Raw genomic sequence first — 57671 nt, 5'->3', positions numbered from 1 at the left:
ACTTCTGTTTTCAGAAGATGCTGATACAGGAATGGCCCGAAGAAGACCGGATACCATCGGTTAGAGAATTAGGCTCCATGTTGCAGGTCAACCCCAATACAGCTATGCGTGCCTTTGAATACATGCAAGCAGAGAATGTTATCTACTCGAAAAGAGGTATGGGGTATTTTGTTGCCGAAGGGGCCAGAAAGCTCATTCTGAATCTGCAGAAGAAAGATTTCTTTGAAGAAACACTTCCGGAAACGTTCAATACGATGAAGCTACTTGGAATCAGTATAGACGAAGTAGTAGAGAGGTACAAACAATCGGGCGAATAATGGACAACGAACGTTTCCTCTACTAATACTTAAATAAAGACGAATTTACAAAGCCAACAAATAAATCATATAATATGAAAAAGTATGCAAATAAAATCTTTACAGCCATGATAGTAATTGTTTTAATATGTATTGTTGCCATAATATATAAAGTACTGGATATACTAATGACTATGTCGTAATTATAACTTATATATTAAAAGAGAGTAAAATAATCTGAATTTGGCGATCCGTTTTATCTTACTCTCTGCTGGCAAATCCAGCGACCTCTGTTATACTGAGATCGTTGGATTTTTTATTTTCTTTCCGGTTCTTTCTTTGTCTCCTCTGTTGATTCTGTAGTAGTTCTTGTGCGGGTGTTGCTACCCGAAGAGTTAACCGGACGAGTTGGCTCTTTATAAGTTGGTCGTGACGAGCTTCCCTGAGTTTCACTCGAAGGCCTTGTACTTGGACGGGTAGTTCCCGTATTGTCCGGACGGCTACCCGAATTATCAGGACGGGTATTATTACCCGGTCTCGATGGCTGTGTAGGTCTTACAGGTTGATTGGGACGTGCAGGATGTGTCGGCCTTACAGGATATACGGGTGAAGGAGAGATTACCGGAACATCTTCGTACATGAAATCGTAACGCGACATTCTGCCGTTCAGAAACTCGACAGCATAAGCATCGTTCTGATAAGTGTGGTACTCATAGACCTCTATACGACCTTCCTGTGTATAGCTGGATGACAAGATACGCAACGGAGTACCCATTATACGGTTTACATCATTTTGTGTCATTCCGGGCGACAGGTTATATACATCTGCTACCCTCATGGTACCGCATGCTGTGAAAAGCAACGTGGTAAAGAATATGATAACTAATATTTTTTTCATCTCTACTGTTTTTTTACTGACTAATATCTTTCCATATTAGAACAGCAATAGTATTAAAAGGTTTAATTCGGTAAGTCTGTTTTTAATTTAAACAGCCTTTACATATAGATAAATATGATCGTAAAAAATACAGGTTCTTAATCTTTTTTGATGTAGAGTACCTTTTTTACCACAGCATTGGTGATACGGATAGTTGATATAAGATGCCCTGTCGACTCTGAAAAGACGTCGATGTTCCACACATGCGTAGAACGTCCTTTATGTTGAATGATACCCTTTGCTCTTACCACATCGCCTACTTTTGCCAGCGATATATGGCTTGCGCTGATTTGCATACCGAAACATTGCTCGTCACCCGAACATAGAGTGTTAGATCCTACTCCGGCAATAGATTCGGCTAGGGAAATAGTAGCTCCCCCGTGTAATACGCCCATAGTCTGCGAAAGACCTTTTACCACAGGCATAGTAGCTTCAAGAGACGTTTGATCATCCGATTCTATGAATGTGATGTTCAACGTCTCTATCAAAGTTCCTTTTATACGTTCTTGTATGTCGTTCTTGTCTATCTTCATTTTATCATTTATGCCCTACAAGGAAGCCGTTAGCGACAACTGCGCCGCCGTCTCCGTCCAACTGAAGCGTATAAGTCATCGTTGGCTCCAGAATACCTTGTATTGTAGTCACCTCCACATAGTCGGTACTACTTACATTGTAAAACAGTGTAAATTCACCTATATTAATGTGCTGTATATTTTTGAACTGCTTATCGTCCATCGTTTGCTCGGGGCTTATAGATACCCATCCTTTTTCGGCAAAGAACGGATTGTCAAGCGACATTACCACCTGCATACCAGTCTCTAATGTAATACGTACAAGACGGCTCAGCATCACTTTACTTGTTCCCTTTACAGCCTTTTCTTCATATACTTTTTCCTTAACATTAAATACCAGAATCTTATCTCCGGCCTTTATTTCTTCTACATTTTTCTTCGTATCGTCAGCCAATGTTATTTTAGTTCCGGCTGCCAGAGATATTTGCGCATCCATGTTCAGTGCGAACATAAATAAGCAGGTAAGGGTGAAAAGGAAGATCTTAATTTTCATAATAATTCATTTAATTGTAAAGTTTTTGCAAATATAAGAATATTTTACAGAAAGAAAAGGTCTTAAACCTGTTAAGATAATATTCTTACTCAATTATTATGACAATTATTCCACAGTCACCGATTTTGCCAGATTACGCGGCATATCCACGTCTCTGTTCTTGTTCACAGCAATATGATAAGCGAGTAGCTGCAACGGTATCGAAGTCAACAACGGATCGAGGCACTCTACCGTAGCCGGAATCTCGATATAGTGGTCTGCCAATGCTTTCATGGTTTCATCACCCTCGTTTATAATGGCTATCACTCTTCCCTTACGCGCTTTTATCTCCTGTATGTTACTCACTACCTTTTCGTATATTGCACTATGTGTAGCAATAGTAACTACCGGCATTTCATTGTCGATAAGGGCAATAGGGCCATGCTTCATTTCGGCGGCAGGATATCCTTCGGCGTGGATGTATGATATTTCTTTCAGCTTGAGCGCACCTTCCAATGCTATCGGATAATTGTACCCGCGTCCCAGATAGATAAAATTCTGGGCATAGGTAAATATCAGCGAAAGCTCTTTGACCTTATCGTTCAGCAACAGGGCTTTTTCTATTTTGGCAGGTATCTCCTGAAGCTCCTTTATCACTCGCAGATAACGATCTTCTGCTATTGTACCTTTTTCTTTTCCGATAGCCAAAGCCATCATGGTAAGGACAGTGACCTGAGCCGTAAATGCTTTGGTAGAAGCAACCCCTATTTCGTGACCACAATGGGTGTAAGATCCCGAATCGGTATTGCGCGGAATAGATGAACCCACCACATTACATACTCCATAGACAAATGCTCCGGCTCTGCGTGCCAGCTCTATGGCTGCTAGCGAATCGGCAGTTTCGCCCGATTGAGATATGGCAATTACAATATCGTCGGACTGTATCACCGGATTTCTGTACCGGAATTCCGATGCATATTCTACCTCTACCGGTATGCGGCAAAATTCTTCGAAAAGGTATTCTCCTATCAGTCCGGCATGCCACGATGTACCACAGGCAATGATGATGATGCGGCGTGCTTTTATAAATTTATCTTTATGGTCGATGATGCCCGACAGAGTTACATTCGTTCCTTCCACATTGATACGCCCGCTCATACAGCTTTGCAATGTTTCGGGCTGCTCGAATATTTCTTTCAGCATAAAGTGTGGATAGCCACCACGCTCCAGTTGGCTGAGATTCATCTCGAGTTCTTTTACTTCCGGTGTTTTCTCCACATTGGATATGGTAACCACCTTAGGTTCTTCGTCACGCTTGATTACAGCTATTTCTTCATCGTCCAGATAGATAACCTTGTTGGTATATTCTATAATAGGTGACGCATCCGAACCAATAAAGAATTCGCCTTCGCCGATACCGATTACCAACGGACTACTCTTACGGGCAGCTATAATCTGATCGGGATGGCCTTTTTCTATAACGGCTATAGCATAAGCACCTACTACCTGATTGAGGGCTATTTGCACAGCGGTAAAAAGATCACAGTCATTGATTTGTTTTATATATTCTATCAGTTGTACCAATACTTCGGTGTCGGTACTACTTTGAAATTTATATCCGTTATTCTCCAGTTGAGCTTTCAGTACCGAATAATTTTCGATGATACCGTTGTGTATCAGAGCCAGCGATTCCGATTGCGAATAGTGAGGGTGTGCATTTGCATTGCTCGGCTCACCATGTGTAGCCCAGCGTGTATGCGCTATTCCTATTGTTCCTGAGATGTCTTTGTCGCGGGCATATTCTTCGAGGTCTTGTACCCGTCCTTTTGCTTTGTAAACTGAGAGTTTGTCTTCTTCGTTGATTATGGCTACTCCGGCACTGTCGTACCCTCTGTATTCCAATCTGTGTAAACCTTTTATTAAAATGGGGTAAGCTTCACGAAACCCAATGTATCCGACTATTCCACACATAAATTTATTTTTGAGGTCAAAGATATACAAAAAGATTCTTTTTTCGATAAAAAACAGATTAAAGCAAGATTTATTTCACAAAACACATCTTTTTCTGACTTTCTGTAAATCACAGTAAAATTGTGATATAACTATCATAAATCCGTTCTTTGTCATTCCAAAAAAAATCAATTTTAACTATAAACAATTAAAAGGTGACAAAGTTTGCTGTTATTATTCTTTCTGTAGGGGCTAACAATCATTAGCTCATTTTCAGATTAACGGGTGTAGATTATATACCTCTCACTTTTTAACTAAAACCTGACAAAGGTGACACTTCTGCCAGTCAACAGTTATCAGTCAATAGTGATCAAAAACTTGACAATTATCAATTACAGGAGCGAAGTGTATGTAAAGGTAACACTTCTTCAAATATTTTTTTTTTGCGTCTTCGCGTCTTTGCGTGAAATAATTTTAACTAAAACCTTACACATTATATATTAATACGAATCTGTAGTCGGAATTAATTGTTCAATTTGTATAATCTCAATCTTAGTCTGGAGTTAATAGATTTAGCTCATGACTAACGCGCACTCCTGTGCTTCTTTTTACTTTTGCATCGCCCAAAAGTAAACAAAAGTCTAGTGCTTCGCTCCTCAGCGACCTGTCAACGGTTTGACGGCTGAAGGGGACAAACTAGCTATCGCCCCATCCCCTTCTACGCCGCCTGCACCGGACAGGTACCCGCTTGCGGAGCAAATGCACAGAGTCGCGACGCGCCGACAAGGCAGGGTAATCGTCACTCATTCGAGCGTCAGCCCGCGCCGTTAGCTTTATGGACGGGGCACCCGTAGGGAGAGAAAGGCGTAAAACAAAAACGTGTTTGAGCTTAGTTGTCGGTTCGTATAATGCAAAAGCCATGAGCGAGTTTTTTTGTTTAGCCTTTGAGCCCTATAACGGGTCGTCCTATGAAGCGTGGCGCTAAAGACTTTTGATTCCTTTTGCGGCTTTGGGCAAAAGGAATACAAGCAATCTGTGATTGCGCGTAGAAAGAAATTGAACGATTATTTAATATAACATCAACTACTGAAATTCGCATTATTAATAAAAAACTTTACACATTTGGCTATTTTTCACTCTTTCTTTTATTAAATCTCAAATTAGTTAAATCTATAGTTTCTCTAAAAACGCTTTCTCTATTGATAATTTTTTCATTCTTTATGCACTTGCTATACTCCGCATAAATATTGATGATGTTTATTCGAAAATAGATAAAATATATAACCATACAACTGAACAAAGACAGAGTAAACAATGTTCTATAGATAAACAGGTATATCTTACTTTTTTCATAGTGTGTTAGATAGATTGTTTAGTTGATTTTGTACCTGTTTTATCATAGTATATGTTAGTTTTATATTAGTGTTAAGGTCCGAGAAGAGATGGTTGAGACAACCGTCTCTTCTTTTTTAGTATATTAGCATCATGTTTGAAATAAAGATTATCGACAGCGGATATATAATGGCAGACGGGGGCGCAATGTTCGGCGCTATCCCAAAACGTGCATGGCAACGGAAATACCCATCCGATGCTGAAAACCTTTGTCCGTTGGTAATGCGTTGTGTACTGGCTATATCAGACGAACGTAAAATACTGATAGATACCGGAATGGGCGATAAGCACCTCGATAGAGTTTCTTACTATCGTCCTTACGATCTGGTAAATATAGGAGATGCTATACGTGATTTCGGATATAGCGCTGAGGATATAACCGATGTTGTACTCACTCATTTGCATTTCGACCATTGCGGATATGCTACGTGCAAGGATGAAGGAGGTATAATGATACCTTCATTCCCGAATGCCAGATATTGGCTTAGTAGCCGTCAGTGGGATAATCTTTTGAATCCGAATGTTTTAGAGATCGATTCCGTTTTCTCTGATAATATCTACCCTGTATATAATGCAGGACAGCTATCTTTTATAGATGCCGATATGAAATTATGCGATGGCTTTGAAATGCGGCTTTTCGACGGACATACGGCAGGACAGATAGTTGCATATATAGATACCGGTGATGGTATTTGCACTTTTCCGGGAGACCTTATTCCTACATCGGCACACATCCCGTTGGAGTGGATATCGGCATACGATATAGCTGCCCTGACATCGGCTAACGAGAAAGAACGCTTCTTGTCCGAAGCTGTAAGTAACAGATATACATTGATATATTGCCACGATGCAGTGACAGTAAAGAGTAAAGTGAAAAGACTAAATGATAACTATAAAGCATTGATATCCGACTGAAAGAATATTCATTTTGATTCAGATATAAACCTATCAACCGATAGGTTTTCTTTTTAATGATTTTTTAGAAAAAAATCAGGAATAAGGTGTAACACAGATACATTTCTTCCGTTTTCTATAATAGATAGAGGTTACATCTTTTGATTGATTCTATCACTACTTTTATTTAAACAATACACTACGACGCAAAGAAACGCTGATCCGCGAGGACTGGCGTTTTTTTATTAATATCGCTGTCACAATATTTCGTTATGATCAAGACAAATGATAAACATCTCATTTTTGTGTTTTTTTTGTATCTTTGCGGGGAACATCCATTACAGGTTTTTTAACTCATATCCTCTACGTATGGTAAAAACTACTCTTATATTGCGAGTGCTGTATATAAAAAGATACTATATAGCCATGCTGTTGATGGCCATTTCTGTGTCATCATGCGGATTATTCGATAAAGAAATCAATCAGGATAAACATATCGCTATTTTCAGATATCAGTTGGGACGTGTTAAAGACAGCCTCGATACACATAAAGAGCGGATTAAGGCTTTTGAAACGATTATAGCAAATATAAATGAAGATAAAGCATTGATAACCCCCCGAAAGAAGAATATGTTACTGATGGATGGCAATGCATATATCAGCAACGAATACCTTCAGATGAAAGAGTATCCTAAAGCGATAGTTTATACAAATATGATTATCAATATAGACTCTTCTTCGTCGCGCGGATATTACAGCAGAGGATGCATTTATCAGAAACTGAAAAGAGACAGCCTGGCTGTGAAAGACTATAACAGAGCCTTATCGCTGAATCCCGATCATACTGATGCTTATTACAACAGGGGGATAATCTACGAAAAGAGTAAGAAGTATGATGAAGCCCTCGCCGATTATAACCGGGCAATTAAAGGTAATCCTGCATATATAGCCGATGTATATAACAACCGGGGAAATATATATCTGGCAAAGGAAGCTTATGATAAAGCGGTAGACGATTACAGTAAAGCGATCAGTAAAGATACGGCAAACATTAATGCGTATCGTAACAGGGCAGAGGCATATATCAAGCAAGACTTGCTGGACAAAGCATTAACTGATTACAGTAAAGCTATATCACTGGATTCTACAAGTATAACCCCTTTCCTTAAAAGGGCAGGAATACACGAACTGAACAAGGAGTACGAAAAAGCTGTAGGAGATTACAAAAAAGTAATAGCTCTAGACCCTCATAACGAAGCCGAAGCGAATGAAATAGCCCGCGATGCCATAAAGAAAATAAAACCTCTGATCAAGAAAAATAAAGCTGATTGATAAATATCTTTATTTATAGCAGTAGTGCCCTGTTATTTTAAAACTGAAGAGGCAATCTTCCAAGACCTGACCTGCTAAAGTTGATACTCGATCATACAATTTCTACTGTCAGATGAAATTCAACCTCAAAATACATTTTTTTCTTTCAAATCCCCTCCCCAAAAGCCCTTAGAGGGCGTTTGAAAGAGAAAAATGTTGTCAGATTAGCTGAAACTTATTTTGAGTGTCTGTAAGATCGAGTCCCATTTTTTACACCTGACCACTTCCTATATTGTGCACTATAAGTGGTCGTTTTTTATCTGTTGACATTCTGTCTGTCACTATGCCTACATGCCTGATACCGTTCCCGAGATCCCATGTAACAATATCACCCGGCAGATAATCTTCACCTTTGTCAGATATTTTCTTTACTGTGCCGAAGCGTGAAAAGAATGTAGCCTGATTGGGTACTCTGCGGTGATCTATATTTTTGTCCGTACCCTTTGCATTGAATAGTTTAGGATATTTACTGAAATTAGATTTCATATCCTCGTGTATCTTCTTTTGCAGGTCGATCCCCAGTTTTCGATATGCTCTGATAATCACATCTGTACAAACCCCGATATTAGGTGCTACATCCCCGTTAGGATATGGTATGGAGTAGTAGCGAGGATCATATGTCACTTTGTCTTTTGTCAGTTCCAGTGCTGCATCCGACAGCCGCTTATAAAAGTTGATTTCCTGTGCTACGGTTGCCAACGAAATGACGAAAAGCAGCAGGAAAATGTAAATCTTTTTCATATCTATAGTTTTATATTTCTTCCGAGTGTGTTAATCCGTAAAAGGTTGTTGCTGTATAATACGTCCTGATGTCAGGCGCAGTCCTCGGGTATGTTTTACTATACCGGATTGAAACAGGGAATCCTGAAACTCCCAGATTATTTCTTTCGGTTTTTTCTTTGGGTGTATGGTTTTGATATGGTCAAAAATACTGTCGACAAAGGCATTGTCTACTCTAAGCGTATCCTGCTCATATATAGATAGTTTGCTCAGACTTTCGCTGCCTGCATATATTGTGCTGTCACTTACTATTTCGCGTTGCCGGATAAACATATAAGGCGTTGTCACAAACTCATTAGCATTATTCTTATACTCTCCTACTATAAGCCTTTTGGTCGGCATCACAGTGTATTTGCTTCCAAAACGTTTTGTATAAGCAGTAAGATACACATCTACATTGTATGTAGTATCGTTTCTCACCAATAGTTGTGTCGGGCTTCCGCAAGCCGAAAGGATGAATGTTATAAATGTAATAAGTGAAAGTTTCTTTATCATTTTGTTCTTCTCTTTATTCTTTCTTTTTCTTAGAGCCTGTTTAAATTTTACCAAAACATTTTGTTATCGTTCTTTTTTCGTTCATTTTCAGTCTCTTTTTGTCCGATTTTCCCCTTTCTTCAGCTTGAATAGCCCGCTATTCGCGCTTCAGATAAGAAAAAATCATTCCAAAAATAGTGCTGAAAACCTAAACGAATAAAATTTAAACAGGCTCTTATAAATAAACCGCAAAGAAAAATCAGTATTATGCATATAGATGCAATAATAGCCATATTTCCATAAATAAATATAGCTATTACAGATAAAAAATATTTATATCATTTGGTATAAAACACCGGAGCAAAGTAAGGCCTGTTCACCCATTTACCATTGAATGGGTTTAGTTCGCGGATTATTCCGCCCTCTACTCCGAATTTCTCGGTTATTTTTACTTCGATCGTCCCTCCGTAATATGTCTGGGGAAACATCCCCATCATCGGGCCTTGTACTCCGTTACTCTTTTGGTTTACAGAATATTGTCCGTAAGCGTTTAGCCGGATTCGGTCGTGCAGGATAAATTTCACCGCACCATTCACACCTACATCATTAAAGGATTGCATACCCAGATTATACTTCGAACCGTATGGGCCTGCCGAAACAGCCAGCCAATCCAGCGGCTGATAATTGAAATTCATGTTAACCGTCCTCACAGCTCCCAGTGTAGGGTAGGTATTCTGTATCGAAGCAGAGCTAAGCCAAGCATTGTCAGATATGGCATGCCCCGAAAAGAACGAGTAGTCGTTGGCAAAAGGATAACGTGTAAATGTATTGCTTTCCAGTGGCGGGCCTGTGTAAATATCCAATGGCGGCATATTCAGTTCGATAGACTTGGGAACTTCCTTCTGGAATGGCTCATACAAAGCAGCATTGGACGCCGGACGCTCGTTGTTGTTTTGTGTGCCGAAATCCAGATAATTATCGAGTTTCTCATTCAGCCGTAAAGGCTCTTTCTTGAAGGGCGGAAAAGTATCTCTGGGAGTTTCTGTCTGCCCATATACTGTAGCAGATATTGCCAGTAATGATATGAAGAGTAGTTTTTTCATGACTTCCCGTATTAATTAATTACTCCATTCGTAAAGTTACTAAATCATTATGAAATGGAAGAATAATATCCGAAAAGTTTTGATCTGGGAATCAAATTTCTACAATAGTTGTTATATATCTATTATAATCTTATCGGGTACCCATATTTGATCTATTTTTATCACATTACAATGTATTAATATATTTATACATATGTATTATTTTTATTATTTTGTAAATACATTTAATGGCGTTACCTTTGTACTATAATAATAGAATGCTATTCAAAATAAGAGTTTTCAGATAAATAAAATTATAATAAAAAGAAAGGAACATAATTATGAAAACAACATTGTACCGTGCATCTTCAAGAGGACATGCCAATCATGGCTGGTTAAATACTCATCATACTTTCAGTTTTGCTAATTATTATAATCCTGAGCGTATTAATTTCGGTGCGCTTCGTGTAGTGAACGATGACATAGTAGCAGGAGGAGAAGGTTTTGGTACCCATCCGCATGACAATATAGAAATAGTATCTATACCGTTATATGGCGATTTGGAACATAAAGACAGTATGGGACATACCGAAGTCATAAAAGCAGGAGAGATACAGGTAATGAGTGCCGGAACAGGTATTACACACAGCGAGTATAACTCGAATGAATACAAGCCTGTCAGCTTTTTCCAGATATGGGTGTTTCCCGATACAAAAAACGTGACGCCCCGTTATGACCAAAGGGCATTCGACTTTATAGATAATAAGAATGCGCTGATACAGATTGTAGGCCCGAAAAACGATGCCGATAACACAGGATTGTGGATACATCAGAGTGCATGGTTCAGTATGGGAACTTTCGATAAAGGGAAAGTGATAGACTACAAAGTAAAGAAAGCCGGCAATGGCGTATTTGCGATGGTAGTAGAAGGTGAATTCTCCATCGGCGACCAGAAATTGCACCACAGGGATGCTTTGGGTATCTGGGATGTAAGCGATGTAAAAATAACCGCCGAATCGGATAATGCCCGCATATTACTGATAGATGTGCCTATGGAGTTCTAAAACAAACGGATAGTGAAAAGAAAAACCGGATAGTAAAATACTTTCCGGTTTTTTATTTCAGTTAAATAAATGTTATGCTTTTTTATTCTGTGAACAGTCCCCGCTCGAATGTATCTATTGCATTCACTTTTACAAGTATCTTTTCGTCGATATTCAGTTCCTCTGCTATTTCACTCTTCATGTCGGTAACGATATAGATAATGGAATCTTCTTTTACAACTGTTCTCATGCCTCTGGAATCGTCCATCGAGAACATATTCTTATCCATAACCTTGTATATGCCTTTTATCGGATCGGAATAATCCTGATAATAGTAATAAGTCTTATCGTTCTTGAATTCGTAGCTGACAACAAACTTGGTATTTCTGTTGACAATGTAGTCTTCTACTTTTTGTCTTATGGCAGGATCGTTGACATACACTTCGGCTTTGGTGGAAATGTGCACCCAATGCCCTTCTACACCTTTGCTATATGAACTGTCGTCCTTATCACAGGATGTAAAAGTCAACGCAAAAACCATAAGTGGTAAAAGTATGTATATCAGATATTTCATATTTACAACCTTCAAATTAAGGTTATTTCACAAAATTACATAATTATAACGAGATATACGGTGTATTATTGCATTTTTTTATAAAAATTCGAGTGAAAATATGTTAAATACCCCACCCGAATTTCTGACTACAGTAATAACTTTATCATTATCGATACTAAAAACCTTTATTTATGCACAATACAGCAAGACCAACTCAATTAAAATCAAAATCACTGTGATAACTATAGAAATCATAACCGTTTATTCTTATGGCGTTTATATGATAAGAGTCTTTTAATAGTGTGCCCAAAACCACTGTTTTGTTTTTAGGGCGTGTGATCACTGCTTCGAATGTTTCGGCATTCCATTTAGTATGGTTGTCGTACCATTTAGGATTGATTGTCAATACAGAATCGGTTATGGCATAATCCATGTGCAGGGCTTCTGCTTTTCTTTTGGCTGCTATTTCGTTTTCGCCAAAGTCCTTTTTCCGTATCTCCACTTTATAATCAGTTGATGTAGTATCTTCTTTCACTATTACAGTCGGTAATATGCATATCTGCCTGTTGCGGAGCTTATTGCCCTTGTAAAACATTGCTGTATTGTTCGGCTGCGGAGTAGCATCCAGATATTCTTCTCCCAGTTTTACATATAGTGTGTCCGATGGCATACTTATAGTAAGTTGTTCCGTTGCTTCACCAGAATTCTGATGAGAGTATGCAAACTGTGCACCTGTATTCCCCAGATAAGACAGAGATACAATCCAGATTACCAGACCTATAATGAAACTTATCAGGGTTTGAGTCGTAAATGCCGAACGACGTATAATTTTTACCATAAGATCAAACAAGGCTCCTGCCGGTAATATGATAGCCAGTATGACAGCTATTTTGAAATTCCATGTATTATACCCCATCAGTACCAGATAGTTTGCAGACGCTAAGATATCTGTATCCATATACAGCCACACCAGAATAACGATAGTAGCAATCAGGTAAATGAGAGCTACGGCAGCTACTATTCCGGCAATGATATTGATGAATACATCCAGAATAGTGCTTATGGCACTACCTCTGTATTTTCGCGATGCGATGGGTTGGGTACGGTCTTCTATGTTTTCTATCGAGGGATCGGAGCCGGTCATTTCCAGTCTCTGCTTGAATGTTCTTGCGGCCGGCATCACTATCCATAAGATAATGTATATCAATATTACAGTCATGCAGGCAGGCCATCTGTTTGCCACTATGAAGAGAAAAACGAAGATGCCTGCTACGGTCAGCCGGATGGCAGTAGGGTCTATGCGTAGATAGTGGCTCAGTCCACTACATACCCCGCCGATAATTTTATTGTCTACATCGCGCAGCAGTTTCTTTTTGAAAAGATCCTGTGTATACTCACTGTATGCTTTCTGCTTGTGATCACTCCCGTTTTTTTCATCGTTAACGGTTCCCGGTTCGGAATCGTCAAAATCCTTCGGATTACCCATTATCTTTATGATTTCCTGCGCATCGGTAAGGCTGACAACTCCGTCTTTATTGTTCATCCTGATCTGTAATAACTCACTCAGGCGGGTTTCTATATCTCCGGTGATTTCATCGGCTTCAGGGCTACCCGAGAAGTGCCGCTTGAGGGATTGCAGGTAATTGTCGAGAACATGGTATGCATCTTCTTCCACATTGAATGCCAGGCCGCCTATACTAACCCTTATTGTTGGTTTCATCGCCGTATAAATTATTTGTTTCTAATGTTGTCAATCACTCTTACCAGATCGAGCCATGCAGTATCGAGTTCGTCCAGTACAGCCCGTCCTTTATCGGTGATGGCATAATACTTTCGCGGAGGCCCCTGCGTGGATTCTTCCCAGCGGTAACTAAGCACACCCTGATTCTTCTGGCGGGTGAGTAAAGGATATAATGTGCCCTCTACAACAATCATCTCCGACTCTTTCAGTTCGTTTATTATGGCTGACACATAGGCATCACCTTTCGACAAAATGCTGAGAATACAATATTCGAGTATTCCCTTACGCATTTGTGCTTTTATATTATCTACGTTTATTGTTTCCATTTTGTTTAATTTTAGTCGTAATATTTTTTATAAAATTTCAGATTCGTTATCAGGTTGCTTATATAAGCGTTATCTGCTGCATAAAAAATATGACATTAAATTTTTATTTGTGTTGCGATGTGTATCTTCTTATGTTTTCGGCTGTGGGAGCATAGCCTCTCAACTGTAGTTTCTGAGCTACACTCTCCGCTCTCGGGGCGATAATCCATATCAGGAAGTAAGCAAATATGGCAGTACCATAGGCAAAAGCCAGTGCCACGAATACGATGCGTATGATGGTAACATCAACATCTGTATAGGCGGCAATACCGCTACATACTCCGGCAAGCATTTTTTCGTCTACATCTCTGTAGAATTTTCTTTCTCCTTTAGTGTAATCCGATTCTTCTCCACTATAAAATGATGATGAACCTTGTGTAGTATGTTCCTGCGATGCAGGCTCCATTTCACCTAGATGGTCTATTACAACCTGAACTAGTCCCATATCTACCACTTGATTGGGAAACTTCATTTCTTTCTGGAATATTTCGGCAACGCGTGCTTCCACATCTTCCATAACTTCACGAGCTTCCTGTTTGTCGGGGATCGTTTCTTCAAATCGTTTCAAATATTCTTTCAATCTGAAATAGGCATCGTCTTCCACTGTGAAATTGATACCTCCTATACTGACTTCTATAACCTTTTTCATAACCTACTATTATATTATACAATGTTGTTTGTAATGCAAATATATAAATTAATATTAGTACCTTGCAATACACAGTACTATACACACAAGTTCGCGAAACGGATATACTCTTTATTTACAGTGTCTTATCTGTTTTATCACGCCTACTCGTTAACCTTATTTAACTATATTGGATATGAAAGAATAGTGATACCTCAATATTTTGAACTTACGCGTACTTTCTCGGGTAGCGGAATACGATAGATGCAACAGCCGCTATTCCTATCAGAAACGGATAATAGAGATTAGGTACTATCTCCATCGGGCTGACCTTTGCCAGTCCGGCCGCAATCAGTAGTTGCGCTCCGTAAGGGATAAGCCCCTGCACAAAGCAGGAAAATGTATCGAGCAGACTAGCTATCTTCCGGTTGTCGAGATCGAACTTATCACTGATGTTTTTTGCAATAGGCCCACTTATTATCAGGGCTATGGTATTGTTTGCCGTACATAGGTTGGTAAAGGAGATCAGTCCGGCTATCGAAAATTCGGCAGAGCGCTTCGACCGTATATTGCGTGTCATTTTCTCTATCAGCCAATCAATACCGCCATTGAAGCGTATCAGTTCAAACATTCCGCCTGCCATCAGCGATACTATAATGAGTTCCCCCATGTCTACTACAATACCATTGCTCATAGCCTTAGTCCAGTCCCATACGCCGAAACCTCCTGTAAAAAGCCCGATTGCTCCCGACAGAATTATGCCCAGAGCCAGCACTGCCATAACGTTGACTCCGGCAAGGGCAGCTATCAGTACAGCCAGATAGGGAAGCACCTTGAGCCATTCTACCTGATCGAACGATACAGGAGTACCGCCCGTCAGTTCCAGCCCCTGATATATGTATATACCTAATACGATGAGGACTACCGGAAGTACAATTCTTATATTCACTTTAAACTTGTCCTGCATATTACAGCCTTGCGTGCGTGTGGCTACAATCGTAGTGTCGGATATAAACGACAGGTTGTCGCCAAACATGGCTCCGCCGACCACCACACCCAGCATCAGTGGCAAGTCGATGCCTGCCTGTGCCGAAACACCCACAGCTATAGGAGCCAGCGCAGCAATAGTGCCTGTGGATGTTCCCATCGACATGGATATAAAACAGGCGGCAATAAACACACTGGCGAGAATGGTCTTCTGTGGTAACAGGTACAACATCATATTCACTGTGGCATCTACCGCACCCATTGCTTTGGCTGTGCCTGCAAATGCGCCAGCCAGAATGAAGATAACCACCATCAGCATAATGGTTTCGTTGGCTGCTCCTCTGCAAAACTGCGTTATGCGGTTCGACAACTTTCCCCCTTTCGAATAGAGTACGGCAGCAACAGATGCTGCCATGAAGGCTACCGATACAGGCATCTGATACAGGTCGCCTGTGAATATAAATGTGAGTACATATAATAAAAAGAATACGGCCAGTGGTATTAATGCCCAGCCTTTAGAATGATACCATTTTCTGTATTTATCCATTGTGAGTGTACACTATTGTTGAATCCGGCTGCAAAGATAAAACAAAAATCAAGCGGAATGGATGTTTTTAACAGATGTGGGAACGAATTGAAAATCGACGAAGTCAAATATCTTTCGCCCGAAACTTGGCAATAGCTACAATGTTAAAATAGATAAAAAAGATAGAATAAAAGTGAGAAAACCTATAATTGTTGCGAAAAAATAATAAGCAGATAATCTGTGATATGATTCTATTCATATCTTCGCGTTCGCCAATTTCGGCTATTTATATTAAAAACAATATATTCAGTATTATCGTATGAGAAAACGTATTTTGTTGATACTCATTTTGTCTATCAACCTTTCTTTTGCCTTTGCCCAGCATAGCATTATAAATGTAACAGTAAAAGGACAGGTAACCGATTCGCTGACAAAAGAAACAATCCCTTATGCAACTCTTAAGATTATGTCAAAAGACAATCCTGCCACTATGGTAAAAGCATTGGCGACTGATGATAATGGTAAGTTTCAATTTACGATGAATAAAAAAGGGAATTATCTTCTTTTGTCTGAGTATATCGGGAAGAAGACCACAACAAGAGAAATAGAAATAGGGGAAGCCAGAACACTGGACTTGGGTATTATAGAAATGAGCGACAATGCGCAAGCTCTGAGCGAGATTGAAGTTACGGCTCAAAAACCATTGGTAAAAGTAGATCTGGATAAAATAACCTACAGCATGGAAGATGATCCCGAAGCTAAGACCAATAATGTACTGGATATGCTGAAAAAAGTGCCGCTGATAACTGTCGACGGAGACGAAAATATACAATTGAAAGGTTCTTCCAGTTTCAAAATATACCTGAATGGAAAACCGTCGAACATGATAAGCAGCAACCCGAAAGATGTACTGCGCAGTATGCCTGCCAATACGATAAAGGACATACAAGTAATAACCGATCCGGGAGCTAAGTACGATGCCGAAGGTGTGGCGGGTATTATTAATATAATAACTCTGAAAGACTCTTCGATGGGTGGATACACAGCTACTGTGAACGGACGGATCGACAATATGGGCGCTCTGGGAGGAGGTGTGTACCTGTCGCTGAAATAAGGTAAAATCGGCTTTACAGGAGGATACAACTATTACGAATGGAAACGCCCTAGGGGAGAATACTCTTCTTACAGGGAAAATATCAGTGATATGCCTATTGCCTCAGAGAGTAAATATCTGTATCAAAACGGATTTAATAAGAATAACGGAAACGGGCAGTATGGTTCGGGAGAGTTGAGTTATGAAATAGATACACTCAATCTGATTAATGTAGGCTTCAACCGCTACTATGGCACCGGAAAGTCAACAATAGAGCGATTCAATGAAATGCTTGATGCCGACAGAAATAGCCGATACAGTTACGATCAGTTTGGAAATACAAAAAGCACCTATGGCGGTACAGACCTGAATGCCGACTACCAACGTACATTCAGCGTGAAGGACAGGTTGCTGACAGCTTCGTACCGTTTAAGCCTCAATCCGGACGATTCCAAATCGAATACAGATGTACTGAATGCCACAGGTACTTTGCCCGAAGACGCTGTTACCAATACGCAATATACCAATGCTGATATGAAAGAGCATACTTTTCAGGTAGATTATGTAACGCCACTTGGCAAGATAGAAGTCAGTGATAAGAAATTCTTCACTCATACGCTCGAAGCCGGAGCTAAATACATAATCCGTATCAACCAGAGTCATAGTGGGAAAGATATCTTTGGCGCAGATGGGAACTGGACACCTGACGAATCGGATAACGATCGCTTTAAGCATCGTCAGGATATACTAGCTGCATACGGAGGATATAGCGGAAAGCTCGATAAATGGGGAATGAAAGCCGGACTACGATACGAGTCTACATGGCTCGATGCGAAGTTCCCGATCAATGATGAGCAGAATTTCAAGGTCGATTATTCCAATGTTGTCCCTTCCGTTACATTTACCTATCAGCCACAGATGCAGCACAGTATACGTCTGGGATACAATATGCGTATATCGCGTCCGGGTATCTGGCAGCTCAATCCGTATAATAATACCTCTGACGCCAACTATCAACAGGTAGGTAACCCCGAACTGGATGCAGTAAAGACTCATTCGATAAGCTCCAATTACGGATATTTCAGTCCTAAACTAAATCTGAATCTGAACTTGTCTTACGATTTCGAAAACAATGGCATCGAAGAGATTACATCAATAACTGATGAAGGGATCAGCCTTACCACATACGATAATATCGGGAAGCGGAGGAACGCCGGACTGTCCGTTTATCTGAACTGGACGCCGGGTGGCAACAGTGGTTTTGCTGAGCTGATGAAAAAGATCAAATTCGATGTTACCAAGATTCGCCTGTATACCAATATGTCGGGGCGTTATACAAGTATCAAGACCAATAATGACCGTAATCTGTCAAACGATGGGTTTAACGGTAATATATTTGCCGGATTATAATATTCGATGCCTAAAGATTTTCAGTTCAACCTGAATAGCGGTTTCTTTAGCCCGCGTATCAGCTTGCAGGGAAAAAGCCCATCTTTCTATTTTTACGGGCTCTCTCTAAGCAAAGAATTTAAAATCAAGCATGAGCATCTGAAAGGAGTGACTGTAAGAGCTTATGTAGACAATCCGTTGACTAAAGATCGTGAGTTCAGAAATAAAAATACAACAGACATATTCTATTCTGAAACTGTTTTCAATAATCGTATGCGCCGTTTCGGAATATCGTTCTCTTTGCGTTTAGGTGAAATGAAAGCGCAGATAAAGAAAACCCAGCGCGGTATCACCAACGATGACAATATGGGTGGTGGACAAGGTAGTGGCCAGACAACAGGACAAGGCGGTGGTCAGGGCGGATAATCCCGTAAAATTTATGATATGTAAACCTCAGAGCTTTTTAGCTTTGAGGTTTTTCTTTATGGAAAAATCCTATCTTTGCCTGATATTCTTACAACTGATGAAACAGGCATTTATCAAACTGCATCTATCTATCATTATTGCCGGATTTACAGGAATCTTCGGTAAGCTGATCACATTGAACGAAGGCATGCTGGTGTGGTACAGAATTCTGATTACATCCATTATGCTCTTATTGCTGCTTTGGTTTACCCGAAAACTGAAAGTGATTCCTTTACGCGATATGTTGAAGATTGGTTTTGTGGGTTTGCTGCTGATGTTGCACTGGCTGTTTTTCTATGCTAGCATTAAAGCCTCGAATGTATCTATCGGGGTAGTCTGCTTTTCTATGACAGGATTCTTTACCGCCATTTTCGAACCGTTGATTAGCCGTAAGAAGATTTCGGTACGCGAATTGCTATTCAGCATAATTGCCCTTTGTGGGGTTGCCCTCATTTTCCACTTCGATACACGTTACCGTACAGGAATACTGCTGGGTGCAATATCATCGGCATTGGCGGCCTGCTTTGTCATTGCCAATAAGAGGGTAGGGAGCACCACTTCCTATACATGGGATACAACATTGTTTTACGAAATGATCGGTGGCTTTGCCTGCCTGAGCCTTATGATGCCTGTTTACCTATACTTCTTTCCGGTAGAATCGTATGTGCCGGACAGTCTCAATCTGCTCTATTTGTTCCTGTTTGCGGCAGTATGTACCATCGGGCTGTATATGTTGCAGATACAGGCATTGAAGAGCGTTTCGGCTTTTACGATGAATCTCAGTTACAATCTCGAACCGGTGTACAGTATCATTCTGGCTATGATAATATTCGGTGAAGCCAGAGAGCTGAATGTTTCCTTTTATGCCGGGCTACTACTGATCATATTATCAGTATTGCTGCAAATGTGGTCTGTAATGAACGAACAGAAGAGAGCCAGACTGGCGGCACAGCGTAGCGATATTGTGTAGGTACGCCTTTCTAGCGATCCTTATCCAGATATTCCTGTTTGAAGATATTGACAAGTAATACGAACATCGACAGGTACAGTGGCCCGAATATCACACCCCAAAATCCGAATACAGACAAACCGATCACAACCCCGAATACGGTGATTAGCGGATGTATATTAGCCAGTTTCTTTTGCAGAAACAGGCGTAACAGATTGTCGACATTAGAGATTACGATAAGTGAATAAGCCGTCAGACCAAGTGCATTCATCCAATCGCCGCTGATTGCCATATATATAGCAATCGGGAACCAGATGGCCATAGTACCTACTACCGGAATAATGGAAGCAAAGCAGGTGACAAATGCGAATAAAACAGGGTTGGGAACATCGAAAATCCAATAACCGGCAAATGCAAAGCATCCTTGTATGATGGCAAGTAGCGGAATCCCGATAGCATTCGATTTTACCATTACATCTACTTCGCGTAGTACATCTTTCTTGTTGGCATTGTTGAATGGCAGGAGATCGTAAAAGTATTCTTCCATTTTTCGTCCGCCTATCAACAAAAAGTAGAGGACAAAAAGCAGGATTACCGAGTTGAGTACAAAGCTACTCACACTGTTTATTATTATTTGTCCTATTTTAGGCAGGTACGCGGCGGCCTTCACCATATTGTCGGTACTAAGAACATAGTATCCTGTTTTTTCTTTTATGGCATCGGCAAATTTTTGTATGACGTTTATTGTAGCGGAAGGGTCTAGATTGATACCATGTAGTTCTTGGATGAGTAACCATACGGCAAACGAGCAGGGAATGAGGAAGATAAGGAGCACTTCGGCCAATATGAGCGATGCAGACAGGCTTCTCCCCCATTTTTTCTTTTCTATCAGGTAGAACATCTGCTTCCTGACCAATATATATACGGTGCTGGCTCCGAGAAATCCGCTGAGGAAAGGTGCATATTCGCGAAACAGTAGGATTGCCATAAACACGATAAGAGCGATGAGCGTATATTTCCAGTACTGTTCTTTTGTCGTCATATATTCCTGATTGAAAAATTAAATTTATGCAAATTTATGAATAAATTTCCGATACTGTTTTAATATAGTTGCATTTAAAACAAAAGACCGAATCTCAAGGTTCAGTCTTTTGTTATTTTATTTAGGCAATACAAATGGTATGGGCAGCATTACCTGCATGGCTACAGGTTTTCCGTCTTTCAGCCCCGGTGTCCATTTCGGCATTTTCTTTATCAGGTAAAATGCCTCTTGGTCGCAGTCGGGGAACAAGCTCTTGAACACCCAGATTTTGGATATCTCGCCATCGGGTTCTATCAGCAGATTGTATATCGCACGTCCTTCTATACCGTACTGTAAAGCCCTTTTAGGATATTTCATGTTTGTTTGCAGATAAGTATCTAAAGCCTCCTGTCCACCCGGAAATTCGGGATAACGATTGAGTGAGGGGTCGGATTCAACGGCCGATACAGAAGTATTTGAGTTTATAGAGTCATTTGTTATATTATCGACTTCTACACCTGAAGGATATTTTATAGGAGGAGTCGCAGCTGTATTAACACCGTTTTTCTTCACCCATTCTTTCAGTTCATCATTCAAAGTAAAGGTTACATTCAGTCCCTGCTGTATGTCTATAGTTTCTCCATTTTTGGATGCAGGTGTCCATCTGGGCATAGCTTTTACTACGCGGAGAACTTCGTTGTCGGCCAGCGGATCAAATCCTTTCGCTATTTCAGCGTTCTTAACAACACCCTCCTTGTTGATAGTAAACAGGATATTAATATCGCCTTCCATTTCTATTTTTACCAGCAAAGGCGGATATATGATATTTTCTTTCAGAAATGCATATAAACTTTCTTCCCCACCGGGAAATTGTGGAGCAACAATATTCCCGGTCGCTATGCCAGTTTGTATCGGTCTGACTGTTATACCATCTTTTGCCGCAATCCCTGTACAGAAGAAGAGTAAAGTGAGTGCAAGAATTATTGTTTTATATCTCATGTTTTGTCGTTTCAATCTGGCGTATATCTCTAAATGTAAAACCCCTAAGTTTGAAAAATATAGACGTTCTGTAAGCAAATATAAATAAATTCCTCAAATCGCTGTATTCTTATTAAGAATGTTTATCTATTGAATTATGAATTATAGCTAATAATGCGAATCAGTATTTGATGTTATATCAAATAAACGTTCAATTTCTTTCTACGCGCAATCACAGATTGCTTGTATTCCTTTTGCCCAAAGCCGCAAAAGGAATCAAAAAGTCTTTAGCGCCCCGCTTCATAGGACGACCCGTTATAGGGCTTAAAGGCTAAACAAAAAAAACTCGCTCATGGTTTTTACATAATACGAACCAACGGCTAAGCTCAAACACGTTTTTTGTTTTACGCCTTTCTCACCCTACGGGTGCCCCGTCCATAAAGCTAACGGCGCGGGGCTGGCGATTATCTTGCCTTGTCGGTGCGTGCGACTCTGTGCATTAGCTCCGCAAGTGGGCACCTGTCCGGTGCAGGCGGCGTAGAAGGGGATGGGGCGATAGCCCGTTTGTCCCCTTCAGCCGTCAAACCGTTGACAGGTCGCTGAGGAGCGAAGCACTAGACTTTTGTTTACTTTTGGGCGATGCAAAAGTAAAAACAAGCACAGGAGTGCGCGTTAGTCATGAGCTAAATCTATTAACTCCAGACTAAGATTGAGATTATACAAATTGAACCTTAAATTCATACACGTTCAAATACTGATTGGTATGATTTATATTCTCATACAAAAAAATGAAGGTACCCGATTCGGATACCTTCATTTACTATAGAATGATCTGTTTTATTAAATCCATCTTACAAAAGCAAAGTCCTGACGGTGTGCCATATCTGCATGTTTAGGATAAACACGATATGAGAAGTTGCACATACCCGGTATCTTAGCTTCGGCAGTCAGTTCAAAATGAACTTTAGTTCCCTCTTTTTTAGTTTCCTTAAATTCAATTGCTCTGATAAACTTTTCTTCTTTCTTGTCCTGATCATATACCGTAAGGACACAATCGATACCAAGATCGCCTTTCATCTCCTTTTTGTCGATTACAACTTTCACATTTAGTTTTTCTCCTTCTGTCAGATTAGATGAAGCCAGCTGTGCTCCATTGTTGATATCCTGACCATTGAATGTCAGTTCTTCTACCGTAAACTTATCCCAGTTAGCAGCGGTATCTTCTTTCCATGCTGCAAGTTCTTTGGCTTTAGCATATTTGTTTGCCGTTACCAGTTTCACGCGGGATTGTTCCGGTTTGTAGAAGTTATTGATATAATCGTCGATCATACGCTTGGTAGTATATTCCGGTGCAATATGAGCGATAGAGTTTTTAATGTATTGTATCCATTCAGGTGAATATCCTTTTGAGTTACGCGCATAATATGATGGCAGGATTTCGTTCTCGAACGTAGCATATATTTCATTAGCATCCAGTTCATCCTGATATGCCTGATTAGAATATGTACGCTTGTCAGTCAGACACCAGCCTGCATCTTTGCGATATCCTTCATACCACCATCCGTCTAGTACAGAGAAGTTAAGGACACCGTTCATCTCAGCTTTTTCACCCGATGTTCCGGAAGCTTCCAACGGACGAGTCGGTGTATTCAGCCAAATATCGACACCTGAGATCAGACGTTTTGCCAAACGCATGTCATAATTTTCGAGGAATATGATTTTTCCTAAAAACTCAGGACGGCGCGAAATTTCAACAATCTGTTTGATCAGTCCCTGACCTGCTCCATCGGCAGGGTGAGCCTTACCTGTGTACAGGAATTGTATCGGATATTTTTCGTTATTTACCAGTTTAGCCAAACGATCAAGGTCTTTGAACAACAGGTGAGCGCGTTTGTATGTAGCAAAACGGCGACCGAAACCTACAAGCAGAGCATCTGGATTAATTTTATCCACAACAGATAAAATTGCCGATGGTGCTTTCTGGCTTTTGATCCAACCTTCTTTCATTTGTTCCTGCACATAGCTGATCAGACGTTTCTTCATTGCCATACGCAATTTCCAAATTTCTGCATCAGGCACGCTGTATATGTTATCCCATATTTCATGATTTGACTGATCTTCGTAGAAATTCTTATCGAATGTACGTTCGTACAAATCTTTCATCTCTTTTGCTGTCCATGTAGGCATATGTACACCATTGGTTACATGTCCTACATGCAGTTCCTCAGGGAAATAACCCGGCCATACCGGTTGGAACATGTGACGGGAAACAATTCCGTGCAGGTAACTTACACCATTGGCTTCGAGACAGGTATTCAGAGCAAATACACTCATACTGAATTTCTCTCCGCTACCCGGATGCTCGCGTCCCATATCTACAAAGTCCTGCCATGAGATACCCAGACGCGCAGGGAAGTTCCCCATATATTTACCCAGCAGACCTTCATCGAAGTAGTCGTGTCCGGCAGGAACCGGCGTATGCACTGTATAAAGTCCTGAAGCACGTACCACTTCCAATGCCTGATTGAATGTAAGTCCTTCACCTTCGATAAGGTCAACCAGACGTTGTACGTTGATAAATGCAGCGTGTCCTTCGTTACAGTGATATATTTCTTTCTTTATTCCAAGTTTGTTCAACAACAAAATACCACCGATACCTAGCAGATATTCTTGTTTCAGGCGGTTTTCCCAGTCTCCGCCATATAATTGGTGAGTTATAGGGCGATCCCACTCACTGTTCAGATCGATATCCGTATCGAGTAAGTACAGACTTATACGTCCAACATTTACTCTCCATATATTTGCATACACATCCCTGTCAGGATATGGTACAGCCAATATCATCTGGTTTCCGTCTTCGTTCAGTACTGGTTCGATAGGAAGCTCACCGAAATTCTGAGGCTCGTAGTTAGCTACCTGTTGTCCGTCAGGAGAGATGGACTGTGTAAAATATCCGTAACGGTACAGGAATCCTACACCTGTAAGGTCTACATGGCTGTCGCTGGCTTCTTTCAGATAGTCGCCGGCCAAAACGCCAAGACCACCCGAATAGATCTTCAATACATGCGTGAATCCGTATTCCATACTGAAGTAGGCAACAGATGTCTTTGACGTATCATATTTTGCAGACATATATGATTCGAAATTCTTAATAACGCTTTTCACCTTGCTCATCAAGGCTGCATCTTTCAGTATTTCTTCTATTCTTTCATAAGAGAGTTTTTGTAAAAAAACTACAGGATTGTGTCCCGAATCTTTCCATCCTTGAGGGTCAAATTCTGCAAAAAGATCAGTTGCATCATTGTTCCATACCCACCACAAGTTACGCGAAATCTTCTCCAAAGGAAGTAATTCTTTAGGCAAATTCACCTGAGTGTAGGCACTTCTCCACGATGGAGTGTTTGAATAACTAGCTTTAATTCTCATAAATATTTTTGTTTAAACTATAGATTAATCTTATTTATAACGATAATGTTTTGTTGTTTGTTTACGTTTTTTCTTAAGTTACAAATATAATGAATCAGAAGCACTTGATTCTCATTGCATATATACAACTTACACTATAAAAACTGCAATCGTTTGCATGAACTTTTATCCTCTGGCTCCTGCCTTTTTCAATGCAATCGTGTAAGCCTCTTTGTAATATTGATAAAAATGAGACCAGTCGGCCAATGCTGCCCTGTCTAATGCCGCTTTGCGCAGAATCTTCTCCTGCTCATTACTTTTGGTAGCCATTTCAAACACGCGGTTGCAAATATCTTCTGACACTTCAATAAAATTGTAGTCATCGCGTGTAAGCACCTCTGCACCATCATCCATTCCTCTCTCATCACCCATTTTGCGCATCCACAAGCCGAATCCGGCCAATGAGGTTGTTATAGTAGGCACAGAGAAAGCAATACTTTCATGCGGGGTATATCCCCATGGCTCGTAGTACGATGGGAACACGCTCACATCCATTCCTATCAGCAGATCGTAATACGGCATATCGAAAATACCGTCACTGCCGTTCAGATACGATGGTACAAATATTATTTTTACCTTATCCTCTTTTTTGTTCTCCATATTCAGATAATCTATCTGATTCAATATCGAATCGTGATTCATATTGCGGAGCCAATGAGTTATATGAGGATGGCTCAGTGGTGTTACCGGATTCTTTTTTGATTTCAACCGTTCCTGTAAATCTGCTCTCGGCCCGTCTATCCATGCAGGAACCATAATGAAGGCGATCACATCTTTCTCCAGTTGTTTAATCTGTTCAAGGCGGTGCATCGCATCCACAAATACGTCTATTCCCTTATTGCGGTACTCGTATCGTCCACTGGTTACCACCAGTAACGCATCGGGTTGTATGTCGTAGCCCAACAGTTTTTCAGCTACATTTATCAGCTTTTTACGGGCTGTCAGACGTTTTTTCTCATGCGCCTCCCCTACGGGTATAAAGTCTTTCTCGAAACCGTTAGGTGTTACCAACGGGTCACGATGAAGCAATTGCCTACATTCTCTGGCTGTAATATCACTTACTGTCGTAAAGCAGTCGACCTGCTGAGCTGCTATCTTCTCTACGGAATGCTTTGCTTCCATATTTAATTCGCGAGCCATCTGGTCGCTATCGTAAGCTGCGAGGTAATTGTACAGTGGCTTCCCGTTTCCGGCTATAGAACGCCCGATAGAAGTGGCATGCGTTGTAAATAGTGTACCTACACGAGGCAGGCGGTCTTTTATATATAAAGCACCCATTCCGAGCATCCACTCGTTGAAATGAGCTACCACTTTCTTGTTATCCAGCTTATAGTATTTATAAAAGCTTTCTATAACTGCACCTGTAGCATAAGCAAACATACACGATTCGTCATAGTCACCGTAGGCATTGAGAGAATCTACTCCGAACTTATGCCACATATCGCCGTATATCACATCTTTTACAGGAAAAAACTGGTCGAACTTTACCAATATGACAACAGGCTCACCGGGAACCAGCCAACGCCCTACTCTTACATTGAGTCTATCGTTCAGTATAGCTACTTTTTGCCAGTCTTCGAATAGCTTCTTATCTTCTTTAAACCATGGGCTTTCAGATTCTGTCCATACATCGGGTCCTATAAATATTGCCCGGTCTTTGCACAACGTCTGCATCGACTTTGCTTTTGTTGACAATACGGTATAAATACCTCCTACCTTATTGCATACTTCCCAACTAGTTTCAAAAATATAATCCGGTGTGTAATCTGCTTTTATCATAAGCGTTTAACTCTTTTATCGTCTGGCTAATCTTTATCAGGACTTGTTAATTACAGAAAATTATTAAGGGTTATCAGTATCTTTTTTAGTACCTTTGCCTCATCGTCCAAAAAGACGACAAAGATAGTAAAGATAAGAACTTAATAAAAATATTTCCACATGAGTAGTAGAAGAAAATTGAAAAAAAACATAAATGAGCTGATGGACTTGCTTTATATCGACTGCCTGTTCTATAAATTATATGTAGTGGATGCAGATAAAAATGCAGCCGACAAAGTAATGGAACGTATAGTGGAAACGCAGGACGAACTGATAAAACGTGTCAGTGCTACTGAAGGAAAAGATGTAAAAGGCAGAGTTAAGGCTTACTATAAAAAACTGAGAACCGACCTGAAGGAACAGGCCAATGCTATAGCTAAAGAAATAGCATCTCTGGGCAAATGAAAAGTTTCAGCAAATTTATACTCAACCTTATCGGGTGGAAAATAACCGGTGAGACAAACCTTCCCGACAAATGCGTCATATGCGTGGCACCACACACAAGCAACTGGGATCTGCCGCTGGGATTGGTCGTATATAAGGCAATGGGACGGAAAGCTTCTTTCCTGATAAAGAAAGAATGGTTTTTCTTCCCGATGAACCTGTTATTCAAAGCTTTGGGTGGCATCCCTGTCGATCGTTCACGCAAGACATCTCTCACCGAACAAATGGCGGAAATATATGCTTCGAAAGACAATTTCCAACTGGCAATAACTCCCGAAGCAACCCGTAAACTGAATACTGAATGGAAAAAAGGATTCTACTTCATAGCACAGGCAGCCAATGTTCCCATTGTGGTAGCAGCACTGGACTATGGTAAAAAGGAAGCCGATTTCAAGAATGTATTCTATCCTACAGGTGATGCAGACGGAGATATAGAAAAGATAAAATCGTATTATAAAGGCGTAGTTGCCCGACACCCACAGTATTTTTCTTTATAAGAAAATAAAACTTAGAGGATATGGAACAAGATGAAAAATTAAGAATCAGTCTTGTACAATATGACATTGCTTGGGAAAACAAGCAAAAAAATCTCGATTATATACAAAAAGTCATATCCGCCCTTTCGGGTAAGACAGACATCATCGTACTGCCCGAAATGTGTACTACCGGATTTTCGATGAACAGCCGCAATCTGGCTGAGCCTGACAACGGCAATACAATCACTTCGCTAAAACAATGGAGCAAGCAATACAATGTAGCTATCTGCGGTAGTTATATTGCCGAAGACAACGGAAATTACTACAATCGTGGCTTCTTTATTACACCTGCTGATGAACATTATTATGACAAGCGGCACCTGTTCAGGATGGGAGGCGAACCTCAGTATTTCTCGGCAGGAAGCGAAAAAATTATCTTCACCTACAAAGGATTCAATATTTGTCTGCTTATCTGCTACGATCTCCGCTTTCCCGTATGGGCACGCAATGTAGACAATGCTTACGATCTGCTTATCTATGTAGCCAACTGGCCTGCATCGAGGGCTAAGGTATGGAATACACTGCTCATTGCACGCGCATTGGAGAATATGAGTTATGTATGCGGAGTAAACAGGATAGGAACAGATGGCAATAACCTCGATCACGAAGGTGGTTCTAAGCTAATAAACGCCAAAGGTGATGAAATTTCTGCCATTCCATTAAACCAAGAGCAGGTAGAAACTGTTTGTATATCAAAAATCGAACTGGAACATTTCAGAGCAAAATTTCCGGTATGGAAAGATGCCGACCGATTCGAGATAATTTAAATAAGAAATATAAAAAACAGATTATGAAAAAAATGCTAAAATCAGCAATATTATCAATTGCTGTAATCACTATCGCTTTGGGGAACCAAAGCTGCAACTCAGTAAAACAGGTAGATAAAGCGCAACTTGCAGGTTACTGGACTCTGAAATCTCTGAAAGGGGAAAATGCAGCAGACGCATTTAAAGGTGTGAATCCGGGACTGCAATTCGATTTCGAGAACAACACAATATCAGGAAGCGGAGGTTGTAACAACTTCTCGGGAGGATTTACACTAAATGAAAAGAATGAGTTTTCGGCGCCGAATCTGGTTTCGACAATGAAGGCCTGTTTTCAGGAAAACAAGGAACCACAGTTCCTCACTGCATTGTCTACTCCAAACCTATCTGTTTCGGTGAGTGATGCAGGCGATCTGATCTTCTCACAGGGAGATGTAGTAGTTCTGCAATTTGCAAAAGGAGAAGCACCCGCTCAAAAATCGGCATCAGCAGGTATTGTAAATGCAGAGAGCCTGACAGGTAAATGGAATCTTGTCACCATAGCAGGCGGCGATATGGCTACCCTGTTTACCGACAAACAGCCGACTATGGAAATTGCTGCCGATGGTAAAGTATTTGGTCAGGGAGGATGTAACACATATCGTACAACCTACGAACTGAAAGAAAACACCATCACATTTAAACCGGCGGCAGCTACTATGATGGCTTGCCCAAGCCTCAAAGGTGAGGGAATGTTTACGTCATTACTGACAGCAACACCTCTGCAAGCCGGACTGAACGGAGATAAACTAACATTCTTCAAAAACGGAGATATCGTTCTTGAATTTGTAAAGGATACCGCAGCAAAATAAAATATTATCTACTCATATAGAATGGCTGTATTCCACTGGATTACAGCCATTTTATATTTTATTCTTATTTTTATCTATTTTTGCTGTAACAAAAATGGGGGCTGTTACGTCTTAGTATTTGAGAAGTACTGAAAAGCAGTATAAGCCAAAACATTGCAAATTATTTTGATAAAGAAGCAAACAAAAAAAGAGTAAGATGGATGCTGAAACTTTTAAAAAAGCGTTTCTTCCATATCATCAAAAATTATACAGAACAGCCTATCGTATCGTAAAAGACGCAGCCGGAGCCGAAGATATAGTACAAGATACTTTTATGAAACTCTGGAGTAAACGTAACGACATGCAGGCTGTAGATAATACCGAAGCGTTCGCTATTATCATATTACGAAATACATGTCTGGATTATCTGAGAAAAACAAAAAATGATAATCATAGCGATTATGATACAGATATACCCGAAACAGTTTTATTATCGAAACAAATAGAGTTACAAAGTGATGCAAACATAGTAAAGCAACTAATAGACAAGCTTCCCGAACAACAAAGAGAAATATTGATGATGAAACACTGGGAAGGATACTCTGATGAGGAAATAGAACAAATAACGGGTCTTAGTCCGGGAAACATACGGGTTATTCTGTCGAGGGCAAGAAAAACGATAAGGGAACAATTCATTAAATATGAATAAAAATGGATACTAACGAAATTAAAATATTACTGGAAGCTTTTTACAATGGCGAAACTAGTCAGGCAGAGGAACAAAAACTGCTCGATTATTTCAACAGCGATAATGTAGCAGAAGAACTATTTCAGGAGAAAGAGCTATTCCTGAAGTTAAATGAGCCTGATACTATCAATTATCCACAGGAACTGGAATTTAAATTAAACAATCTTATAGACGATTTGGCCCGGAAAGAATCAGTAAAGCCTGCACAGAATAAACAAAAACTGTGGTTATGGGCAGGAAGCGCAGCTGCGGGCGTTGCCTTACTGATTTCTGCCGGACTGTATATTAATAATAAAACGGAAGAAGTAACAAACACTGATATAACAGCGGCCGCACCCGAAGATAGGTTGAAAATGGAAGAAGCCCGTGAAGCACTGATCCTGCTGTCATCTAATTTTAATAAAGGAGTCAGCCAGCTGGAAATTATATCGGAAAATATAGATAAAACACACGAAATACTTAACAAAACTATAAACTAGGGAAAAGTTATGAAAATAAAAGCATCATTCATTATAATACTATTGATCTGCGGTCTTAGCGTACAGGCTCAGAACAATATATTCGAAAAATTGTCTAATCACAAAGATGTGACTACTGTATTTGTATCGAAATCACTGTTAAGCCTGATGCCTAATATCGATGCCGGAGGTGTAGACCTGAAAAGCCTTACCGAAAAGCTGGAACAAGTAGAGATATATCGCAGTGATGACAACAAAAACGCTGCAAAGGTGATAAGGAAAGAAACGGAATCGTTGGCTAAATCGAAGGCTTATGAAACCTTGATGAATGTAAAAGAACCGGGTGAAAATATCACTTTTTATGCAAAAAAAGATAAGGACAGTGACAAAATCAAGGACTTGGTAATGTTTGTCAACAAACCGAATAATAAAGTTACCTTGATTCGTATCATGGGTAATTTTACACCGGAAGATATTCAGAAAGTGATAAGCGGAACTGAAAAGAAGAAATAATTTTTCATTTATTATACTTAGATGGTAAATATGGGGGGCTTCGGGTAGTGATTATCCGGAGCCTTCATTTTTTAACGGACTCTCAGCAACTTGCGCTTCTTGGCCCTGTCTATCAGCCACATCACCAGCCAGTAAATAATGAGAAGTACAGGATATACTAAAAAAATGAGATATGTATATCTTTGCTGTCCCGATGCATGCTCACCTATTACCCAATCGGTAAGATTAAAGAAAAGCATAAATAAAAGACAGAAAATAAACGGAAGCAATATGCTACCAAATACAACAACAGGCGAAATACGTTTATGTGGATTTGCTGTACGGTAACGCAATATCAGATAGATATGAATAGCAGCCAGCAATACAAAAATGATAAAGGCATTTCCGGGTGTAGTAGCAGTCATAAACGATGCAAACCAGCCTACATCGGGAGTATACCACAATGAAAATCCATCCTGCGGCAGCTGCGGAAATTGCCATTGCTTCACTCCGGTAAATTCTTTATTTTCGCCTAAATCCGTAAAGACGGGGTATTTAAGTTCTGAGGCGTCGATAGTGACACTCAGATCGCTAAAGGAGCGCCAGTGACGGGCAGGTTCCAGATTGTAATAGAAACGATATTCCTTAACAGGGTTGCCTAAATATTCATTAGCTATCAGCGTATATTCTACTTGTATTTTATGCTCGCCTGCCGACAAACTTACCTCAAAGTATTTCATTCCTATAAGATTAGGAATTCTTTCCTGTGAATAGCGTAGATGGTTATCCAGAGAATCCTGCCATTGCAGGGCTTTGGGATCTTCATAAGTCGAAGGAATCGCCGAAACGGGTATTTGTACACCATCTACCCAAACCTTAAAACATTCGGGATCTTCGCTTACACCTATCCTTGTATCAAATACCAGTGGAATCTGCACCCCTTGCCTATCAGACCTAACATTGTAGACAACAGTAAATCGGGCATTGTACTCGTCAATTATCTTTATCGTAAGCTGCTCGCTAAGTATGTCTATATCTTTACTCGAATATGCTTCCGAAGTATTGCTCATCCGAATATACGGAGAAGCCATATTTGCCGATACAGACAACAATATAACGAAGAATAGGGTTAGAATAGAGAGTAATCGCTTCATATCAACTTACAATAATATTTTAACATTAAAGATAAACAATAATGCCCCGAATGAACAAACATTCAAGGCATTATAGTATGTAAATCTCTTCTAATTAAAGAAGATTAGCTTATTTCTTATCTTGTAATGCAGCAAAGATCAATCCTTCGAGTTCATCAGCCAGTTCAGGGTTATCTTTTACGACTTCCTTAGCAGCCTCACGTCCCTGCGCCAGCTTGGTTTCGTTATAGCTATACCATGAACCACTCTTCTTGATAATTCCAAGCTCTGCTCCCAGATCGATAATCTCACCCGAACGCGATATTCCTTCGCCATACATGATGTCGAATTCAGCCTTACGGAATGGTGGTGCCACCTTATTCTTAGCCACTTTCACACGCGTTTGGCTACCTTTTACTTCGTCTCCATCCTTGAGTTGTCCGATACGGCGAATATCGAGGCGGACAGACGAATAGTATTTAAGGGCATTACCACCGGTAGTAGTTTCGGGTGAACCAAACATTACTCCGATCTTATCACGCAACTGATTGATAAAAATACATGTGGTACTTGTCTTATTGATAGCAGCAGTCAGCTTACGCAAAGCCTGTGACATCAGACGTGCCTGAAGCCCCATTTTGGAGTCTCCCATTTCACCTTCAAGTTCAGCTTTAGGAGTCAGTGCCGCTACCGAGTCGATAACGATAATATCAATAGCTGATGAACGGATCAGTTGTTCTGTTATCTCCAATGCCTGCTCTCCGCTATCGGGTTGCGATATCCAAAGGTTTTCAATATCTACTCCGAGTTTTTCCGCGTAGAAACGGTCGAATGCATGCTCGGCATCAATAAATGCTGCTATGCCTCCGGCTTTCTGTGCTTCGGCTATTGCATGTATAGCCAATGTTGTTTTACCGGAAGATTCCGGGCCATATATTTCAATTACTCTTCCGCGTGGATATCCTCCTACACCCAGAGCTGCATTCAAAGCAATAGAACCTGTAGGTATAACGGCAATCTCATCAATTTTATCATCGCCCATCTTCATGATCGAGCCTTTACCGTAACTCTTCTCTATCTTCTCCATCGCAGCCTGTAATGCTTTCATTTTCTCTGCATTAGGCGCTGCTTTCTTTTCTTTTTCTTCTGCCATTATAATCCTTTTTCGGTTTGTTTATATTTAGTTATTTAATATCTGTGTAGCGTGTTCCTTAGTCTTGATCTCTTTTGGCCCTATCACTTTTTCGATAGTACCCGATTCGTCGATAAGGAAGGTTGTGCGTATTGTTCCCATAAACTTACGTCCCATAAAGGACTTTTCGCCCCATACACCGAATGCTTCCACCAGCTTTTTATCGGTATCGGCTATAAGCGGAAAAGGTAGCTGTTGCTTCTCGATAAACTTCTTATGTGACTTCTCATTGTCTACGCTTACGCCCAGAATCTGATAACCGGCTTTGCGCAAAGCTGAGAAGTTGTCTCTGAAGCTGCATGCTTCGGCTGTGCAACCGGGTGTACTGTCTTTCGGATAGAAATACAGAACAAGTTTGCTACCTGCATAATCAGAAGCTTTCACTTCTTTTCCATCCTGATCGGTACCTAATATTTCGGGAATCTTATCTCCTTCTTTCAATGCCATAATTTTTCTGTTTTAATTATTCTCTCTCAATTATTTAACTACAAACCATTTGTCATTCTTCAAGGGTACAAACGATTCCATTCTCTCCAGCATGTTTTCCATATTATCTTCTACTATGAGCAATTCTCTGTATTCTTCTTTTAGGAACCCTTTTTCTATCATCTTTTCCGACATAGCGATCAGCGGATCATAATAGCCTTCTGTGTTGAGAATGGCAATGGGTTTCTTATGCAAAGACAACTGTGCCCATGTAAGCATCTCAAATAATTCTTCCATCGTTCCGTATCCACCCGGAAGCGCAATAATACCGTCGCAGAGTTCATTCATTAAAGCTTTCCGCTCGTGCATAGTCTCCACTACATGCATACGTGTGAGGTCTTTATATTCGAGCTCCTTTTGTTTCAGGAAATCAGGAATTACACCAATTACCTCTCCTCCTTCTTCAAGGGCACCATTGGCTACAGCCCCCATCAGACCAATACGGGCTCCACCATATACCACACCATAACCTTTACGGGCTATAGTTTGCCCTAATAATTTGGCTTGTTCTACAAAAACCTTCTCATTACCTGATGATGAACCGCAAAAAACTGATATATATTTCATTTATATTTATCCAATAATTATAATCATTAATCTAACAAAGATAATAAATTATTATATACAAATTTTAGTAAAAAAAGTAGTGTTGAAAACTTTTGATAGGTTATCTTTGTCTATCAGGGTCAAAGACCTTTTTGTACCACATTTAATACAAACAACCCGAAATGATGAAATACTTTTATACTATTATTACTTGCTCTCTTCTGTTACTTACAGGATGCCAGACTACACAAGTAAGTAACAACATTCAAAAAGCTGATAGTTGGTTCAATGTAGCCTTAGCAGAGGATGTCGAGATATACACAGACACAGCCAGCATAAGGCACGAAGGGGCACTGATGTATGCACGAGAGAAACGGGTCTATATCACTCCCGAAAGCAAGAAGCTATATGTGGATAAAATACGTGCAGAGTACGCAAAAATGGGTAAACCCGAGAAAGCTGAAAAATGGAATGATTTCAGCTATTGCATTTACGAATGTGAGTACGAATGCGTCAACAAGCGTTTCAGAGTGTTGTCTGTAGAGGATTTCGATTCTACCGGAAAAAGGATAGCCAAAACAATATCTCCAAAGAAACAGGTAAGATGGCTGAATGTAGATAATGAAACAGTAGGTGACTATACTTTCTTTTTCGTCTGCGACTACGGCCAATAATGAGGTATCTTAGAAGAATTTTCCTTATCTTTGCACCCAAATTGGGTTAAAAAATATGTTCGCTGTAACTATTTCCTGGATTGTCATAACGATAGTATTTCTATCATTTGGTGATTTTCTGGTCTCATTCTATAATAACATTTGCAAGCAAAATGAGCGATACGGACTAACGGATACGTTTCTGTTAGGGATGTGTGCTACGCTCATACCTCTGAGTATATCGTCGCTGTGGCTACCCACAAATAAGTATATACTTTTGGCATCCATCATACTCAGTATTACTTATTGGGTTATAAGGAGAAATCGCCTCAAGATAGCAACTAATGAAATCAGGAACAGGATAAAACGATTTTCAGTATGGCAACTTTTTATATTTGCCGTCCCTGTGCTGAGCCTTATGGCTGTTATACTATGGCAAATAGGCACATTTGACTCTCTCTTTTACCATCAGCAAAACATACGCTGGAACGAAGAGTATGCAGTAGTACCGGGACTGGGTAATGTAGAACACCGATTTGGATTCAACTCCAACTATATGTTGTTATCCGCATTGTTCAGCTTCAGGTTCATATTCGGTGAATCTATCTATAGCCTGCATGTCCTTGTCCTTGTATTCATTATCTGCTGGATTATTAAAGACATCATTCAGTCAGGCTACGAGCTGAAAAGGGTTGTATTATTAATAGTATTTACCGGCTATATATTCATATTCGGCTACTCCTTTACAGCAACATCAACCGATGCTATCCCCAATGTGGTATCATTCTACATTATAGCTCGCCTGTTGTTATATCCCGATGACTTCAAAAATAAGCTTCTGTTATTGATATTTGTTCCGGTATCACTGGTTACATTTAAGCTTTCGATCGCTCCGTTATGCCTCATATCACTATATGCAGTTATCATCGGATTCAAAAGAAAGGAAATACACTCTCTTGTTTTTCTCGCATCCATATCGTTCACTATTGTAGCACTATGGATGGTCAGAAACGTTATTATCACCGGATATCTGATTTTCCCTTTCAATACAATAGACCTCTTTTCCGTAGAATGGAAAATCCCCGATTATGTAGTCGTTGAAGAGCTTGACTTCATCTACACCTGTGGCATCCGCACTTTCGGCGATATGTATTGGGTGCTTACCCATTGGCAATTTGCGCCTCAGTCGATTATCAATTGGCTGACATATGCCGCCTACATGAGTTCTTTTATAATAGCTCCTGTAGTTACCGTATATTGCTTTATCAAAAAGAAATACCTGAACAAGGCTGCCTATTTCATCTTTCTGGTACTTGCCGCCATATTATCCCTTTGGTTTAAGGGAGGCCCCGATCCCCGATTTGCAGGAGGAATACTATTTGCCCTGATGTATTATATTATATTTATGGTACTCTCTGCAAAGAAGGAGATATTACTTCCTAAAGCAGGAATTACAGTCCTTGCCATATTTGCACTGATACTTATATACTGGCCGATAGCCCGCACCGAAAGGTTCGCCAACATGTTTGCATTGAAGGATGAAAAAGATGGTGTGCGCAATATTAATACGGCTCTGTACAGACCTTTCTCCTACCGCGAATTGCTTAAATCGAAGCATGCATATAAGGACGAATTCCATCTGTATCATTTCAACAAGGATATTTCTATATATGTCAGCAAATCGCCGGAAGTACCAAATGGCAGATTTGTGAACTTCGACGATCCATTTCCATGTACGGTACTAAAGGAAGACGATCAGATGAAATATCAGGATATTAAAGACATAGAGCCCAGAGGTTCCTCTTTGCAGAAAGGATTCAGACCTAAGAGATAAAGAAAGGCTTTCGATTACGAAAGCCTTTTTTATGTTTACAAAATTTGTTTAGAACTGTTCTTGATTCTGCACAGGAAGTGCTCCTGCCGGAAGTGGTTTACGAAAGAAGTCCATGAATTTACTGAATGATGATTCGTAATAGGCTTTACCAAATAGCCCGTCTGTCATCAATAAGCTTTCGTCTGCGTATCTGACCTTATTTGACACTACAATATTACATGTTTCGGGTGACGATTCGGCACCATATCTCGAGCATGACTGCAAAAAGATAAAGAAACGGGCTACGTCTTTTGCCTTAGACAGTTTATATTGCATCACCAGATACTGTCTCTTAAATACAACAGCGTCTTTCTTCACCGGTGTATCCAATGTTTTCTCGCACAGTTCTATCATATCCTGAAAACTATAGCCTAATCCGGCTTGAACGATAACAGGAAATTTCAGCATTGACGACTTTTCCATATCCTGCATGGTTTGTGTATAATCATCTCTGGAGATCAGATAGTAGTTTTCTCCTGCATACTTCTCATATCTTACCAGTAACAGATAGTTTTTCCGATGATAGCTAAAGTTGCGAAGTTCGTAACGGCCTACTGTCTCGAAATCGTACTGATGGTTTTTATCATTAACCCATTCACCTTCGGATGTATGATACCACCCTTCGATACCGGAGAATACGGCAACAGGCTCCGACACCACAGCTCTTTCCTTTACTTGTCGGTCTGCCAGTTCATCCACAGGCTCTTCGGCACTTATAGTATCGGCATACTGTACATTTACCACTTGTTGTGCATCATTGCTTATCGAAAAATCATCGGTCTTAGTCTCTGCTTTTTCCGCAGACACACGGTCTACAATGTCATCATTCAGGGCTGCTATAACTACCGGAACCGGAGTAGCAGCATTGGTACCTGCTTCCCGCACCTTATCAGGAGTTGGAGCATCCAGACTGAATTCATCTGCATTTTTAACAACGGGTGCAGGCAATAAGATATTCTCAAAATCTGACAATTTAACTTCAAAATAGCTACTGACCAAGCTTCCGCTCATAATAGAAGTTTTCTCCGGAATACGGAAGCGTACCACATCTTCGTTATCTACATATTGCGCATTCACCGAGAAATCATACAGGTCACCATTATTTGCAGCTATTGACTGAGTTATTTGATTCATCAACTTCGTAGAAGAAAAATCACCATCACTATCTGACATGTAACCGTACGAAGTTGCATGTATAGTCAGAGTCTCTCCATTTTTCTGTTTTACGGCATCTACTATCTTCAGATATGACTGATCGGTCATCAGATAAAAATTGACACGTCTCTCATTCTTCGAACTTGAGAGATACGCTGTATTCTCATAAAGAAGAGTGTAAATATTCTGATTGCCATTTTTCAGCAAAACGAATTGAAGCCACTTAAAATTCTGAGGAGCAGTGCTCAGACTTTGTTCATCCAGTTTGGTGTCTGATATAGCGTTTACATTAGATATCCAATTACCGGATATATCCTGTTTCCAACCTGTAGCAATCCGAAGTTTTTCTGATTGCTTTTCTATCTTCAGATTACCTGTTGCCGCAGACCGACTTTGAGCAGATGCCTGATATACAAAGCATGTAGCTAAAGCTATCAGCAAAAGAAAATTGATGTGTTTCATAATGTTAGTCTGTGTTTTAAATCTCACTCTACCCTCTTTCCGAAAGGTACCAGTGCCAAATGAATTAGTTTAAAATGTTGTTTACCAAAGGGAATACCTATGATTGTGATACAGAACAGGAGCCCCCAGAACAAGTGAGTAAGGGCAATCCAGAATCCACCTATAATAATCCAGATTATATTCATTACGAGACTAAGGCACCCCGAAGAATTTTCATCCTCTACTATCTTACTGCCAAAAGGCCATAAAGCCAATATACCCATCTTGAATGCCTGTATGCCGAATGGGATACCAATAATAGTAAGCATCATCAGGAAACCCGAAATAAAGTATTCGAGAGCAACCATAAATCCCCCGAAAACAACCCAGATAATATTTCCTAATGTTTTCATATATCCTTTTTTAATCATTAAAATTGATTAAGCAAATATAGTAAAAATATATAATGAGATTTAGTAACTGATTAAATTTGAACGAAAATATTTCATATAACTGTTTCTGATTATTTTTTTGCTCTTATTTTCAAAGATCGCTTCTGTTGTTAACTGTTGGCTGATGGATATTAACCGAATATATCCTATAGATAAATTCTTTCATTTTTCATTACAGCAAGTTCTTTTAATAGAAATTTATTCGTTATTTTGCATGAAGTAAATTCACATGACAAACAAACAATATACAATACTGTAATTATTGAGACACAATAAGACTGTCTCTTTTTAGTTATTAATGATCATGAAAAGACACCTTTACCTCACAATATCTATAATGCTGCTAACCGCAGTTTTTACATTCTGTACACCATACAGTAGCGATAAGATGAATATGCAAATGATACAAGGACGATGGATGTTGGTAGATACACGCCATGCGACAAAGAAGCTGGATACCGTTTATATCGACTACAACAAACAGCAAACCTTTATCGTTTTCAACAAAGATACCTTTACCCAGTATATGCCCTATCTTAACGATACTGTTACCCTTACCTTTAATATACACGAATACATGCTCAGCCTGAATAATGACAGTGTGCGAAGCAATACTTTCAGTATTGTCAGCCTGACTGCCGATTCCCTCATTCTGAAAAATAAAAACAGCATCCGCAAATACAAAAAAACAGAGCAACAGTAAACCAGTTACCATTGCTCTTTATATTATCTGACTTGTATATTATTAATCATCTACACGTAGTACATCGAATTCATATTTCACAAAAATGGTTACATCCTGATCATAGCGGGTTTGCTTAAGGTCTATATACTTATTTCCACCCCACGATGTCACCCACATATAGAAGCTTTTATCTCCAACCTCTACTCCGTCATAAATCGGAATGAAATTGATAACATCATCTATGATGACCAGCCTGTGATCGCGCTGAACCTCGTTGCCTTCCGAATCTTTAGATGTCATTATACAGCGAGGCGTATTACCCTCTTTGTAGAATTTATACTTCGTGCCTTGCAATATTCTTGTCATGCTTACCGACTCTGATACATTGAGGTCAGGATTATAGTAGCGGCAGTTCTCTATCTGCCAGCTCCCCGTAGACATATCAGGAAAATCGATCACTACCTTCGCCGGATTCACGCCATCGGTCGCAGCAGGTGCGGTTTTCACATTACGGTAAGCATAGGCATCTGTCACCTTAAACTTTGTTCCGTCTTTTGTACGCCCATCATATGTACGATCCCACTTTATAATACCCTTAGTAGTATTTACCTCAGAAGCCCGCCTCCATGTAGTAGTATCAATTCCTGTATAGTGGCTTTTCCATTTGAAAAGAACGGAATCCTTCCGGGTACAGAAATAACCTAATTCGATCTGCTCACCGATAGGATTTTTAGTCCTAAACCTGTATTTATAACGGCTATCTTGAGGATGTACAGTTCCATCATCAAAAAACTCTGTTCTGAAACCATCGAGTGCTATAAGACGGAATCCCGGGTATATCATTTGGCTACTGGTTCCCGGATTGGATATCAAAGCCTTTGAAGAATAATAACCTTCCCACTCACCAAACAGATCTAATGGAGGAATTGTGTCAGGGCGTCCTGTAGTAGGCGGTGGCGGAGGCGGAGTAGGTTCGTCGCTATTATTAGAACAACTCGCAAAGCCAAGTGCAAGCAGGGCTATAAATAAAATGTAAAAGACTTTTTTCATCGTTTTGTAGAATGAACCATTGTGTATAATTAAGGTGACAAAGATACGTATTTATGTATCAATAAATATAGATAATTTTCGTTTTTTATTATAATTAATAGTAATTCATATGATTAACTATTTCAATAATTGCTTTCGTTACAATAAACGGAAGTATCTATAAAATATTGTCTACCGAGGGCAGAACTTATCTTTTCAATATCATCTTATACTCGTAATCGTAGTCTATAACGGCGACACGCAACTCATCTTTCGATTTGGAAAGGATTTTTAATATGAGCTGTTTAGCAGGTTGTCGGCTTGCCCTTTTATTCAGATAGTCGCGATAGAACACTTTTACCGAATCGCCCTCTATCGTATATTTTCCGGTGACATTGAACAGGATAACTCCCTCGGAAGCTTCTCCCTTATGGAACACCATATTGTCTCTAAAGATATATGTGTCGGCAAAGTCTCCCGATAAACGCACGCTATCACCCTCTATGCGCGCCCACTCTATCCATCGTCCGGAAATATCTTCCAGTGCAAGCTGATTCTGGGAGTTCATCAGCATCGGAAAGGCTAGTAATAAGACAAGTATTGCGATGAGACACTTTTTCATATCGTTTATGTTTATTGAAATTACTATTATGGTAAAGATATTATAAATACAGATTATCCTTCAAAGACAAGGTGCATATCTTTTATAAAATATACACCTTATCCATCCTTATACCCTAACCTTAAAACACTTACCTCATACGTCCCGAGTTAGAAGCTAAACGGTAATTGCTGCTTTTTGCAGATGATGAACGGCTGTTGGATTTACTGTTTCCGCTTCTCTCTCTGCTAGAGCTTCCCGAAGAGCTGTAACTGCTGCTACCATTGTTTTTACTTCTGCTCTGACGAACGTTATTATTTTTGTTATTATCAGTTCTGCTATTGCTTTTGTCCGAACGATAATTGTTATTGCTCTTATTATTATCCTGACGATAGTTCTTCTGATTATCCGATCTGTAAGTATTATTATCGCGACGGTTGTTGTTAGATTTATAATTATTCGAATAATTATTACCTGTACGGCCGTTGTTATAATATTTATCACTTCTGTGATTATTCGATCTGTCGTTCGCATACCAGCTAACCCTGTTGTTGCGGCTATCACGGTAACGGTGGTCGCGGCTGTCGCGTATCACTATCTGATTGTGGTGGTGATGTCCTCTGTATCTTGCATAATCTCTGTAGTGAGTGCTATGATATCTCCAAGGCTGATTTACGTTCAATACTACTTTGTATAGCCCGTACAAGTCGTAGTGGCGATATGCGTATGGCAGATAGCGTGCCGAAATCCAGCGCCCCCTATCCATGTAATAGAACATCGACATATTCACATCGTAGTAACAATCTATATCAGGGAAATAGTAATATCCTACATAATCGTAACCGACGGGTCCCCATGCCGGTTGACGCCCTATATTGATACTTATATTTATGCTTTGGGCTTCAACTGTATTGTAAAAGGAAGTAGCTCCAAGTAATAATGCGAATGCTAATATAAACTTTTTCATAATGGTAAGTATTAAAAGGTGAATACTCAATTTTCATCTCTTTGTATCTTTGATGCTATCGGCGACAAAAAGATTAATCACCTCCCCCGTCTTTAACTTTAATTAACCAGATAGGCTTGTTCTTATTTTTTAATCATTCCCTGAAAGATATTTTTCCCATATAGATAAAATAAACATAATCTGTTAAATAAAGGTTCGGGAGATTTACTTATATTCGCATAACTATCTACATTTAATAATACTAATACTAAACATCATGGATCAAAAGTTTTGCCAAAGCTGTGGCATGCCGCTAAAAACCAGCGAAGATTTTGGAACAAATGCCGACCAAAGTCCAAATCAGGAATATTGTCATTATTGCTTCAAAGACGGAAAATTCACCAAAGACCTCACAATGGACGAAATGATAGAACGTTGTGCTCAGTTTGTAGAAGAATTCAATAAAGACTCGGAGCAAAAATTCACAAAAGAAGAAGCTATTGCACAAATGAAGTTATACTTCCCTAAACTAAAACGCTGGGCAAACTAATTCTCGACTAAGAACGATAGAAGAAATAATACCGACAGCTCTATAACTGCATGACTACACTAGCCACAGTTAATGTTTTGTCGGTTTCTTTTATTTAGTCAGGGATCAATCAGTTCAAATCTCCTCGAACTCTCTGGCATACCTTACTGTGCCCTTTACATCCGATAAGCCGCCATCTACAAGTTCTACTCCCATAAAGGCATTTGCAGGAACATTGAACGGTGCTTTTATCTGCCATTTGGTAGTCGGCTCAAATCCATATCGCGGATAGTAATCGGCATGTCCGAGTACGATCACCGACCTATAGCCTAGTTGTTTTGCCTTCTCCAATCCGTAACGGATCAATCTGCTGCCTATACCTCTCCGCTGCAAATCGGGGCTTACCGCCACCGGAGCCAGAGCAAGGCTTTCTACCTTAGTATCGTTATTCTCTATATTGATCTTCGTAAACAGTATATGCCCCACTACTTTAGCATCGAGCATAGCTACCAGTGAAAGATCGGGGATAAATGCATCACTCAACCGTAAGCGGTCTACCAGACGGGCTTCGTCTTTTCTGTTGAATGCATTGGAGTTGATGTTATAAACAGCCGGAAAGTCTCTGACCTCTTCCTGCCTTATTTCTATCACCAAGTTATCATCGTCCATAGTTACAGGGGATTATAAGGTCACTAAAGGTAAGAATTTTATACCGGATAAAAAAGAAATATATGTGAAACAACCTTTTAAATTCGGAAAGAATTGCTATTTTATCTTAAAAAGAATTACCTTTGCGCCAGAGTTAAAAACTAAAAAGATTTAGGTACACAAACTAAAAATTTTAATCAGTTATGAAAAAATTATTCTTTATCCTGTTTACATTAGGCACAGTATTTACATTCACAGCTTGCGGTAGCGATGATGATCCGGTTCCTGTAGATTACACATTATATGATAAATCGGAAATCATCGGAATACAAAATGGAAAAGTTGATATCAGTCTTTCTTTAGGAACTTACACTCCCTACAATGATGAAGTTGCAAAAACTCAATTTATGACATCTACTTCTAACAGCGGTGAACTCAACTTGTTTGTAGGACCACCAAATGAGATTGGGGGACCAATTACAACTTCAAATTTTAAGAAATCTACTGATGGCACATATTACACTTTCGATTTTGCAACATTAGCCGAAGTGCAGAAATCAGGAAATGAAATACCTGCATACATCACCGATTGGTATTCAACCTCAAACCCGACTAAAATTGTTATTAAAAATCTGACTTCAACTGATGCTAAATATAACAAGGCATCTAAAACAATATCTTTCACATTGAAAGGTGCTTTAGAGATATATACTAAAAATGCAGAAGGTGAAGAATCAAAGGTAGGAGATAATACTATCACATATAAATTTAAAGAATTAGTGAAATAATTTATTTCCAATCATCATACTTAAGAGGCTTTTTCAAAAAGCCTCTTTTTTTATTCCATTTAAGACCGATCTCATATTTGGCTTAGCCGATTATTATGTCAAAGAACACTGGCTATTTATAAAGGGTGTCAATATCACATAGAAACATTATATATAACTTTTTATGACATTTTGATTCGCCATTAAAAATTTACCCTTACATTTGTATCGTGATTTAGGTTATTAAAGTTTTATTTAGACATACGCAAAGAATACCATGATATATCAATGGGAATTCTTTGCTTTTTTTATGTCTTGTTATTTACTAAAGATTGTTTTATCAAAAAAAAATTAGGTTATGAAAAGGTTATCAATTTTATTCGCTGCTGTACTGCTTTTCAGTATCAGCTCTTACGCTCAAAATGGTGATGAATACAACGTTTTGTGGAGCTTGAATCAAAAAACTACACAGAACACAGTTACTGACTACGTAAAAGCAAGTCCGGAACAATCGGAGCAACTGCAAAAAATATTTTACGACTCAACTCAACTGCTTGTAAATGCTCTGACAGACAACAGCAAGAACGATGCTCGGAAAGCATTGTATTACAACATTGCCAATGCTAAATCGGTATTGTCTCAAAAACAGTTCAAAAAATATCTTGAAATACTGAATATAACATACCACCAACAACAGGAAAATTTCACCTCAATGGTAGACAATAAATAAACCATTTAAGTATTGTTTGATAAAAGACGGATCGCTCTCGATTCGTCTTTTGTCTTTTTAGAAAAGATCTATCCCTTCCTTATAAGTCTTATACTTCAATTCAGGCAAAAGTTCCTGACGCATACGACTTGTATCGCCGTAATACGAAACCATTCCTATTTTTACAAAGTCTCTGGTCAAAGGGCTTCTTGTACCAAACAAGGCCGAAAACAGTTCGAATCCTCTGGCGGCAGTCATTATCATCCACACAGGCATCCGCCATGGCTTATGATTTCCTTTATATACAGTTATATCATCCAGAAACTCCTGTAAGGTCTGCACCCCTTCGTCACCCACATGATATATTCCTCGTACATCCGGTTTCAGAGCGGCGGCAATAGTAGCATCCACAAAATCGGGTTTCGATATCAGATGTATTTCTGTAGGCTTCTTCCATACACCGAGTAACCAATGACGGGCAAACCATTGTCCGGCATCTATCATCAGTATTCCCTGGCCATATACCATTCCTACACGCAACGATACGGCTTCGAACCCATGTTTGTCCCCATACTGAAAAAGAAGTTTTTCTTCCTCCAGCCGCGTACGGGCATGTGCCGATTCAGGATTACCTGAAAGCACACCCTTTGCAGGATTTTCGGATGTACATTCACCCTCTACATGCGGAAAACTGATAAGGATGACGCGCTTAACCTTTTGCCGAACAGCTACAGTCAACAGATTTTTGAAATACTGTGTATTGGTTATTGGCAAGAATTTCTCCGGATTGGCTTTAAACAATATTCCTGCAAAATGCACGATTACGTCCACTCCCCTCAAGGCATCGGACAAGGTTTCCTTTTTTGCCAGATCGGTTCTGAATACCGACACGTTCTCTCTCTGCTTCAAGTCATCCGGCACATCGTTGTTGTGGATAAGCAGATTAAGGTTTACATCCATATCCTTCATTCCTTGTGCCAGTAATCCGCCCAGATTTCCGGCAGCACCTGTTATAGCTATTCTTGTCATGTCTCTTATATTTTGTATTGCTAAAATAAGGAATAAATATCATCTTATCAATTCCAAATACTTTTTCCATACAGATAAAATTCTCCGCCTTTCATAACAATAATACGCTAATGAATGGCAAAACGCAGATGCGATACCTGTGCCCTGCTTATACAATCAGTTACTATAACTTTAGCTAAAACTGTATTGGCTAAGGCCTTTCGCCTGTCGTTTCTTCAATCTCATCAGGTTGAAACAATATCGAAATAAGGATTGTTTATAGAGTAAGATAAACTACCGCAAAGAATCGATTCTGCCTTAAAAAGGAAGATACATTTCCGAAAACGGCTGAAAATCTTATCTTTGTATATAGATGAAATTCTAATTAGATATGATATTAAATATACAGAACGAAACTTCACAACTAAAAACCGTCGTATTGGGACAGCCTTACTCGTTGGGAAAAGCCCCATCGTTGGAAGAAACCTATGATGCCAAGTCCTACGAATCGGTTCAGAAAGGAATGTACCCCGTAGAAGAAGATATAGCAACGGAAATGACTGCCTTCGAAAAGGTATTCCTCAAATATGGGGTGGAAGTCCTCCGCCCGCTCATTCTTCCTAACTGCAATCAGGTATATGCCCGCGATGTGGCATTTGTGATAGACGACAAAATCATTACATCGAACATCATTCCCGATCGTGCCGATGAACAGGAGGCCTACGCCCCTATATACAGCGAAATAGCATTCAACAAGATATACAACCTGCCCGAAAAAGCCCATGTGGAAGGCGGAGATGTAGTATTGTACAACGACACCATATTCGTAGGTACATATACGGAGCGCGACTACCCCGAGTATAAGACCGCACGTACTAATGCCTATGCCATTGCATTTCTGAGAGAGCTATTCTCCGAAAAGACTTTCATCCCGCTCGAACTGGAAAAGGATGACACCGATCCGCGCAAAGGAATCCTGCACCTCGATTGCACATTTATGCCTGTCGGTAACGACAAGGCCATTATATACAAGGGCGGATTCAAAGACATAAACGATTACCAGTTCCTTGTAGACTTTTTCGGCAAAGAGAATGTATTCGACATTACACGCGAAGAAATGTACTACATGAATACCAATGTGTTCTCCATATCACCCACTGTTGTTGTCAGCGAAGAACGCTTTACTCGCCTCAATCAATATATGCGCGACCAATGGGAGCTAACTGTAGAAGTTGTACCCTACTACGAAATATCGAAAATGGGTGGGCTACTGCGCTGCTCCACTTTACCACTGGTGAGGGAATAGTTAGTGCTGAGTTACTTCGTCCTATCGGGCAGTTACAAGTTACAAGTATTTATCTTTGCGTGAGGCCTTTTTAACTAAAACCTGACAAAACTTACTCTTTTTACCATTTTTTTTTACTCTCTTTTTAAGCCTCTTCAAAGAAGCAGGATTATTTAGTTCTACCTGTTGCCACGCCTTTTAAGGCGTAGGTTAGAAGTAATACCTAAAACGACTTTAGTCAAAATCTGTTTTGGCTAAAGCCATTTCGTAATGATCTACCTTATTCCTCCACTTAAAAGTGGGGCCAACTGATTAAGTAATTGTTTAAATTTGACCGAAAACATTTCATATAACTGCTTCTGATTATTCTTTTGCCCGCAACTATATCGGGCGAAAGATATTTCGCCCCTACAGAATTGAAAACGACAATAAATATTATGTATTACTTAATGCAAAATAAAATTGCCAATCAAATTTAAACAGTTACTAAAAAGAAATTAGAACATAACAAGCATGCCCTTTGGAGAGGTCGGTAGGGGCTGTTATTCATCCTTCTTAAACGCGGTCTCGTCAACCCTTTCTTTATCAGACCAAATGCCGCCGGGAGCATATTTCTCGTCTATCATCTTCTGACGCTTGTCCCAGTAGTCGGGCTCATCCATCGCACGCAGCATGTCGGCTGTATGCTGGTCGGGTACATTGATGATCATCGGACGGCGCGAGGGGCTGTTGTCGGCTTCGCGGCGTTTGTCGTTGCGGTCGAGCACGTATTTGATGGCGCGCAGATCGGGCGGACATTGTTTCTTACGGACGGTACGGGTTTTTAGTATTTGTACTTCCGAGTTGCTTCTGGCGAGTTCATACACGCAGCGCTCTTCGGTGAGTACACAGCCTTCGAGTTTTTGTTTTAGCGATTTGCGGGCAATGACTACCAGTGCATCGTCGCGGCGGTCTATGGCTTCGTCTATCTTACGGCGAAAGTCGGGCTTGGTGTTCCGCCATTCATAGTAGGTGTGTCGGCTGATCTTCAGGGCTTCGCATATTTCGGTGATGGTGTAGGTGTCTTCTTCTATCAGGCGGATCATTTTTTCAACTAAACGGTCTGAGTATTTCATAACTTTATCTTTTTTATTGGTTTATACTTTTCAGGTATAGATAAAGTTATTGGGAAATAATACATACTCTAAATACATTTCAGTACATTAGCACAATGTAAATAATTACACATCTTAACTCAAAAAAAGCTATGCACATGAAGAATATATTAATTTACTTTCTTTTATAGATCAGCTCTACAGGCATTTTTTCACAGGAATATGACCTAGACAAGACTGTACTGTCGAAAAATGTAATCAAGGAAAAATGCGACAGAGAATTACTTATTATACGTAATGAGATTTATGCCCGTCATGGTTACGTTTTTTCAAATGAAATGCTCAGTGATTACTTTAATTCACAACATTGGTATAAACCCATAGCCGACAATAAACAGATAAAACTGAATAAAACAGAAGAGGAGAATATTGCGCTTATTTCTATCGAAGAAGGATCAAGGAAAGATAAATACAAGGCTATTGATAACTATTTCTGAGATCATCAACGGCTTTGATGAATGTACCGAATATATGTCGGAAAATGAATTTGCCTATATGTGGATATTCAGAATAAATACAGATAACAGCATTGTTTTCTACAAACTCGCAATTGCAGGATGATAGAAATTATAAAACTTGTGGTTAGAAATTATAAAAATTAACAATCATATAATCCATTCGCCATATATTTGTATTGAATGAGTTAAAAATCCAAACTTAACACAAACTACAATTCTACGCTGTTAATTTCAAAAAATAAAGGAGATCTGAATCACATACAGATCTCCTTTGTTCGTTTTATATAGCTACCTATTATTTATGCCAATCAGTATTTGTTATTGTATTGAATAAACGTTCGATTTCTTTCTACGCGCAATCATAGATTGCTTGTATTCCTTTTGCCAGAAGCCGCAAAAGGAATCAAAAAGTCTTTAGCGCCCCGCTTCATAGCACGACCCGTAAAAGGGCTTAAAGGCTAAACAAAAAAACTCGCTCATGGTTTTTACATAATACGAACCAACGGCTAAGCTCAAACACGCTTTTGTTTTACGCCTTTCTCTCCCTACGGGTACCCCGTCCATAAAGCTAACGGCACGGGCTAAAGCACGATCTGGAGACAATAAATAAAGGGGGTTACTTGTAACTTGTAACTGCCCAAAGGGCGAAGTAACTAGTAACCAATAAACGAACATATAATCTCAAATACTGATTTGCATTACTCATAATTTATAATTCTTTCCGTCTTATAGATAAATTTTTCTATTCTTCATTTTTATCCCACTCCCCTTAAACTAAACTTCATCTGCCCGATTATAAACCTCATCAGTAAAATATTTCGTAAAAGCCTGCATATATGTTTCTTTACATCAATTTCAATAAAAAGCGATGAAAAAAATCTTGTATATCTCTATCTTATTCATTTGGGCAATAAGTATAAAGCTTCAGGCACAGGCTGATTTGAAAACTGAATACATGACTCCCTCTTCATTCAAAAGCGAAGATGGGGAAAATCTGGGTTCTGGCAGCCTATACAAAATCTCAGGAAGATATGACCTGCCCATCTCCACAAAACTAAATAGTCTGGGGCAGCCAACCTCCTGGATGGTATCACTTGCCGGATCATACGGCATTCTGCAAAATGATGGAGCAGCAACAAGCTTCAACCCGGATAAAATACTCAATGCCGGCATCAATATTACATATATGAGACCCCTATCAAAAAAATGGATGCTTGTTTCCACCTTAGGTGGCGGCATATACTCATCACCTGACGAAATCGGGGCAAAAAGTATATTGGTTAACGGAGGAGCTATTTTTATGTATAAGGTAAGAAAGAATTTCGATCTGGGGATAGGACTGGGACTTACCAACTCGTTTGGCCCGCCCATCGTAATGCCTATTGCTGTAGTCAACTGGCATCTGTCGGGCAAGTACGAAGTAAGAGCCAATATTTCCAACGGAATGAAAATTTACGGAGCCATGAAACTCAATGATAAGTTTAAGGTAAAACTGGTAGCAATGGAGATGGACGGTATGTCGGCGGTTATGGATATCGATGGACAATCTATGATCTATTCCTCCCTTACCATAAAATCATACCTCAGTCCGGAATATAAAATAGGTAAACATTCGACGCTGTATATGAATGCAGGAGGAGCATGGCTAAGATCAACTTCTCTGACTAAACGTTCTCTCAAAGATTTCTTCAATAATCTGTTTCACGACAAAGACCGTAATATGGACTTCTATCCAGCCGGCTATTTCGCCATCGGATTCAAATACAAATTCTAAAAACAACTATTATGAAAAAGATTATCCTCCTGATACTTATATGTATCGCAACATCTTGTGCATCCCATAAAGATATAGCAAGCACTGATAATAATATGAAAAAGGTAACTACAGGAATGTCGAAGAAAAAAGTCATTTCAATTATGGGCGACAACTACGAAGTCATTTCATCTCAGAACAACACCTATACACTAGGCTACAAAACGGCTGACAATGGTGTATATAAACTTGTTTTCACCGACGACAAATTAGTAAAATGGAATAAAGAACAGAGAAAAGGCAAACCCGCCAAGAAACGCAGAACCTAAGCATTTCCCTTTTTATTAGACATTATATGCAATAAAAGTATCGAATGTAATTTTTAGGCGCATTACTATCCACGACTTAAAAGTCGTGGATAGTAAGAAGAACCGGTAATGACTTTAGTCGAAGCCATTTTGACTAAAGCCTTACGCCAGTATTACTTTTTCACTTCCACTTAAAAGTGGAGGCAACTAATATTCAGTTTATATAACTCAATTCAATACAAATTCCATTTCTATTATATATAAACGATCGATTCCCGAAGGCTATACTCTAACAGAATATTCTTTGGGAATCAATTTTTTCGTATAATATGTTATTCTGATCGTTTTCGAAATAAAAAACCAATGCTTTAAGGTTGTAAGTCAACGGCCAAACCCACACATCACTTTCACAAGCTAGGTACGAGAATGCTTATCTTAAAGGAGCCATTGTCGGAGTAATAAATGCCCAATATATCCGAAGTGTCCTTGCAGCATTGGTTTTATGTTATATTATTTGTAACACTATTATTTCAATAATGTTCAACATCTAATTTAATGGAAAATGTATTTTTTTGTAGTTAGTCAATATTCTTAATTAAAACTTTGTTTACAAAGTGGGATTAGACAAATATTCAATATCAACCTATTACTGTTTATTCGTTAGTGTAAAGCATTAACGTTATTATAGTTCTGTTATTGTGTATTTTATTTTGACGCACTAATGCTTCTCGCTTACTTATTAATTCACGCTGTAAAAATACTATTTTCTTTTTATTATGCAAACACTAACAGCCTTAAATCTTCCAAAGAGCCATTTAAAATTACTCAAATTGTTATCTTTGTACGCTAAAATAATAAAAGATCGTGATTTATCCTGAGAATTTCGAATCAAAAATTGGATTCGACAAGATACGCCAGCTACTCACAGCCAGATGCCTGAGTCCACTTGGAGAAGAACAGGTAGAGGAAATGTCTTTCTCTGCCGGCTACACATATATAACAGAAGCACTATCCCAAACTGAGGAATTTATCCGCATAGTACAAGAAGAGGACGATTTCCCTACAAACTATTTCCTGGATGTACGTCCTTCCCTGCGAAACATCAGAGTAGAAGGTACATGGATAGACGAATCGGCATTATTCGACCTTCGCCGTTCGCTACAGACAATTCGCGATATAGTAAGCTTCCTGAAAAAAGAAGATGAAGAGAACACACCTTATCCGCACCTCTATGCATTGGCCGGAGAAGTAGTTGTATTTCCACAACTGATAAGTAAGATAGATAATATCCTCGACAAATTCGGGCGTATAAAAGACAATGCTTCGCCCGAACTGAACCGCATACGCAAAGACATAGCCCACATTTCGGGAGGCATATCTAAAAGCCTGAATGCCATACTGCGTTCGGCTCAAAGCGAGGGGCTTGTAGAAAAGGACGTAACGCCGACTATGCGTGACGGGCGGCTTGTAATACCTGTAGCCCCTGCCTTTAAGCGCAAGATAAAGGGAATAGTACATGACGAATCGGCTTCGGGAAAGACCGTATTTATAGAACCGGCAGAAGTAGTGGAAGCAAACAATCGCATACGTGAACTGGAAAGTGAAGAACGGCGCGAAATCATAAAAATACTGATCGCATTCACCGACCTGTTGCGCCCGTTAGTCCCCGAGATTATTCAGTCATATGAGTTTCTGGCAATGATAGATTTTATCAGGGCTAAAGCTACATTTGCAATAGACCTCAATGCCATAAAACCCGACATGGAGGACAAGCCGCTGATACGCTGGTACAGAGCTAAACACCCTCTCCTATTTATATCGCACCGTAAACAGAACAAGCAAATAGTACCGCTGGATATAGAACTGGAAGACGACAACCGCCTGCTCATTATATCGGGGCCTAACGCCGGAGGAAAATCCGTATGCCTCAAAACTGTAGGACTCCTTCAGTATATGGTGCAATGCGGAATACCGATCCCGTTAGCAGAAAACTCCAAAGTGGGTATATTCGAGAATATATTTATAGATATAGGTGATGAGCAGTCTATCGAGAACGACCTGAGTACATACAGTTCGCATCTGACTAACATGAAGTTCTTTGTCAAAAATTGCGACAAGAAAACCATTCTGCTGATAGACGAATTCGGGGGTGGAACCGAGCCGCAAATTGGCGGGGCTATTGCCGAATCGTTACTCAAACGCTTCAATGAAAAAGGTGCTTTTGGGGTCATTACTACTCACTATCAGAATCTGAAACACTTTGCCAATGAGAACAAAGGTGTTATAAATGGAGCCATGTTGTACGACCGCCACCTGATGCAGCCGTTGTTTACACTGGCTATAGGTAATCCGGGCAGTTCGTTCGCCATAGAGATTGCACGCAAGATAGGCTTACCCGAAGATGTAATTGCCGATGCCTCTGAGATTGTTGGCAGTGACTATATCAATATGGACAAGTACCTGCAAGATATTGTGCGTGACAAACGCTATTGGGAAAGCAAACGACAGAACATTCGCCAGAAAGAGAAGCGGTTGGAAGAAATAACGGAAACATATGAAACCGACCTCTTATCAGTAGAGAAACAGCGAAAAGAGATCGTCCGTCAGGCAAAAACCGAAGCCGAACGCATCCTGTCAGAAGCCAATGCGAAGATAGAAAATACAATACGCACTATCCGCGAATCTCAGGCTGATAAAGAGAAGACAAAGCTTGCTCGTCAGGCTTTAGGTGAATTCAGAGAAGGGCTAGCTAACGAAGACGGTATAGCCGATGATAAGATAGCACGCAAAATACAGAAACTGAAAGACAAGGAAAAGAATAAAAAGCAAAAGGATAAGCTACCCGAAAAGCAGAAACAACATACTATTGCCATCGGCGACAATGTGCGCATCAAAGGGCAAACATCTGTGGGGCAGGTACTCGATATACAGAAAAATAATGCAACAATAGCTTTCGGTATGATAAAGTCGACCGTAAAACTGGATACATTAGAGTATGTAAGTAAGAATCAGGTAAAACGCGAAACTAAGACTACCCTTGTAGGCGCAGCCGTTAGCAGTGATATGCGTGAAAAGAAGCTGAACTTCAGGCAGGATATAGATGTGCGCGGTATGCGTGGCGACGAAGCCCTGCAAGCCGTCATGTACTTCATCGACGATGCCATACTTGTAGGTATGTCGCGTGTGCGCATACTACATGGAACAGGAACAGGAGCTTTGCGCCAGATTATCCGCGATTACCTGCGTTCGGCATCGGGTGTCAGCAATTATCAGGACGAACACGTACAGTTTGGAGGTTCGGGCATTACAGTTGTAGATTTGGAATAAATATTTACATTTGAATTCGAAACCAATCTGTATAAGTATGGATACTAATGCTTTACAACATATCGTTTGGGTCAGTGGGATAGTGATTACCGCCTTACTTATTCTTATTTGTCCGGCCATATGGTGGAAAATATCCAAAAAGAAAGATGCACCATTCAGACCAAACATGATTAATGTATTTTTTCAGACACTTATATCCATTCCTTTCATTCTGATTATAGGATTAATAATAACATTAGTAGTTGATAGTTATTTAATAGAAGACTCCTCTAAAGAATTTTCAAGTGAAAACTGGCATAAGTATGCAGAAAAACGTACTGAATATGCAAATCAGATTGTAGACAATCAACTACTCATCGGAAAAACCAAAGAAGAGGTAGTAGCCATATTAGGAAATGATACGGTTAATTATTTCAGTTTTGGAATTAGATACGATTTGGGCAATCAATCAGCTATAGATCGCTACTGGCTACTTATTCATTTTGAAGATGGCAAAGTATATGAGGTTATAAAAGCCGGTATGTAAAACAATTTAGTTACTAAAGAAATACTAATTAATGGATATTATCATTGGCAACGACGGAGCGTTATCGTTTGATTTTTCTTTCGATATTATCATCGCACTATTAATTATAGCTATACCTTCTTTTTTCCTTTCCCGATGGATATTAGGCAGAAAGGCAAGACCGGATAAGCCGAAAATGTTATACATTGTGATCGCAACCATATTGCTGACTATTATTATATATATCCTGACAGCTATCATCGTATATTACATTATCATTAAATATTATATTACATAACTCACTGATTCGGGAAATCATCATATCAATCAAAATATAAACTGGCACTATTATTGATATAGATATATCAAGAAACTATTAATTTGAATAAATGGCAAAAACAGCAATTATAATAGGAAGTACAGGGCTAACAGGCACACACCTGCTAAAAACACTGCTTGCAGGCGATGCCTACGACAAGGTTATTAGTTTTGTACGTAAAAGCACCAAAATATCGCATCCTAAACTGACACAGCACATTGTAGATTTTGACAATCCCGATTCGTACGAAGAACTAATGGAAGGGGACGATATGTTCTGCTGTCTGGGTACTACCATCAAAAAAGCAGGAAGCGAAGCTGCATTCGAGAAGGTAGACCTCGAATATCCTGTACAGTTTGCAAAAGTAGCCGTACAAAAAGGGATAAAACAATTTTCCATCATATCCTCGATAGGAGCAAATATCCAGTCCGGCAACTTTTATCTGCGGACAAAAGGACGCTGCGAAGAAGAACTCAGAAAACTTGCTTTTCAGTCTGTATCCATCTTCCGCCCCTCCTTTCTCGATGGTAACAGGAAAGAATTTCGCGCAGGGGAAAAAATAGGTGGGTTTATTCTTAAAATATTTTCATTCCTGCTGCTTGGTAAGCTCAGAAAATACCGCCCGATAAAATCTAAAACTGTTGCTAAGGCTATGTATGCCGTCGCACAGCAGGGAACGGTAGGCTATCATGTTTATGAATCGAATGAAATATCAGAAATAACTGACCAATAAGAAATAATATATCCTTAATCTAAGAAAGCCGGTTGCAATAGTATTATACAACCGGCTTTTCATTATTATTTTGTTTATTATCGTCCGAAACCGAAATGTCCATGCATATTGTGCATGCTTTGCATCCGGCTTTCGAAAGCTTTTTTCTTTTCATCGACAAATGCCTGTTTTTCATTATCCGACATCTTCATCCATTCCTCGCAGCGGGCATCTATAGCTTCTACAGAGAAACGGCCTTCGCATTTGTCAAAGCCTTCCATACGCTTGTTCATAAACTCCAGTTTTTCACTGTCGGTCATTTTAGACCATTCTTCTCTCATTTTATTTCTTGCATCTTTATCAAAAGGGTTTCTTCCGAAAAATCCCATTCCAAATTCTCTCATTGCTATAATTCTTTTTTGTTTTACATTTTACAATCTATTTTTTACTAAGAGCTCTCTACTATTGAAGACGACTGAGACTAAAAAATATTTTAAGATATAGTGAGAAAAATGCTTATTTATGATTTATACGAACCAACGGCTAAGCTCAAACACGTTTTTGTTTTACGCCTTTCTCACCCTACGGGTGCCCCGTCCATAAAGCTAACGGCGCGGGACTAACGCACGATTGGGTGATGATTATCCTGTCTTGTCGGCGCGTGCGACTCTGTGCATTAGCTCCGCAAGCGGGCACCTGTCCGGTGCAGGCGGCGTAGAAGGGGATGGGGCGATAGCCCGTTTGTCCCCTTCAGCCGTCAAACCGTTGACAGGTCGCAGAGGAGCGAAGCACTAGACTTTTGTTTACTTTTTGGCAATGAAAAAGTAAAAACAAGCACGAGAGTGCGCGTTAGTCATGAGCTAAATCTATTAACTCCAGACTAAGATTAAGGTTATACAAATTGAACAATTAATTCCGACTACTGATTCGTATGAGTTATAAATTATAAAGGTAGGGGCGTAAAATCTTATATCCGATTGATAGAAAAGCGATCTTTGAAGAAAAACGGCGAAGCCAAAATGGGAGAAAAGATGTAAGTTTTGTAAGGCTTTAGTTAAAAAGTTGGATGGAACTGTAGGGGCAGCGGCTTGTCCCTGCCCGTTGATTATATAGGCAGGCACCTGCAAGGGATGCCCCTACGGGAAAAGCAAGCAATAAAACAATACAAAATTTGTAAGAAGTGTAAGGTTTTAGTTAAAATTACAGACTGCTTATAAATGGAATTTTCACAATGAACTCAGTATCGGACTGAGTTATATCAATGATTTTATTGTGTAGGGAATATTGTTTTTGCAGGTTACTTAGCCCTACACCACCTTTATCTACCGAACTCCGTAGCTGAAGGTTGTTGGATATAATTATATTTTCGCTTGTGATATGAAACCGGATAGTGAGCGGAGAGTCTTTAGTTGTGATGTTGTGCTTTATTGCATTTTCGGCTATCAACTGTAAACTGACGGGTATTATGTATTTATTTAAGC

At 39.7% G+C, this 57671-nt stretch carries 59 protein-coding genes and 1 pseudogene (2 of these 60 cut by a window edge); 30 read left to right on the top strand and 30 right to left on the bottom strand.

The window, feature by feature from the left end:
• Positions 1–317, top strand: the 3' portion of a protein-coding gene (locus tag M2448_RS03065) for a GntR family transcriptional regulator (RefSeq protein WP_280644811.1). Its footprint begins 43 nt before the window's first position; only the last 317 of its 360 coding nucleotides appear in the window; its start codon lies beyond the left edge, outside the window; the stop codon is at positions 315–317.
• Between the two features lie 295 nt (positions 318–612).
• Here M2448_RS03065 and M2448_RS03060 read toward each other — a convergent pair whose 3' ends face one another.
• From M2448_RS03060 to glmS, 4 genes are all read right to left on the bottom strand, one after another.
• A complete protein-coding gene (locus M2448_RS03060; RefSeq protein WP_280644810.1) occupies positions 613–1194 on the bottom strand; it encodes a hypothetical protein in 582 nt (193 codons plus the stop codon).
• Between the two features lie 137 nt (positions 1195–1331).
• Positions 1332–1766 (bottom strand): PaaI family thioesterase, encoded by a 435-nt coding sequence (locus tag M2448_RS03055; RefSeq protein WP_280644809.1) that lies wholly within the window; start codon positions 1764–1766, stop codon positions 1332–1334.
• 4 nt (positions 1767–1770) lie between these two features.
• On the bottom strand, positions 1771–2298 hold the full coding sequence (locus tag M2448_RS03050; protein ID WP_280644808.1) for a Hint domain-containing protein: 528 nt from the start codon (positions 2296–2298) through the stop codon (positions 1771–1773).
• A 105-nt stretch (positions 2299–2403) separates the two neighbouring features.
• Complete coding sequence (gene glmS / locus M2448_RS03045; protein WP_280644807.1) at positions 2404–4248, bottom strand: glutamine--fructose-6-phosphate transaminase (isomerizing); 1845 nt, start codon at positions 4246–4248, stop codon at positions 2404–2406.
• A 1464-nt stretch (positions 4249–5712) separates the two neighbouring features.
• Between glmS and M2448_RS03040 the strand changes: the two genes are divergently transcribed.
• Both M2448_RS03040 and M2448_RS03035 read left to right on the top strand, forming a co-directional pair.
• Positions 5713–6534: an MBL fold metallo-hydrolase gene (locus M2448_RS03040; RefSeq protein WP_280644806.1), complete on the top strand. Its 822-nt coding sequence runs from the start codon at positions 5713–5715 to the stop codon at positions 6532–6534.
• A gap of 348 nt (positions 6535–6882) precedes the next feature.
• A complete protein-coding gene (locus M2448_RS03035) occupies positions 6883–7845 on the top strand; it encodes a tetratricopeptide repeat protein (protein WP_280644805.1) in 963 nt (320 codons plus the stop codon).
• A 249-nt stretch (positions 7846–8094) separates the two neighbouring features.
• Here the strand turns inward: M2448_RS03035 and M2448_RS03030 are convergent, their stop codons facing one another.
• From M2448_RS03030 to M2448_RS03020, 3 genes are all read right to left on the bottom strand, one after another.
• Positions 8095–8625, bottom strand: a complete 531-nt coding sequence (locus M2448_RS03030) for a DUF1287 domain-containing protein (RefSeq protein ID WP_280644804.1) — start codon at positions 8623–8625, stop codon at positions 8095–8097.
• Positions 8626–8655: 30 nt separating this feature from the next.
• Positions 8656–9159, bottom strand: a complete 504-nt coding sequence (locus M2448_RS03025) for a hypothetical protein (RefSeq protein WP_280644803.1) — start codon at positions 9157–9159, stop codon at positions 8656–8658.
• A 317-nt stretch (positions 9160–9476) separates the two neighbouring features.
• Positions 9477–10241 carry a hypothetical protein gene (locus M2448_RS03020; protein ID WP_280644802.1) on the bottom strand — a complete coding sequence of 255 codons (765 nt, stop codon included), beginning with the start codon at positions 10239–10241 and terminating at the stop codon, positions 9477–9479.
• Positions 10242–10561: 320 nt separating this feature from the next.
• Between M2448_RS03020 and M2448_RS03015 the strand changes: the two genes are divergently transcribed.
• Positions 10562–11284: a pirin family protein gene (locus M2448_RS03015; RefSeq protein ID WP_280644801.1), complete on the top strand. Its 723-nt coding sequence runs from the start codon at positions 10562–10564 to the stop codon at positions 11282–11284.
• Between the two features lie 82 nt (positions 11285–11366).
• Here the strand turns inward: M2448_RS03015 and M2448_RS03010 are convergent, their stop codons facing one another.
• From M2448_RS03010 to M2448_RS02990, 5 genes are all read right to left on the bottom strand, one after another.
• A complete protein-coding gene (locus M2448_RS03010) occupies positions 11367–11837 on the bottom strand; it encodes a hypothetical protein (protein ID WP_280644800.1) in 471 nt (156 codons plus the stop codon).
• Between the two features lie 196 nt (positions 11838–12033).
• On the bottom strand, positions 12034–13539 hold the full coding sequence (locus tag M2448_RS03005; RefSeq protein WP_280644799.1) for a PspC domain-containing protein: 1506 nt from the start codon (positions 13537–13539) through the stop codon (positions 12034–12036).
• A gap of 11 nt (positions 13540–13550) precedes the next feature.
• Positions 13551–13886, bottom strand: a complete 336-nt coding sequence (locus tag M2448_RS03000) for a PadR family transcriptional regulator (protein WP_280644798.1) — start codon at positions 13884–13886, stop codon at positions 13551–13553.
• Positions 13887–13989: 103 nt separating this feature from the next.
• Positions 13990–14574, bottom strand: a complete 585-nt coding sequence (locus M2448_RS02995; protein WP_280644797.1) for a PspC domain-containing protein — start codon at positions 14572–14574, stop codon at positions 13990–13992.
• Between the two features lie 208 nt (positions 14575–14782).
• Positions 14783–16087: a Na+/H+ antiporter NhaC family protein gene (locus M2448_RS02990; protein WP_280644796.1), complete on the bottom strand. Its 1305-nt coding sequence runs from the start codon at positions 16085–16087 to the stop codon at positions 14783–14785.
• Positions 16088–16385: 298 nt separating this feature from the next.
• Between M2448_RS02990 and M2448_RS02985 the strand changes: the two genes are divergently transcribed.
• From M2448_RS02985 to M2448_RS02975, 3 genes and pseudogenes are all read left to right on the top strand, one after another.
• On the top strand, positions 16386–17180 hold the full coding sequence (locus M2448_RS02985) for a carboxypeptidase-like regulatory domain-containing protein (protein ID WP_280644795.1): 795 nt from the start codon (positions 16386–16388) through the stop codon (positions 17178–17180).
• Positions 17181–17270: 90 nt separating this feature from the next.
• Positions 17271–18974, top strand: a pseudogene (locus tag M2448_RS02980) (outer membrane beta-barrel family protein).
• A 97-nt stretch (positions 18975–19071) separates the two neighbouring features.
• The gene (locus M2448_RS02975; protein WP_280645048.1) at positions 19072–19983 is read left to right on the top strand and encodes an EamA family transporter; all 912 of its coding nucleotides are present in this window, start codon (positions 19072–19074) and stop codon (positions 19981–19983) included.
• Positions 19984–19993: 10 nt separating this feature from the next.
• On the opposite strand, the gene M2448_RS02970 is transcribed toward M2448_RS02975, so the two are convergent.
• The 4 genes from M2448_RS02970 to M2448_RS02955 all read right to left on the bottom strand — a co-directional run bounded on the left by M2448_RS02970 (position 19994) and on the right by M2448_RS02955 (position 27205).
• Positions 19994–21004, bottom strand: coding sequence for an AI-2E family transporter (locus tag M2448_RS02970; protein WP_280644794.1), 1011 nt, complete (start codon positions 21002–21004; stop codon positions 19994–19996).
• A gap of 117 nt (positions 21005–21121) precedes the next feature.
• Positions 21122–21982: an energy transducer TonB gene (locus tag M2448_RS02965; protein WP_280644793.1), complete on the bottom strand. Its 861-nt coding sequence runs from the start codon at positions 21980–21982 to the stop codon at positions 21122–21124.
• Positions 21983–22801: 819 nt separating this feature from the next.
• Positions 22802–25387: an alpha-glucan family phosphorylase gene (gene glgP / locus M2448_RS02960; RefSeq protein WP_280644792.1), complete on the bottom strand. Its 2586-nt coding sequence runs from the start codon at positions 25385–25387 to the stop codon at positions 22802–22804.
• A gap of 165 nt (positions 25388–25552) precedes the next feature.
• Complete coding sequence (locus M2448_RS02955) at positions 25553–27205, bottom strand: glycogen/starch synthase (protein ID WP_280644791.1); 1653 nt, start codon at positions 27203–27205, stop codon at positions 25553–25555.
• 159 nt (positions 27206–27364) lie between these two features.
• Between M2448_RS02955 and M2448_RS02950 the strand changes: the two genes are divergently transcribed.
• The 7 genes from M2448_RS02950 (at position 27365) to M2448_RS02920 (ending at position 31537) form a co-directional block, all read left to right on the top strand.
• Complete coding sequence (locus tag M2448_RS02950) at positions 27365–27649, top strand: hypothetical protein (protein WP_280644790.1); 285 nt, start codon at positions 27365–27367, stop codon at positions 27647–27649.
• Positions 27646–28185, top strand: a complete 540-nt coding sequence (locus M2448_RS02945; protein WP_280644789.1) for a 1-acyl-sn-glycerol-3-phosphate acyltransferase — start codon at positions 27646–27648, stop codon at positions 28183–28185. The genes M2448_RS02950 and M2448_RS02945 overlap by 4 nt, the downstream gene beginning before the upstream one ends.
• Before the next feature lie 20 nt (positions 28186–28205).
• Entirely contained in the window at positions 28206–28991 is a 786-nt protein-coding gene (locus M2448_RS02940; protein ID WP_280644788.1) for an amidohydrolase, read from the top strand.
• Positions 28992–29014: 23 nt separating this feature from the next.
• The gene (locus tag M2448_RS02935) at positions 29015–29839 is read left to right on the top strand and encodes an META domain-containing protein (protein WP_280644787.1); all 825 of its coding nucleotides are present in this window, start codon (positions 29015–29017) and stop codon (positions 29837–29839) included.
• A 196-nt stretch (positions 29840–30035) separates the two neighbouring features.
• Positions 30036–30527 carry an RNA polymerase sigma factor gene (locus M2448_RS02930; protein WP_280644786.1) on the top strand — a complete coding sequence of 164 codons (492 nt, stop codon included), beginning with the start codon at positions 30036–30038 and terminating at the stop codon, positions 30525–30527.
• A 2-nt stretch (positions 30528–30529) separates the two neighbouring features.
• Positions 30530–31045, top strand: coding sequence for a hypothetical protein (locus tag M2448_RS02925; RefSeq protein ID WP_280644785.1), 516 nt, complete (start codon positions 30530–30532; stop codon positions 31043–31045).
• Between the two features lie 9 nt (positions 31046–31054).
• Positions 31055–31537, top strand: coding sequence for a DUF4252 domain-containing protein (locus M2448_RS02920; RefSeq protein WP_280644784.1), 483 nt, complete (start codon positions 31055–31057; stop codon positions 31535–31537).
• 71 nt (positions 31538–31608) lie between these two features.
• On the opposite strand, the gene M2448_RS02915 is transcribed toward M2448_RS02920, so the two are convergent.
• The 4 genes from M2448_RS02915 to M2448_RS02900 all read right to left on the bottom strand — a co-directional run bounded on the left by M2448_RS02915 (position 31609) and on the right by M2448_RS02900 (position 34894).
• Complete coding sequence (locus tag M2448_RS02915) at positions 31609–32670, bottom strand: hypothetical protein (RefSeq protein WP_280644783.1); 1062 nt, start codon at positions 32668–32670, stop codon at positions 31609–31611.
• Positions 32671–32779: 109 nt separating this feature from the next.
• Positions 32780–33802 (bottom strand): recombinase RecA, encoded by a 1023-nt coding sequence (gene recA / locus M2448_RS02910; RefSeq protein WP_280644782.1) that lies wholly within the window; start codon positions 33800–33802, stop codon positions 32780–32782.
• Positions 33803–33829: 27 nt separating this feature from the next.
• On the bottom strand, positions 33830–34288 hold the full coding sequence (bcp, locus tag M2448_RS02905) for a thioredoxin-dependent thiol peroxidase (protein WP_280644781.1): 459 nt from the start codon (positions 34286–34288) through the stop codon (positions 33830–33832).
• A 30-nt stretch (positions 34289–34318) separates the two neighbouring features.
• Positions 34319–34894: a TIGR00730 family Rossman fold protein gene (locus tag M2448_RS02900; protein ID WP_280644780.1), complete on the bottom strand. Its 576-nt coding sequence runs from the start codon at positions 34892–34894 to the stop codon at positions 34319–34321.
• 161 nt (positions 34895–35055) lie between these two features.
• Between M2448_RS02900 and M2448_RS02895 the strand changes: the two genes are divergently transcribed.
• Together M2448_RS02895 and M2448_RS02890 are read left to right on the top strand one after the other, a co-directional pair.
• Positions 35056–35547 carry a surface-adhesin E family protein gene (locus tag M2448_RS02895; RefSeq protein WP_280644779.1) on the top strand — a complete coding sequence of 164 codons (492 nt, stop codon included), beginning with the start codon at positions 35056–35058 and terminating at the stop codon, positions 35545–35547.
• 55 nt (positions 35548–35602) lie between these two features.
• Positions 35603–37360: a hypothetical protein gene (locus M2448_RS02890; RefSeq protein ID WP_280644778.1), complete on the top strand. Its 1758-nt coding sequence runs from the start codon at positions 35603–35605 to the stop codon at positions 37358–37360.
• 48 nt (positions 37361–37408) lie between these two features.
• Here M2448_RS02890 and M2448_RS02885 read toward each other — a convergent pair whose 3' ends face one another.
• Complete coding sequence (locus M2448_RS02885; protein WP_280644777.1) at positions 37409–39016, bottom strand: hypothetical protein; 1608 nt, start codon at positions 39014–39016, stop codon at positions 37409–37411.
• A gap of 23 nt (positions 39017–39039) precedes the next feature.
• Positions 39040–39408: a YccF domain-containing protein gene (locus M2448_RS02880; protein ID WP_280644776.1), complete on the bottom strand. Its 369-nt coding sequence runs from the start codon at positions 39406–39408 to the stop codon at positions 39040–39042.
• Between the two features lie 343 nt (positions 39409–39751).
• Between M2448_RS02880 and M2448_RS02875 the strand changes: the two genes are divergently transcribed.
• Positions 39752–40150 (top strand): lipocalin family protein, encoded by a 399-nt coding sequence (locus tag M2448_RS02875; RefSeq protein WP_280644775.1) that lies wholly within the window; start codon positions 39752–39754, stop codon positions 40148–40150.
• A gap of 42 nt (positions 40151–40192) precedes the next feature.
• Here M2448_RS02875 and M2448_RS02870 read toward each other — a convergent pair whose 3' ends face one another.
• The 3 genes from M2448_RS02870 to M2448_RS02860 all read right to left on the bottom strand — a co-directional run bounded on the left by M2448_RS02870 (position 40193) and on the right by M2448_RS02860 (position 42729).
• The gene (locus M2448_RS02870) at positions 40193–41182 is read right to left on the bottom strand and encodes a hypothetical protein (protein WP_280644774.1); all 990 of its coding nucleotides are present in this window, start codon (positions 41180–41182) and stop codon (positions 40193–40195) included.
• A 187-nt stretch (positions 41183–41369) separates the two neighbouring features.
• Positions 41370–41783 (bottom strand): hypothetical protein, encoded by a 414-nt coding sequence (locus tag M2448_RS02865; protein ID WP_280644773.1) that lies wholly within the window; start codon positions 41781–41783, stop codon positions 41370–41372.
• Between the two features lie 130 nt (positions 41784–41913).
• On the bottom strand, positions 41914–42729 hold the full coding sequence (locus M2448_RS02860; protein ID WP_280644772.1) for a hypothetical protein: 816 nt from the start codon (positions 42727–42729) through the stop codon (positions 41914–41916).
• Between the two features lie 256 nt (positions 42730–42985).
• On the opposite strand from M2448_RS02860, the gene M2448_RS02855 reads away from it, so the two are divergent.
• Entirely contained in the window at positions 42986–43258 is a 273-nt protein-coding gene (locus tag M2448_RS02855) for a zinc ribbon domain-containing protein (RefSeq protein ID WP_280644771.1), read from the top strand.
• Positions 43259–43372: 114 nt separating this feature from the next.
• Here M2448_RS02855 and M2448_RS02850 read toward each other — a convergent pair whose 3' ends face one another.
• Positions 43373–43906: an N-acetyltransferase gene (locus M2448_RS02850; protein WP_280644770.1), complete on the bottom strand. Its 534-nt coding sequence runs from the start codon at positions 43904–43906 to the stop codon at positions 43373–43375.
• Positions 43907–44088: 182 nt separating this feature from the next.
• On the opposite strand from M2448_RS02850, the gene M2448_RS02845 reads away from it, so the two are divergent.
• Together M2448_RS02845 and M2448_RS02840 are read left to right on the top strand one after the other, a co-directional pair.
• The gene (locus M2448_RS02845; RefSeq protein ID WP_280644769.1) at positions 44089–44673 is read left to right on the top strand and encodes a hypothetical protein; all 585 of its coding nucleotides are present in this window, start codon (positions 44089–44091) and stop codon (positions 44671–44673) included.
• Positions 44674–45010: 337 nt separating this feature from the next.
• Positions 45011–45382, top strand: coding sequence for a hypothetical protein (locus M2448_RS02840; RefSeq protein WP_280644768.1), 372 nt, complete (start codon positions 45011–45013; stop codon positions 45380–45382).
• Positions 45383–45439: 57 nt separating this feature from the next.
• Here the strand turns inward: M2448_RS02840 and M2448_RS02835 are convergent, their stop codons facing one another.
• Positions 45440–46390 (bottom strand): NAD(P)-dependent oxidoreductase, encoded by a 951-nt coding sequence (locus M2448_RS02835; protein WP_280644767.1) that lies wholly within the window; start codon positions 46388–46390, stop codon positions 45440–45442.
• Between the two features lie 114 nt (positions 46391–46504).
• Here M2448_RS02835 and M2448_RS02830 point away from each other — a divergent pair, with 114 nt between their 5' ends.
• Together M2448_RS02830 and M2448_RS02825 are read left to right on the top strand one after the other, a co-directional pair.
• Positions 46505–46639, top strand: a complete 135-nt coding sequence (locus M2448_RS02830; RefSeq protein ID WP_280644766.1) for a hypothetical protein — start codon at positions 46505–46507, stop codon at positions 46637–46639.
• A 121-nt stretch (positions 46640–46760) separates the two neighbouring features.
• On the top strand, positions 46761–47675 hold the full coding sequence (locus tag M2448_RS02825; RefSeq protein WP_280644765.1) for an arginine deiminase-related protein: 915 nt from the start codon (positions 46761–46763) through the stop codon (positions 47673–47675).
• A 521-nt stretch (positions 47676–48196) separates the two neighbouring features.
• Here the strand turns inward: M2448_RS02825 and M2448_RS02820 are convergent.
• A complete protein-coding gene (locus M2448_RS02820) occupies positions 48197–48769 on the bottom strand; it encodes a phBC6A51 family helix-turn-helix protein (RefSeq protein WP_280644764.1) in 573 nt (190 codons plus the stop codon).
• 459 nt (positions 48770–49228) lie between these two features.
• Here M2448_RS02820 and M2448_RS02815 point away from each other — a divergent pair, with 459 nt between their 5' ends.
• The 7 genes from M2448_RS02815 to M2448_RS02785 all read left to right on the top strand — a co-directional run bounded on the left by M2448_RS02815 (position 49229) and on the right by M2448_RS02785 (position 56211).
• Positions 49229–49369 (top strand): hypothetical protein, encoded by a 141-nt coding sequence (locus M2448_RS02815; RefSeq protein ID WP_280644763.1) that lies wholly within the window; start codon positions 49229–49231, stop codon positions 49367–49369.
• Between the two features lie 765 nt (positions 49370–50134).
• Positions 50135–51040: a DUF6268 family outer membrane beta-barrel protein gene (locus tag M2448_RS02810; RefSeq protein WP_280644762.1), complete on the top strand. Its 906-nt coding sequence runs from the start codon at positions 50135–50137 to the stop codon at positions 51038–51040.
• Between the two features lie 11 nt (positions 51041–51051).
• The gene (locus tag M2448_RS02805; RefSeq protein ID WP_280644761.1) at positions 51052–51348 is read left to right on the top strand and encodes a hypothetical protein; all 297 of its coding nucleotides are present in this window, start codon (positions 51052–51054) and stop codon (positions 51346–51348) included.
• A gap of 843 nt (positions 51349–52191) precedes the next feature.
• A complete protein-coding gene (locus tag M2448_RS02800; RefSeq protein WP_280644760.1) occupies positions 52192–54654 on the top strand; it encodes an endonuclease MutS2 in 2463 nt (820 codons plus the stop codon).
• Positions 54655–54664: 10 nt separating this feature from the next.
• Entirely contained in the window at positions 54665–55180 is a 516-nt protein-coding gene (locus tag M2448_RS02795; protein ID WP_280644759.1) for a hypothetical protein, read from the top strand.
• Between the two features lie 31 nt (positions 55181–55211).
• Entirely contained in the window at positions 55212–55457 is a 246-nt protein-coding gene (locus M2448_RS02790) for a hypothetical protein (RefSeq protein ID WP_280644758.1), read from the top strand.
• Between the two features lie 91 nt (positions 55458–55548).
• The gene (locus M2448_RS02785) at positions 55549–56211 is read left to right on the top strand and encodes an oxidoreductase (RefSeq protein WP_280644757.1); all 663 of its coding nucleotides are present in this window, start codon (positions 55549–55551) and stop codon (positions 56209–56211) included.
• Between the two features lie 77 nt (positions 56212–56288).
• Here the strand turns inward: M2448_RS02785 and M2448_RS02780 are convergent, their stop codons facing one another.
• Complete coding sequence (locus M2448_RS02780) at positions 56289–56594, bottom strand: hypothetical protein (protein ID WP_280644756.1); 306 nt, start codon at positions 56592–56594, stop codon at positions 56289–56291.
• A gap of 226 nt (positions 56595–56820) precedes the next feature.
• On the opposite strand from M2448_RS02780, the gene M2448_RS02775 reads away from it, so the two are divergent.
• Positions 56821–56985, top strand: a complete 165-nt coding sequence (locus M2448_RS02775; protein ID WP_280644755.1) for a hypothetical protein — start codon at positions 56821–56823, stop codon at positions 56983–56985.
• 405 nt (positions 56986–57390) lie between these two features.
• On the opposite strand, the gene M2448_RS02770 is transcribed toward M2448_RS02775, so the two are convergent.
• Positions 57391–57671: the end of a histidine kinase gene (locus M2448_RS02770; protein WP_280644754.1), read on the bottom strand. It continues 715 nt past the right edge of the window; only the last 281 of its 996 coding nucleotides appear in the window; its start codon lies off the right edge, out of view — the gene reads right to left on this strand; the stop codon is at positions 57391–57393.

Source organism: Dysgonomonas sp. PF1-14 (genome assembly GCF_029892965.1).
In the GTDB taxonomy this organism is placed as follows: domain Bacteria; phylum Bacteroidota; class Bacteroidia; order Bacteroidales; family Dysgonomonadaceae; genus Dysgonomonas.
This window is presented reverse-complemented; position numbering and strand designations above follow the sequence as displayed.

Excerpts from the sequence above, each read along its gene's own strand:
- M2448_RS02885 (WP_280644777.1), bottom strand. The coding sequence starts at position 39,016 with ATGAAACACATCAATTTTCTTTTGCTGATAGCTTTAGCTACATGCTTT.
- M2448_RS02875 (WP_280644775.1), top strand. The coding sequence starts at position 39,752 with ATGAAAAGACACCTTTACCTCACAATATCTATAATGCTGCTAACCGCA.
- M2448_RS02975 (WP_280645048.1), top strand. The coding sequence starts at position 19,072 with ATGAAACAGGCATTTATCAAACTGCATCTATCTATCATTATTGCCGGA.
- M2448_RS02790 (WP_280644758.1), top strand. The coding sequence starts at position 55,212 with ATGGATATTATCATTGGCAACGACGGAGCGTTATCGTTTGATTTTTCT.
- M2448_RS02915 (WP_280644783.1), bottom strand. The coding sequence starts at position 32,670 with ATGAAGCGATTACTCTCTATTCTAACCCTATTCTTCGTTATATTGTTG.
- M2448_RS03000 (WP_280644798.1), bottom strand. The coding sequence starts at position 13,886 with ATGGAAACAATAAACGTAGATAATATAAAAGCACAAATGCGTAAGGGA.
- M2448_RS02945 (WP_280644789.1), top strand. The coding sequence starts at position 27,646 with ATGAAAAGTTTCAGCAAATTTATACTCAACCTTATCGGGTGGAAAATA.
- M2448_RS02900 (WP_280644780.1), bottom strand. The coding sequence starts at position 34,894 with ATGAAATATATATCAGTTTTTTGCGGTTCATCATCAGGTAATGAGAAG.
- M2448_RS02965 (WP_280644793.1), bottom strand. The coding sequence starts at position 21,982 with ATGAGATATAAAACAATAATTCTTGCACTCACTTTACTCTTCTTCTGT.
- M2448_RS02850 (WP_280644770.1), bottom strand. The coding sequence starts at position 43,906 with ATGGACGATGATAACTTGGTGATAGAAATAAGGCAGGAAGAGGTCAGA.
- M2448_RS02805 (WP_280644761.1), top strand. The coding sequence starts at position 51,052 with ATGAAAAAGATTATCCTCCTGATACTTATATGTATCGCAACATCTTGT.
- M2448_RS02810 (WP_280644762.1), top strand. The coding sequence starts at position 50,135 with ATGAAAAAAATCTTGTATATCTCTATCTTATTCATTTGGGCAATAAGT.
- M2448_RS02880 (WP_280644776.1), bottom strand. The coding sequence starts at position 39,408 with ATGAAAACATTAGGAAATATTATCTGGGTTGTTTTCGGGGGATTTATG.
- M2448_RS02860 (WP_280644772.1), bottom strand. The coding sequence starts at position 42,729 with ATGAAAAAGTTTATATTAGCATTCGCATTATTACTTGGAGCTACTTCC.
- recA (WP_280644782.1), bottom strand. The coding sequence starts at position 33,802 with ATGGCAGAAGAAAAAGAAAAGAAAGCAGCGCCTAATGCAGAGAAAATG.
- M2448_RS02830 (WP_280644766.1), top strand. The coding sequence starts at position 46,505 with ATGGCAAAACGCAGATGCGATACCTGTGCCCTGCTTATACAATCAGTT.
- M2448_RS03015 (WP_280644801.1), top strand. The coding sequence starts at position 10,562 with ATGAAAACAACATTGTACCGTGCATCTTCAAGAGGACATGCCAATCAT.
- M2448_RS02785 (WP_280644757.1), top strand. The coding sequence starts at position 55,549 with ATGGCAAAAACAGCAATTATAATAGGAAGTACAGGGCTAACAGGCACA.
- M2448_RS02955 (WP_280644791.1), bottom strand. The coding sequence starts at position 27,205 with ATGATAAAAGCAGATTACACACCGGATTATATTTTTGAAACTAGTTGG.
- M2448_RS02950 (WP_280644790.1), top strand. The coding sequence starts at position 27,365 with ATGAGTAGTAGAAGAAAATTGAAAAAAAACATAAATGAGCTGATGGAC.
- M2448_RS02925 (WP_280644785.1), top strand. The coding sequence starts at position 30,530 with ATGGATACTAACGAAATTAAAATATTACTGGAAGCTTTTTACAATGGC.
- M2448_RS02825 (WP_280644765.1), top strand. The coding sequence starts at position 46,761 with ATGATATTAAATATACAGAACGAAACTTCACAACTAAAAACCGTCGTA.
- M2448_RS02995 (WP_280644797.1), bottom strand. The coding sequence starts at position 14,574 with ATGAAAAAGGTTATAGAAGTCAGTATAGGAGGTATCAATTTCACAGTG.
- M2448_RS02870 (WP_280644774.1), bottom strand. The coding sequence starts at position 41,182 with ATGAAAAAAGTCTTTTACATTTTATTTATAGCCCTGCTTGCACTTGGC.
- M2448_RS02845 (WP_280644769.1), top strand. The coding sequence starts at position 44,089 with ATGAAAAAATTATTCTTTATCCTGTTTACATTAGGCACAGTATTTACA.
- M2448_RS02985 (WP_280644795.1), top strand. The coding sequence starts at position 16,386 with ATGAGAAAACGTATTTTGTTGATACTCATTTTGTCTATCAACCTTTCT.
- M2448_RS03025 (WP_280644803.1), bottom strand. The coding sequence starts at position 9,159 with ATGATAAAGAAACTTTCACTTATTACATTTATAACATTCATCCTTTCG.
- M2448_RS02835 (WP_280644767.1), bottom strand. The coding sequence starts at position 46,390 with ATGACAAGAATAGCTATAACAGGTGCTGCCGGAAATCTGGGCGGATTA.
- glmS (WP_280644807.1), bottom strand. The coding sequence starts at position 4,248 with ATGTGTGGAATAGTCGGATACATTGGGTTTCGTGAAGCTTACCCCATT.
- M2448_RS03035 (WP_280644805.1), top strand. The coding sequence starts at position 6,883 with ATGGTAAAAACTACTCTTATATTGCGAGTGCTGTATATAAAAAGATAC.
- M2448_RS02865 (WP_280644773.1), bottom strand. The coding sequence starts at position 41,783 with ATGAAAAAGTGTCTCATCGCAATACTTGTCTTATTACTAGCCTTTCCG.
- M2448_RS02990 (WP_280644796.1), bottom strand. The coding sequence starts at position 16,087 with ATGGATAAATACAGAAAATGGTATCATTCTAAAGGCTGGGCATTAATA.
- M2448_RS02930 (WP_280644786.1), top strand. The coding sequence starts at position 30,036 with ATGGATGCTGAAACTTTTAAAAAAGCGTTTCTTCCATATCATCAAAAA.
- M2448_RS03010 (WP_280644800.1), bottom strand. The coding sequence starts at position 11,837 with ATGAAATATCTGATATACATACTTTTACCACTTATGGTTTTTGCGTTG.
- bcp (WP_280644781.1), bottom strand. The coding sequence starts at position 34,288 with ATGGCATTGAAAGAAGGAGATAAGATTCCCGAAATATTAGGTACCGAT.
- M2448_RS02895 (WP_280644779.1), top strand. The coding sequence starts at position 35,056 with ATGATGAAATACTTTTATACTATTATTACTTGCTCTCTTCTGTTACTT.
- M2448_RS03040 (WP_280644806.1), top strand. The coding sequence starts at position 5,713 with ATGTTTGAAATAAAGATTATCGACAGCGGATATATAATGGCAGACGGG.
- M2448_RS02920 (WP_280644784.1), top strand. The coding sequence starts at position 31,055 with ATGAAAATAAAAGCATCATTCATTATAATACTATTGATCTGCGGTCTT.
- M2448_RS03050 (WP_280644808.1), bottom strand. The coding sequence starts at position 2,298 with ATGAAAATTAAGATCTTCCTTTTCACCCTTACCTGCTTATTTATGTTC.
- M2448_RS02890 (WP_280644778.1), top strand. The coding sequence starts at position 35,603 with ATGTTCGCTGTAACTATTTCCTGGATTGTCATAACGATAGTATTTCTA.
- M2448_RS03020 (WP_280644802.1), bottom strand. The coding sequence starts at position 10,241 with ATGAAAAAACTACTCTTCATATCATTACTGGCAATATCTGCTACAGTA.
- M2448_RS02970 (WP_280644794.1), bottom strand. The coding sequence starts at position 21,004 with ATGACGACAAAAGAACAGTACTGGAAATATACGCTCATCGCTCTTATC.
- glgP (WP_280644792.1), bottom strand. The coding sequence starts at position 25,387 with ATGAGAATTAAAGCTAGTTATTCAAACACTCCATCGTGGAGAAGTGCC.
- M2448_RS02855 (WP_280644771.1), top strand. The coding sequence starts at position 42,986 with ATGGATCAAAAGTTTTGCCAAAGCTGTGGCATGCCGCTAAAAACCAGC.
- M2448_RS02840 (WP_280644768.1), top strand. The coding sequence starts at position 45,011 with ATGAAAAGGTTATCAATTTTATTCGCTGCTGTACTGCTTTTCAGTATC.
- M2448_RS02940 (WP_280644788.1), top strand. The coding sequence starts at position 28,206 with ATGGAACAAGATGAAAAATTAAGAATCAGTCTTGTACAATATGACATT.
- M2448_RS03005 (WP_280644799.1), bottom strand. The coding sequence starts at position 13,539 with ATGAAACCAACAATAAGGGTTAGTATAGGCGGCCTGGCATTCAATGTG.
- M2448_RS03055 (WP_280644809.1), bottom strand. The coding sequence starts at position 1,766 with ATGAAGATAGACAAGAACGACATACAAGAACGTATAAAAGGAACTTTG.
- M2448_RS03030 (WP_280644804.1), bottom strand. The coding sequence starts at position 8,625 with ATGAAAAAGATTTACATTTTCCTGCTGCTTTTCGTCATTTCGTTGGCA.
- M2448_RS02780 (WP_280644756.1), bottom strand. The coding sequence starts at position 56,594 with ATGAGAGAATTTGGAATGGGATTTTTCGGAAGAAACCCTTTTGATAAA.
- M2448_RS03060 (WP_280644810.1), bottom strand. The coding sequence starts at position 1,194 with ATGAAAAAAATATTAGTTATCATATTCTTTACCACGTTGCTTTTCACA.
- M2448_RS02820 (WP_280644764.1), bottom strand. The coding sequence starts at position 48,769 with ATGAAATACTCAGACCGTTTAGTTGAAAAAATGATCCGCCTGATAGAA.
- M2448_RS02935 (WP_280644787.1), top strand. The coding sequence starts at position 29,015 with ATGAAAAAAATGCTAAAATCAGCAATATTATCAATTGCTGTAATCACT.